General features: G+C 42.5%; 43 protein-coding genes and 1 pseudogene (2 of these 44 running past the window's edge). 14 read left to right on the top strand and 30 right to left on the bottom strand.

The features are described from left to right. The 5 genes from EXT47_RS18855 to norR form a co-directional block, all read right to left on the bottom strand. Window positions 1-129, bottom strand: partial view of a response regulator gene (locus tag EXT47_RS18855; protein ID WP_130127306.1) — the start only. The gene continues 3,183 nt to the left of window position 1, outside the view; the window shows 129 of its 3,312 coding nt (coding positions 1-129); it begins with the start codon at window positions 127-129; the stop codon falls past the left edge of the window. Continuing rightward, the gene (locus EXT47_RS18850) at window positions 126-1,355 is read right to left on the bottom strand and encodes an ABC transporter substrate-binding protein (RefSeq protein WP_039491610.1); all 1,230 of its coding nucleotides are present in this window, start codon (window positions 1,353-1,355) and stop codon (window positions 126-128) included. Before EXT47_RS18850 ends, EXT47_RS18855 begins: the two co-directional genes overlap by 4 nt. 152 nt (window positions 1,356-1,507) lie before the next feature. Then, window positions 1,508-1,990, bottom strand: coding sequence for a bacterioferritin (gene bfr, locus EXT47_RS18845; protein ID WP_039491612.1), 483 nt, complete (start codon window positions 1,988-1,990; stop codon window positions 1,508-1,510). 3 nt (window positions 1,991-1,993) lie between these two features. Continuing rightward, entirely contained in the window at window positions 1,994-2,464 is a 471-nt protein-coding gene (bfr, locus tag EXT47_RS18840; protein WP_039491614.1) for a bacterioferritin, read from the bottom strand. 241 nt (window positions 2,465-2,705) lie between these two features. Further along, the gene (norR, locus tag EXT47_RS18835) at window positions 2,706-4,268 is read right to left on the bottom strand and encodes a nitric oxide reductase transcriptional regulator NorR (protein ID WP_039491617.1); all 1,563 of its coding nucleotides are present in this window, start codon (window positions 4,266-4,268) and stop codon (window positions 2,706-2,708) included. A gap of 386 nt (window positions 4,269-4,654) precedes the next feature. Here norR and EXT47_RS18825 point away from each other — a divergent pair, with 386 nt between their 5' ends. The 4 genes from EXT47_RS18825 to EXT47_RS18810 all read left to right on the top strand — a co-directional run bounded on the left by EXT47_RS18825 (window position 4,655) and on the right by EXT47_RS18810 (window position 8,377). Then, window positions 4,655-5,872: an NnrS family protein gene (locus EXT47_RS18825; RefSeq protein WP_039491621.1), complete on the top strand. Its 1,218-nt coding sequence runs from the start codon at window positions 4,655-4,657 to the stop codon at window positions 5,870-5,872. 25 nt (window positions 5,873-5,897) lie between these two features. Beyond that, window positions 5,898-7,067 carry an NO-inducible flavohemoprotein gene (hmpA, locus tag EXT47_RS18820; RefSeq protein WP_130127305.1) on the top strand — a complete coding sequence of 390 codons (1,170 nt, stop codon included), beginning with the start codon at window positions 5,898-5,900 and terminating at the stop codon, window positions 7,065-7,067. 128 nt (window positions 7,068-7,195) lie between these two features. Beyond that, the gene (locus EXT47_RS18815; RefSeq protein ID WP_039491626.1) at window positions 7,196-7,669 is read left to right on the top strand and encodes a low molecular weight protein-tyrosine-phosphatase; all 474 of its coding nucleotides are present in this window, start codon (window positions 7,196-7,198) and stop codon (window positions 7,667-7,669) included. A 63-nt stretch (window positions 7,670-7,732) separates the two neighbouring features. Continuing rightward, window positions 7,733-8,377, top strand: a complete 645-nt coding sequence (locus EXT47_RS18810) for a 2OG-Fe(II) oxygenase (protein ID WP_130127304.1) — start codon at window positions 7,733-7,735, stop codon at window positions 8,375-8,377. Between the two features lie 39 nt (window positions 8,378-8,416). On the opposite strand, the gene EXT47_RS18805 is transcribed toward EXT47_RS18810, so the two are convergent. The 17 genes from EXT47_RS18805 to EXT47_RS18725 all read right to left on the bottom strand — a co-directional run bounded on the left by EXT47_RS18805 (window position 8,417) and on the right by EXT47_RS18725 (window position 28,252). Next, window positions 8,417-9,706 (bottom strand): PAS domain-containing sensor histidine kinase, encoded by a 1,290-nt coding sequence (locus EXT47_RS18805; protein ID WP_130127303.1) that lies wholly within the window; start codon window positions 9,704-9,706, stop codon window positions 8,417-8,419. Window positions 9,707-9,714: 8 nt separating this feature from the next. Then, window positions 9,715-11,055 (bottom strand): sigma-54 dependent transcriptional regulator, encoded by a 1,341-nt coding sequence (locus EXT47_RS18800; RefSeq protein ID WP_130127302.1) that lies wholly within the window; start codon window positions 11,053-11,055, stop codon window positions 9,715-9,717. 106 nt (window positions 11,056-11,161) lie between these two features. Next, window positions 11,162-12,364 carry an ABC transporter permease gene (locus EXT47_RS18795; RefSeq protein WP_039491633.1) on the bottom strand — a complete coding sequence of 401 codons (1,203 nt, stop codon included), beginning with the start codon at window positions 12,362-12,364 and terminating at the stop codon, window positions 11,162-11,164. An 18-nt stretch (window positions 12,365-12,382) separates the two neighbouring features. Then, entirely contained in the window at window positions 12,383-13,696 is a 1,314-nt protein-coding gene (locus EXT47_RS18790) for an ABC transporter permease (protein WP_039491635.1), read from the bottom strand. A gap of 3 nt (window positions 13,697-13,699) precedes the next feature. After that, a complete protein-coding gene (locus EXT47_RS18785) occupies window positions 13,700-14,422 on the bottom strand; it encodes an ABC transporter ATP-binding protein (RefSeq protein ID WP_039491636.1) in 723 nt (240 codons plus the stop codon). Between the two features lie 14 nt (window positions 14,423-14,436). After that, the gene (locus EXT47_RS18780) at window positions 14,437-15,693 is read right to left on the bottom strand and encodes an efflux RND transporter periplasmic adaptor subunit (RefSeq protein WP_130127301.1); all 1,257 of its coding nucleotides are present in this window, start codon (window positions 15,691-15,693) and stop codon (window positions 14,437-14,439) included. Window positions 15,694-16,093: 400 nt separating this feature from the next. Then, the gene (locus EXT47_RS18775) at window positions 16,094-17,491 is read right to left on the bottom strand and encodes an ATP-binding protein (RefSeq protein ID WP_039491642.1); all 1,398 of its coding nucleotides are present in this window, start codon (window positions 17,489-17,491) and stop codon (window positions 16,094-16,096) included. Between the two features lie 181 nt (window positions 17,492-17,672). After that, window positions 17,673-18,251 (bottom strand): thymidine kinase, encoded by a 579-nt coding sequence (locus EXT47_RS18770; protein ID WP_010374832.1) that lies wholly within the window; start codon window positions 18,249-18,251, stop codon window positions 17,673-17,675. A gap of 56 nt (window positions 18,252-18,307) precedes the next feature. After that, on the bottom strand, window positions 18,308-19,033 hold the full coding sequence (locus tag EXT47_RS18765) for an amino acid ABC transporter substrate-binding protein (RefSeq protein ID WP_223193763.1): 726 nt from the start codon (window positions 19,031-19,033) through the stop codon (window positions 18,308-18,310). A gap of 104 nt (window positions 19,034-19,137) precedes the next feature. Continuing rightward, the gene (locus EXT47_RS18760; protein WP_039491647.1) at window positions 19,138-19,599 is read right to left on the bottom strand and encodes a methylated-DNA--[protein]-cysteine S-methyltransferase; all 462 of its coding nucleotides are present in this window, start codon (window positions 19,597-19,599) and stop codon (window positions 19,138-19,140) included. Next, complete coding sequence (locus tag EXT47_RS18755) at window positions 19,596-20,954, bottom strand: AlkA N-terminal domain-containing protein (RefSeq protein ID WP_039491650.1); 1,359 nt, start codon at window positions 20,952-20,954, stop codon at window positions 19,596-19,598. The genes EXT47_RS18760 and EXT47_RS18755 overlap by 4 nt, the downstream gene beginning before the upstream one ends. Window positions 20,955-21,096: 142 nt before the next feature. Then, complete coding sequence (locus tag EXT47_RS18750; RefSeq protein WP_039491653.1) at window positions 21,097-21,708, bottom strand: superoxide dismutase; 612 nt, start codon at window positions 21,706-21,708, stop codon at window positions 21,097-21,099. 14 nt (window positions 21,709-21,722) lie between these two features. Further along, on the bottom strand, window positions 21,723-22,241 hold the full coding sequence (locus EXT47_RS18745) for a hypothetical protein (RefSeq protein WP_039491655.1): 519 nt from the start codon (window positions 22,239-22,241) through the stop codon (window positions 21,723-21,725). Between the two features lie 107 nt (window positions 22,242-22,348). Next, window positions 22,349-23,233 carry a cation diffusion facilitator family transporter gene (locus EXT47_RS18740; protein ID WP_039491658.1) on the bottom strand — a complete coding sequence of 295 codons (885 nt, stop codon included), beginning with the start codon at window positions 23,231-23,233 and terminating at the stop codon, window positions 22,349-22,351. A gap of 57 nt (window positions 23,234-23,290) precedes the next feature. Further along, window positions 23,291-26,419, bottom strand: a complete 3,129-nt coding sequence (locus tag EXT47_RS18735) for an efflux RND transporter permease subunit (protein WP_039491660.1) — start codon at window positions 26,417-26,419, stop codon at window positions 23,291-23,293. 13 nt (window positions 26,420-26,432) lie between these two features. Then, window positions 26,433-27,542: an efflux RND transporter periplasmic adaptor subunit gene (locus tag EXT47_RS18730; RefSeq protein ID WP_130127300.1), complete on the bottom strand. Its 1,110-nt coding sequence runs from the start codon at window positions 27,540-27,542 to the stop codon at window positions 26,433-26,435. 383 nt (window positions 27,543-27,925) lie between these two features. Continuing rightward, window positions 27,926-28,252 carry a DUF2946 family protein gene (locus EXT47_RS18725; RefSeq protein ID WP_130127299.1) on the bottom strand — a complete coding sequence of 109 codons (327 nt, stop codon included), beginning with the start codon at window positions 28,250-28,252 and terminating at the stop codon, window positions 27,926-27,928. Between the two features lie 272 nt (window positions 28,253-28,524). Here EXT47_RS18725 and bfr (EXT47_RS18720) point away from each other — a divergent pair, with 272 nt between their 5' ends. Both bfr (EXT47_RS18720) and bfr (EXT47_RS18715) read left to right on the top strand, forming a co-directional pair. Continuing rightward, window positions 28,525-28,992 (top strand): bacterioferritin, encoded by a 468-nt coding sequence (gene bfr / locus EXT47_RS18720; RefSeq protein WP_130127298.1) that lies wholly within the window; start codon window positions 28,525-28,527, stop codon window positions 28,990-28,992. A gap of 15 nt (window positions 28,993-29,007) precedes the next feature. After that, window positions 29,008-29,472, top strand: a complete 465-nt coding sequence (gene bfr, locus EXT47_RS18715) for a bacterioferritin (protein ID WP_039491668.1) — start codon at window positions 29,008-29,010, stop codon at window positions 29,470-29,472. 32 nt (window positions 29,473-29,504) lie between these two features. Here the strand turns inward: bfr (EXT47_RS18715) and EXT47_RS18710 are convergent, their stop codons facing one another. Then, window positions 29,505-29,699, bottom strand: coding sequence for a (2Fe-2S)-binding protein (locus EXT47_RS18710; protein WP_010375238.1), 195 nt, complete (start codon window positions 29,697-29,699; stop codon window positions 29,505-29,507). 481 nt (window positions 29,700-30,180) lie between these two features. Between EXT47_RS18710 and EXT47_RS18705 the strand changes: the two genes are divergently transcribed. Next, window positions 30,181-34,668: an EAL domain-containing protein gene (locus EXT47_RS18705; protein WP_130127297.1), complete on the top strand. Its 4,488-nt coding sequence runs from the start codon at window positions 30,181-30,183 to the stop codon at window positions 34,666-34,668. Window positions 34,669-34,713: 45 nt separating this feature from the next. Here EXT47_RS18705 and EXT47_RS18700 read toward each other — a convergent pair whose 3' ends face one another. From EXT47_RS18700 to EXT47_RS18690, 3 genes are all read right to left on the bottom strand, one after another. Further along, window positions 34,714-37,497, bottom strand: coding sequence for a hybrid sensor histidine kinase/response regulator (locus EXT47_RS18700; RefSeq protein ID WP_039491673.1), 2,784 nt, complete (start codon window positions 37,495-37,497; stop codon window positions 34,714-34,716). A gap of 118 nt (window positions 37,498-37,615) precedes the next feature. Beyond that, window positions 37,616-38,506, bottom strand: coding sequence for a cation diffusion facilitator family transporter (locus EXT47_RS18695; protein ID WP_039491675.1), 891 nt, complete (start codon window positions 38,504-38,506; stop codon window positions 37,616-37,618). Window positions 38,507-39,010: 504 nt separating this feature from the next. Next, window positions 39,011-39,496 (bottom strand): GAF domain-containing protein, encoded by a 486-nt coding sequence (locus EXT47_RS18690; protein ID WP_039491849.1) that lies wholly within the window; start codon window positions 39,494-39,496, stop codon window positions 39,011-39,013. A gap of 70 nt (window positions 39,497-39,566) precedes the next feature. On the opposite strand from EXT47_RS18690, the gene EXT47_RS18685 reads away from it, so the two are divergent. From EXT47_RS18685 to EXT47_RS18670, 4 genes are all read left to right on the top strand, one after another. Continuing rightward, the gene (locus EXT47_RS18685) at window positions 39,567-44,261 is read left to right on the top strand and encodes an ATP-binding protein (protein WP_039491851.1); all 4,695 of its coding nucleotides are present in this window, start codon (window positions 39,567-39,569) and stop codon (window positions 44,259-44,261) included. Between the two features lie 29 nt (window positions 44,262-44,290). Continuing rightward, window positions 44,291-45,496 carry an EAL domain-containing protein gene (locus EXT47_RS18680; RefSeq protein ID WP_039491677.1) on the top strand — a complete coding sequence of 402 codons (1,206 nt, stop codon included), beginning with the start codon at window positions 44,291-44,293 and terminating at the stop codon, window positions 45,494-45,496. A gap of 46 nt (window positions 45,497-45,542) precedes the next feature. Beyond that, on the top strand, window positions 45,543-46,745 hold the full coding sequence (locus EXT47_RS18675; protein ID WP_039491679.1) for a response regulator: 1,203 nt from the start codon (window positions 45,543-45,545) through the stop codon (window positions 46,743-46,745). A 121-nt stretch (window positions 46,746-46,866) separates the two neighbouring features. Further along, a complete protein-coding gene (locus tag EXT47_RS18670; protein WP_039491681.1) occupies window positions 46,867-47,742 on the top strand; it encodes a GyrI-like domain-containing protein in 876 nt (291 codons plus the stop codon). A 104-nt stretch (window positions 47,743-47,846) separates the two neighbouring features. Here the strand turns inward: EXT47_RS18670 and EXT47_RS18665 are convergent, their stop codons facing one another. Both EXT47_RS18665 and EXT47_RS18660 read right to left on the bottom strand, forming a co-directional pair. After that, window positions 47,847-50,258, bottom strand: coding sequence for a TonB-dependent siderophore receptor (locus EXT47_RS18665; protein ID WP_039491683.1), 2,412 nt, complete (start codon window positions 50,256-50,258; stop codon window positions 47,847-47,849). Window positions 50,259-50,527: 269 nt separating this feature from the next. Beyond that, complete coding sequence (locus EXT47_RS18660; protein ID WP_223193764.1) at window positions 50,528-51,433, bottom strand: sulfite exporter TauE/SafE family protein; 906 nt, start codon at window positions 51,431-51,433, stop codon at window positions 50,528-50,530. 252 nt (window positions 51,434-51,685) lie between these two features. Here EXT47_RS18660 and EXT47_RS18655 point away from each other — a divergent pair, with 252 nt between their 5' ends. From EXT47_RS18655 to EXT47_RS18640, 3 genes and pseudogenes are all read left to right on the top strand, one after another. Beyond that, window positions 51,686-53,953: an aminotransferase class V-fold PLP-dependent enzyme gene (locus EXT47_RS18655; RefSeq protein ID WP_039491688.1), complete on the top strand. Its 2,268-nt coding sequence runs from the start codon at window positions 51,686-51,688 to the stop codon at window positions 53,951-53,953. Window positions 53,954-54,221: 268 nt separating this feature from the next. Next, window positions 54,222-54,296, top strand: a pseudogene (locus EXT47_RS18650) (DUF2256 domain-containing protein); the annotation flags it as partial. Between the two features lie 192 nt (window positions 54,297-54,488). Beyond that, window positions 54,489-56,651 carry a TonB-dependent siderophore receptor gene (locus EXT47_RS18640; RefSeq protein WP_039491690.1) on the top strand — a complete coding sequence of 721 codons (2,163 nt, stop codon included), beginning with the start codon at window positions 54,489-54,491 and terminating at the stop codon, window positions 56,649-56,651. A gap of 61 nt (window positions 56,652-56,712) precedes the next feature. On the opposite strand, the gene EXT47_RS18635 is transcribed toward EXT47_RS18640, so the two are convergent. Together EXT47_RS18635 and ltaE are read right to left on the bottom strand one after the other, a co-directional pair. Continuing rightward, window positions 56,713-57,216, bottom strand: coding sequence for a hypothetical protein (locus EXT47_RS18635; RefSeq protein WP_130127296.1), 504 nt, complete (start codon window positions 57,214-57,216; stop codon window positions 56,713-56,715). Window positions 57,217-57,303: 87 nt separating this feature from the next. Continuing rightward, a protein-coding gene (ltaE, locus tag EXT47_RS18630; RefSeq protein ID WP_084204154.1) for a low-specificity L-threonine aldolase crosses the window boundary here: on the bottom strand, window positions 57,304-57,671 show its 3' end. It continues 643 nt past the right edge of the window; 368 of the gene's 1,011 nt are visible here — the last part of the coding sequence; its start codon lies beyond the right edge, outside the window; the stop codon is at window positions 57,304-57,306.

Raw genomic sequence — 57,671 nt, 5'->3', positions numbered from 1 at the left:
TAAGTCTTCGACAATGACGTTTGCTCTCAGCCCAACAAAAAGTGCACTGAGCAAAAGCGAAACGATAGCCGTTAGCCCTAAAAAGGTGTAAAAAGCGCGATTACTCGTAAAGGTGAATTTAGTTTTCAATGCGACCCCGGGTAACTATAAACTAGTTTAATACTGCCATTAGACTGGTATTGCCCCATACACAAGTCTTGCACGGTTAGCGCTTCATGGGCTGAATCATTTTTATCACTCCAGACACTAAAAGGCCGTTGATACGTTTTTACTAGGCCGCTGACCGGCGATTGCAAATCCTCAAATGCGCTTTTTAATAAGGCTCTGTTGGTCGCGACTGAATCTGTCAGTTTTATCTGCTCCGCTGCCGCAATAAGAAGCTTAGCAATGTCATAGCCATGGATAAATCCGGGAGCTGCTTGAACAAATCCATGCTTGGCAAACTCGGTCGGGAAAAGCTGTTTTGCACGATTAAATACCCGTGCCGAAAACGCACTTAATGGTTTATTCTCAAAAGAAAAACAGCTTTGTAGGACCGCCAATGAGACATCTGCAGATAGCTTACCCCCAACCACTTTAAAAAAGTTACCCGCAGTTATCCCCCAATGACTAACAATGGGCAGGCGCTGCGCCTCGTCAATACTTGCCATGGCTTTTACAAACTCTGCGCCCTCAATCGCATTACCAACAAAAATGATACATTGCGGCTCACTTTCAATAATATTATGGACCATGATCCGTGCTTCATTCTCTTGTGTTGCCCAGTTAAACCAAGATACGGGCAGCGCGCTGTTAGGCTTGGCCGTTTTATACTCCTCTAGTAATGTGTCGTAATTAGAGCGCCCCCATGCGGTATCCTCAAGGAGTAAATGAGGTGCAACACAACCTTGTTGCTTTGCATAATTGATGAGTACTTTACCCGCTTTGGTGTCGTCCACAGAAAGCCTAAAAACCCAATTATCCTTACTCGGGTATCTTGTAATTGGCCCACCAGCGGCCCAAGGAACCAACAGCAGCGCTTCACTCTCATTGATAAATTTACGAAATTTAATATAAGGAGGAGAATGAACACCACCAAGCACGAGTAAGGCATTCGGGTCTTTTAAAAATTGCTTAAAGTGAAGCAAGCTACGATTACTATTACCACGATGGTCTTTGGCCACCAATTCAATCTTATAACCTTGGATTTGATTATCTACTTCATCTAATGCGGTTAAAAATCCCATTTTTATCGCTTCAGCTGACTCATTTAAATTAGAATAGTCAGCGTCATGATAAATACGAAACACTTGCTTGGAGTTTGCTGCGAGACAAACTGAGCTCAGGAAGCAGAAAAACAGTAATAATATTTTCATCGTATTACTAATCACTCAACACATAACTAAACTTTAGTTCAAATCATTGTGATTGCTTAATTTTATAGCGAATACCTTGCTCGTTATAAATCAGCAAGACAATGCATGGCGCACAAAGAAACCGCACCCAAAGGTAGGCGCGGTGGTTGGCATCATTCAGGGCTATTAGCAAGTTGGCTCTGAATGTAGTTTGGTAAACCAATTAGTTTGATTAAATTGATATGCTGTTCAAGCCAATAAATGTGATCCATTTCGGTGTCATCTAACAGGGTTTCGAGCATTTCACGGGTAACATAATCTTGCGCTTGCTCACACACTGCTATCACCTTTTTCAAGTGATCTTTTACCAGAATTTCCGCAGCCAAATCATTTTCTAGCATTTCTTTCACGTCAGTACCGACGTGGATCGGCGCACGAGAAGCGGTATCTGGCGTGCCTTCCAAAAACAAAATGCGCTCCGTGATCCGCTTAGCGTGATCAAGCTCTTCTTCATATTCGTGAGATAACTTATGGTGTAGCTTCTCCAGTCCCCAATCTTCATACATTTTGGCATGAGCCAAATATTGATCCATAGAAGAAAGCTCAAGCGTAAGTTGTTTGTTGAGTAAGTCGATAACGGTAGAATTGCCTTGCATAACTTACCCCTCAATCTGCGATTGCAGATAGTTTTCAATGCCGGTATTTTTGATTAAGAAGTGCTGCGTTTCGAGCCAATCCACATAGTCCTCTTCATATTCAAGAATGTCTTCAAGTAGCTCTCGACTAACATAATCCTGTTCATGTTCACACAGCGCAATTGCATCGCGCAGTGTCGGAAGCTGATCGAGTTGAAACGCTAAGTCGCACGCCATCATTTCTTCGGTGTGCTCACCTATTCGTAGCTTTTCTAAATGCTGGAGGTTTGGTAACCCTTCAAGGAATAATATGCGCTCGATAAGATCATCTGCTTGCTTCATGTCCTTGATAGATTTTTTATACGCTTTCTCGTTTAGCTCTTCCAGCCCCCAATTTTTGTACATTCTTGCGTGTAGAAAAAACTGGTTTATTGATGTTAACTCTAGCGTAAGCACTTGATTTAGCGCTGTTATGACTTGCTTATTACCCTGCATAGGGCCCCCTAATAATGTCGAGTGACGCCCTATAACCCTAGTTCAATATTTATTCTTCGCAAGATTAAATAAAAATAACAGTTTTCTTAATATACCCTTTTAAAATAAACAACTTATAAGAGTATTAATAACAATTTTCATTACATTTAGGGTTTCATTTTTTGAACCGCTTGTATTCAATCAAAACTCAGAATAAAAAACTTGCTAAGTTATTGAAACTCATAAAAGCAGCTCCGGTTACTCAACTCATCTGCTTTTTAACATCTAACCCTAAACGCTTTGCTAGTCGAACTAAATTTGCTCTATCCATTTCCAGCTCTCTCGCAGCTGCCGACCAATTAAACCCATGACGTTCCATCGCGTTAACGATCAAGTCTTTTTGTAGTAGCTCAACGGCAAATTTCATGGCGACAGGAGGTGTTTTCTCTTGCGTGGTAAGGCGTTCAATCTGCTGAGTTTGTTGGTGGTGTTTTGGCGCGATGTCTATGTCATGGATCTCAATGATATTAGCCTGCCACTGTTGATGCTTAGCTTTTAACGCTGCACGACTGACACAATGTTCAAGCTCTCTGACATTACCCGGCCAATCGTAATGCATTAACCGACTGAGTGCTTGCCTATCCATCACCACTTGTTTTGCGTTAAGCGTACCTCTTAGCTGCTCTAAAAAGAACCCAACCAGCAGCGGGATGTCATCTAGCCTTTCGATCAGTGGAGGGACAAATAAAGGATACACACTCAAGCGATGATAAAGATCAGCCCTAAATTTTCCGCGCCTCACCTCTTCTTTTAAATCGCGATTAGTCGCAGCAACCACTCTAACATCGACAATATGAATGTGGTCAGCACCTACCGCTTGCACCTCACCGCTTTGCAGCACACGTAATAGTTTGCTCTGTAAAGTCAAACTCAGCTCACCAACTTCATCTAAAAACAGCGTGCCGCCGTCCGCGGCTGCAAATTTGCCTAACCGGTCTTTATCGGCCCCAGTAAACGCCCCTTTTTTGTGACCAAAAAGTTCACTTTCTGCTATCGAGTCAGGAAGCGCCGCACAGTTAATTTGTACGAACGGTTTGTCATTTCGTTGGGAATTAAAGTGTACGTGTTTCGCTACCAACTCTTTACCCGTTCCCGTATCACCTTGAATAAGCACATTAAACTCAGAGCCAGCAACCAGTTCAATTTCTGATTTAAGCGAGTGCATCACCGCACTCTCTCCAACTAAAATTTGCTTTTTAACGGACTTTTGAGATTGGGTAAGTGTAGATGCACGTGCTTGCTCATAGAGGCGCTCAGCCTCAAACATACGTAATGCACTACTTGAGACAATTGCTTGTAGGGTTTTCATATAAACCTCAGACAAGTGCTCAAAGCTATCCGGTTTAAGACAATCAAACGTCATCAATAAGGTGCTACTTTGTAGCGCGACCTTAAATCCCATGCAGGCATGCACTGGTAAGCGACTTTCTTCGGCGAGCAATAGACCATCGTAAGGGTCGGGTAAGTCGCTATTGGCAGGAAAACTAACTAGTTCGTCAGACTCGAAAATGGACTTCAATCTAGGTTGCTCTGTAAGCAAAAATTGCCGCCCAACAGCGTCCGCACTCAACCCATTGCAAGCTAGGATAGTTAATGCATGCTGATCGCCATAAAGAATGGCGATGGCATCAGCGGTAACAGATTGACTCAATGCTGAAAGCAAGGACTTAGCGTATTGTTTAACCTCGCGGCCCTCTCGCGCCAACGAAAGTCGTGATAACGACATACTAAGCTCAAGCAATTTGGAGAGTGCTAACGAATTCATGTCAAAAAGACTCAATTTATTCAAATAAACACTAATTAAGATAGGTCAATTTGACTCAAATATCAATAATAGAATACTAATACAATGATTTATATAGCATTTTAAAGTTGGCGTGACACCTGCTATGTGCAGTCTATATATCAACATTCGCAGAGTTAACGATGAGCCGTGCATACCAACTTTTAAGATTTAGCAACATCGCCATTTTCACATCTCTCGCAGCGTTTATGCTGTCACTGCAAGTGAGTTTTTTTAGCGTTGAAAGCTTCAGCCTTTTCTCACAAATTGCAGCGCATATTAGTACTATCGTATTGGCCGCCTTGATTAAGCTTGCCTACGTCATCCGCCTTGTTTGTCTATACCACCTAGGTTTGGAGGTTAAATAAATGAGTTTAATCCAATTAGAAGAGCCCAGCCCAAAAGCAGTGTGTTGGTATACACCATCTACTTGGCCCGTGTTGATGCTCGGCTTTAGAGCACTATTTTTACTCGCGGGCCTATTCGCTGTCGTGAGTATTTCTGTGTGGGCTTTATTGCTCAATGGCAATGTTGTTTGGCGTAATGATTACCCAGCGACCTATTGGCACGCCCACGAGATGCTATTTGGCTTTGGCGGTGCTGTCGTCGCCGGTTTTTTGCTAACCGCGGCAAAAAATTGGACGCAAAGACAGACATTACATGGTGGCGCACTGCTGTCACTCTGTATTATCTGGTGTGCTGCTAGGCTGAGCTTTTTTGTGGCAACTTCATCAATCATCATCACCTTGCTACTACAACTGGGTTTTTGGCTCATTGTTCTAATCAACTTAACGAGCGTAATTGTTGATGCAAAATCCAAAAACAATCGTGTTTTTATTTTTGCTGTAAGTATGTTGTGTGGCTGCAACATCATATTTTTAATTTTACTTCACAACCAGCACTTCTTATTGTTGAGCGCTATAAGCCAAGCAACGCTAGTTGCTTACATGCTGTTGATTGGTGTAGTGGGTGGCCGCGTTATTCCATTTTTTATTGCCCGAGGATTGCAGCAAGCACAAAAACCACATACTCCAAGGTTAGACAGGACGATTTTCTACCTCGCCATCATCTGCGTTTTCACCTATATCCTGCAGTTTGCGATACCAAATACTCACTATTTAAGTGTCGCACTCCTGCTCCTTGGGCTACTGCACTCGATAAGAGCAACCTATTGGTTTAACGGTAAATTATTTAACGTACCACTGCTTTGGTCATTATATCTTTCATACTGTGCAATCGCAGTGGGTTTAATACTTAGCGCATACAACAACACCTTTGCACCAGAGCATTTGCGCAGCCATCTTCACTTAGTGGCAATTAATGGCATGGGATTAATGATCTTAGCCATGATGACTCGCGTTACCTTGGGCCACACTGGTCGACTATTACAGGTAGGCACGACAACTATACTGGCGTTTATCTGTATCGCGGTATCAGGTCTTATCCGCGCATTCCTTATTCACTTTATAAACCCGCACAATGCATGGCTGTTAAGTGCCGTGGCTTGGGTTTTTGGTTTTATGCTTTTTTTCATTACCTTCGCGCCCATGCTGATACAAAAACGCGTCGATGGGCGAATGGGTTAACTCTACTCTCAAATTGGAGATATTAATGCTTACAAACAACACGATTGAGTTGGTAAAACAAAGTGCACCGCTATTGGCTCAGGTCGGTCCCGAGATCACCGCCAAGTTTTATCATAGCATGTTCAATCAACACCCTGAGTTAAAAGGGGTATTCAACCAATCCCATCAGGCTTCGGGAAAACAGCCGTTGGCACTATTTGCAGCATTAGCGGCCTATGCCAATTACATTGATCAACCAGAAGTGCTCAGTGACGCCATTTTACGTATCAACCATAAGCACGTTAGCCTTGGGATTTTACCTGAGCAATACGCTATTGTTGGCCGGCATTTAATTGCAACACTCAAAGCCGAGTTCAGCGAGCAATTTACAGACGAAATAGAGCAAGCTTGGCTTAGTGCCTACCAGTTTTTAGCCGATTTATTTATCACCGCAGAGCATGGCCTGTATCAAACCGCGCTTGAGCAGCAAGGTGGGTGGCAAGGAACTCGTGAATTTACAATTGAAAAGGTGATAAGCAATACTGAAAATATTAAAAGCTTTTATCTCAAGCCTGTCGACGGTAAAGCCCTACCTCATTACCAAGCTGGACAATTTGTTTCTGTCTTTGTACCAAAAGAAGTGGCAGGGTTTCAGCAGATCCGCCAATACTCTTTGTCTGTTGCCCCCAACGGTTCGTACCTTAGGATCTCTACTAAACACGACGGTGCGGTATCGCAATATCTTCATACACTTAAGGCGGGCGACACTCTCAAGCTCACTCCACCAGCTGGAGACTTTGTCAGACAACACACAGCCAGTCCAAAGGTATACATTAGCGCTGGGGTTGGAATAACCCCTATGCTTTGCATGCTTGGTGTTCATAGCCAACATTCACCTGAAGTCGAAGCACACTTTTTACACGCGAATAAAACTCACAGTGACTTAGGTTTCAATCAAGAAATCAATGAGCTTGGTAGCAATATCCGAGATTTTAATGTGGTTACTTGGTTGGAGTCAGAAGCCGAGGGTACGCATTCTGGGCTGATGGATATCAACGCAATCAAAGATACTTTGCCGCTCACAGACGGAGAGTTCTATCTATGCGGCCCGGTTGCCTTTATGCGCTTTATCAAAACCCAACTGATGAATGCCAGTGTACAAGCCGAGCAAATATTCTATGAGGTATTCGGTCCTCACGAAAACCTCCCAAACTAACGAGTTAAATTTGGCGCCCTAATACTGTTGGTATTAGCCGGCGCCTTATATTTTGCTCTGAATTAAAAAGTCGGTAGACTTGGAGAATGAATACTATTGGTATAAAAGCGTACTTGAAGGACAACAATATGAGCGCAATTTCTAGTATCTTAGTCGTCTGCATGGGTAATATCTGCCGCTCTCCAACTATGGAGGCGGTATTAAAGCATAAACTCGCAGCAACAGAGTTAACAATCCGTATCGATTCCGCTGGCACCATTGGCTATCATCAAGGTAACCCTCCGGATCCACGAAGTGTCGCAGCAGGCAGCGCAAGAGGGTATGACTTTTCAGGCATTTCAGCGCAGCAAGTAAAACCCAGCGATTTTGAAGATTACGACTTAGTTTTGTGTGCAGACAACGCTAATTACCGCGATCTACTCTCCATTTGTCCTAACGACTTAGCGCATAAAGTTCAGCTGTTTTTAGCGTTTGGTGACATGACCGAGCATGAAGTGCCTGATCCTTATTATGGTGGTGAACGTGGCTTTGAACATGTGCTTGATTTAATCGAAGCCGCCAGCGAAAACATCATTAACAAAATTCGCTTATCGACAAGGTGAAATTAACTCGCTGGATCGGTACCAAACAAAGCGGTAAAAAGACCTTTTTCAGAGGCGCCGCTATTGTTAGATTTAGACTTAGAATTTCCGTTCGAGAAATTAGCTCAGGACTTACAAACCACAGGCATTAGTATTTTGCCAAATTTCGTCAGTCCCGACATTTTATCCAAGTTGGAATTGAGAATAGCGGAGCTAAGCAATGATGATTTTAAGCAAGCTGGCATTGGTCGTTTAGCCTCTCACGAACAAAATAAGAAAATTCGCAGAGATAAAATTCACTGGCTAGATAGCAGCAATGAGTTGGAATCTGTTTGGCTCAACTACATGGGCGAGCTAAAAGCCTATTTAAACAGACGGCTGTTTATGGGACTTTTTAGCTATGAAAGCCACTTTGCCATTTATCCTTCAGGGGCGTTTTACAAAAAGCATATTGACGCCTTTAAGGGAAGAACCAACCGTATTTTGACCACGGTATTGTACTTAAATCAGTCATGGGCGTCAGACAATGGCGGCGAGCTAGTTGTTTATAATCCCAATAATCACGAGGAGATACTCACAACGGTACTGCCAAGTTATGGCACACTAGTTACCTTTTTAAGTGATGAATTTCCTCATGAAGTATTAGTTGCCAACGAAAAGCGCTATTCAATTGCAGGGTGGTTTAGGGTTAACGCCAGCATTAACCATTCGATTGATCCACCAAAATAATTGATGAGCTCAGTCTTAAGTTTATTATCCTGAGTAAATTCAGGATAATTTGTTCGGTAACCGAATTTCGACGCACAAACCTTTACCTTCGCGATTATAGAGGCTGATCTTACCGTTGTGTGCTTCCACAATTTCTCTGCACAGCGCTAAACCAAGCCCTGTTCCTGACGCTTTGGTAGAGTAAAATGGAATTAAGGCATTCGCCATCACGGTGTCACTCATGCCTTCACCTCTATCGAGCACCCAAATATAAGCTTCGTCGCTGCGCTGCTCAGATTGAACACAGATTTCCTGTATCTCAGAGCCAGACTCAGTCGCATTCTTTATCAAATTAATAAGTAACTGTTCTAACTGTGTCGTGTCTGCTTGTAACTGCGTTTGATTAAGCTGATATTGGAATGACCAATGGCTTTGCAGCCGCTCACACAAAACCTGCAAATCCACAGATTCAATGATTGGCAAAGGAAGTTTGGCGAACTTACCATAGCCCTGAACAAACTCGCTAAGGTGCACAATGCGCTCTTCTATCGTCGCAAAGACTCGACTTAGCCTAGGTTCATCCACGCGTTCAGCCAAGATCTGTCCGCTGTGCAGCATAGATGAAATAGGCCCTAATGAGTTGTTTAACTCATGGCTAATGATGCGGATCACTTTCTTCCAAACTTGCACTTCTTGGCGGCTCAACTCTCGAGTGAATTGCTTAAAAATATATAATTTGTGAAAGTGGTTGTTGAGTAATAACTCACCGTTGGCGAGATGCCACATTTGCGACTCACCACTGCTGCTTTGTATTGAGAACAAGCCATCAAGTTGGTTGTTTGCAGCTTGATGAAGTTCATCCGGAACTTCGGATAACAACCTACTAAAACGCTCACCTTCAAGGCGATGCTCACAGTTAAAAAACGTTTTTGCACTATTGTTAGCAAATACCACCACACCCTGTGAGTCGACAAGGACAAGTACCTGAGGTGACGACTCAAGCACTTTATCTAGCATCAGCTCACGCTGATAAATCCATTGTTTTTCATCTCTTAACTGTTTTGCCGTTTCATTGAATAGCTGACACAGTCGACCGAGCTCATTGTTAGCGTTATAGGTAATGGACGTAGAAAATTCGCCATCCTTAAAGTTCATCAAGCCGACTTCTAGCGCCTCCCACCCCGCTTTGTTTTCACGCATTAATAGTTTATACAGCAGTAGTGCAACACTGACGGAGCCCAGTACTATTACAATGAAACCGCTGTGATCATCGAGTAAAAACCATAAAGGAATAAGGCCAATCATAATACTGATGGCAATGATCAATATATGTTGCTGCGATGTCGTCATTATTGTCCTTAATATTCAATGCCAAACTTTTGCAAGCGACGATAAAGCGCTTGTCTACTCATGTTAAAGTGTCGCGCCACTTTCGCAATCACGCCAAGATGAGTCTTGAGCGCCTGCTCCAATTCTTCTTTACTGGGTTCTCGTATGGTATGTGATACGCTAACTTGTGCTGTATTTGCCTGCACATCAAGACCAAAATCCTTCGCACTGAGCTCGCCATCATGGTTCAATACAGCCGCCCGTTTACAGGCATTTTCAAGCTCCCGTACGTTACCAGGCCAAGGGTGTTCACATAATGCTTGCTGGGCATCCGAAGTAAGCCTCCTTGCAGGTAAAAAATGCGCGACCAAAGGTAAAATATCATCCACTCGCTTTGACAACGCGGGTAAGTTTAGCTCGATGACATTTAAGCGATAATATAGATCCTCACGAAATTTCCCCCCTCGAATATCCGCTAGCAGATCCGCGTTCGTTGCTGAGATGACACGAGCCGAGACTTTTTTTGTCTCGACTGAACCCAACCTCTCAAACTCGCCACTTTGCAAAACACGTAGCAATTTTGTTTGCCCAGGAAGAGGTAAATTACCAATCTCATCCAAAAATAACGTGCCTTTATCAGCAGCTTCAAAGCGACCAATACGCTGCTTATTCGCGCCGGTATAAGCACCGCTCTCAGCACCAAATAACTCAGCTTCGATTAAGTCACTTGGGAGCGCGCCTGCATTCACTTTTACGAAGGGTTGGTTTTTTAGTGGTGAGTTCGCTTGAATGATCTCTGCGATTTTTTCTTTACCGCTACCATTTGGACCGGTTATTAACACTGACACATCAGATTTAGCGACTTGCAGCGCCATATCTATGACTCGCTGCATCGCCACCGATTTATATACAAACCCGCATAAATCCGCACCTTGATTAAACTGTTGGCGTTCTTGTTCAGCCCGTTCAAAGTTTGCAACTTGCTTATGTGCCTCACCAAGCGCAATGAGGTTTGCAATCGTGGTGAGTAACTTTTGATCGTCCCACGGCTTAGCTAGATAGTCTGCCGCTCCTGCTTTTACCAGTTCAACCGCCGTGGTGAGCTCAGTCCAAGCCGTTAATAAGATAATAGGGAGTTTTGCATTTAATGCTTTCAATTGGTGAAATAGCGCAGCCCCCTCCTCTCCTGATGTGGTGTCTGCACTAAAGTTCATATCTTGGATAACTAGTGCAATCTGCTGAAACGACACCACTTTAATTGCTTCTAACGGTGAGCACGTGGTAACCACTTGATAATCATGCAGCTCAAGTAACAATGACAGTGCATCAAGCACTGCTGGGTTATCATCCACAATTAAGATTTTATCCATATGATTTTATTCTTGTTATTACGTGTTACCTATACTAGCACAACTAATACAAGGCAAGTTACGTAATGCTAATCAGGCTGCTCGCACAACCCGATTAGCATAAGGGTTATACACTTCTTGTTGCAATACTCGGTGAAATGTTCGCCGCCTTTTTAGCAGGAAAAATAACTGACGCGATACAGAGCACGATAAGCCCCAGCGCCGTTATCAAAATATAGCTTACTTCTAGCGGCGGCACTGAATACAAAGACATTAGCTTTTGTCCTAGGAAAACCGTAGCCACAGTGCCAAGTACTAAGCCAATTGCACAAACAATGAGGTTTTCTACCACAAAGTAACGAACAATTGCAGACTTACGCGCCCCCAAAGCTCTGCGAGTACCAATCTGTTTAGTACGTTTACTGATATTAAACTGAGTAAGACCAAATATTCCCAGCGCCGTCACGACGACCAATGCAGTGATTAGCACTAGCAACATTCTTAGCATCAATAGGTCTTTAGAATTGTACTTTCCTTTCACCTCATCAAGCCCTTTAATGCCTGTGATCACACGACTAGGATTTTCTTGAAGCAGCGCCGCCTCTATTTTTTTCATTACTTCGCCACGCAAACTCGGATCTGTGCGAACTAAGAAATCTTGAAATCCATTCGCATTCACCATAGGAAAAATAATTAAGCGATCAGCATTTCTAAACCGCGGCCAAGCATTAGTCATACGCTCAACAATCCCCACGACTTTTAACGGGCCGCCACCATAATAAATCGTTTCGCCCAATCCTTTGCCCTCACCAAATATCTCGTCCGTAAACGCCTTACTAGCAATAACAACGTCTGGCTGCTTAGCATATTCACTTGAGATCAAGACATCACCAGATGTGAAATCACGACCTTCTATCAATTTTACGCCCAAGGTACGGATAACTTGTTCATTGGCGTATAAATGCCCCGAGTTTGTATGTTTACCATCGTCTTCTGGGGTTAAGCTGAATCCCGAATTGCTACCACCTCCTGAAAGCGGAACTGAACTCACTCCCACGGCTTCTATAACACCTGGGATACTTTTTAGTATTCTCTCATCAACGATAAGCTGTTGGTTTGCATCTACCTTGTCGTCAAACGACATGACACTGAAGGTAATTATCGACTCTTCAGGATAGCCAGTTGGCTTATTGAGATAGGTGACGCGCTCACTAATAATAGACAGCGAATTACTGACAATTGCCAGCGTTAGGGCAAGTTGCAGGATAGCAAGTACGGCACCAACTTTAGAGCGCAATAACGCATTGATTATGGGTTTTAATTCCAACATGGGACTCTCCTTATTGCCTTATTGCACTTTTAGATAAGTAGCAGGTGATGTTTTACACACTATCCAAGCTGGGTAAAGCCCTGCAAGAATACAAGTCACAATAGCGATGCTCGGCGCTGCTAACAGCATAGAGACATCCATCGTTGCAAGACTTTCGTATACATGACTAGTTTTGCGGATCCCCCATAAGCCAAGCTGAGCAAAAACTATCCCTATCACTCCCCCCATAAAACCAAGCAACGCCACTTCAACCAAGTGTTGGTAAAAGACTTGCGTTTTACTTGCGCCAAGTGCTCTTCTTACGCCAACATCAGGGGCACGTTTAAGAAATTTCGCAAGTAACAATCCAATAATATTGGCTAAGCAAACAGCAAGGAACATAAAACTTAAACCAATCATGACTTTGTTATCTTCACTAACCACATTATTGTACTCAAGCCATTCAGTGACATTTCGAAGTGAAAATTCTCGTGTTTTACGGTTAAATCTTCCCAAATCTTGTTGGGTTTGGATGTAATTATCCAGTTGTGTTGCTAACGCTTGTTGTTCTTTATCATTCTCTAATTCAACCCAAAACTGAGTCCAAAGCATTTCTGAATTCATTTTGTCCGTGAAGTTGTTAATCTCTTCCCTCTTCCAACCATTTGTATTTCCCCAAGTATCAATCTCATAAGCTGCCGCATGACTGAAGGGAATGAAGATACGTTCGGCATCAGCAAACGCGCCATTGTTTAAGTCATACATTTTGACGTTTGGCTGCCACTCCTTAGTTACCCCTACTACTTGATATCTTCGCTGCGCTAAATAAATACTTTCTCCCACCACATCACTGCGGCCAAATAACTTTTGTGCGATAGTTTCGTCAATAACAGTAACTGGTGCAGCATTGTCTGCTTGGCTTTGGCTCCACACTCCACCATACAAAAAATTCAACTCAAACATGGCGAAAAACTCTCGGGTTATTAGCCGTGTCGTTTGCAACATGGGGCTCACTTCGGGGTTGTTTACATGAACCGCAAAACCAGATTTAAACATCACGACTTTTTTGTCGATGTTTAGCGTTTGATACAGATTTTTCGCATCTAAAAATGTCAGCTGAAAGGGAATATCATCAGCTGAATGATAGGTTTGTCCCTCATCCATCACTTGTAGCTGTACAGCATAGAGTTTGCTACTTTTGCTTGGAATTGGATCGGCGGACATCATGTGATACACAGACAAACTCACCATAGTGACGCCAATGCCAATGGCAATAGCCAGCGCCATTAGGCTAGTCGCAAGCGGCGTGGCTTTTAGGCTACGCCAGGCTAAATCAAGGTAATGGGCAAACATAACTTACGCTCCCACCTGAGATTTCAACGCTTGTGAAGCCGCACCTTTACCTTGATACAAAGTAAAATCCGCAACCTGTCCATCTACAATCTGGATGTTTCTTGGTGTACGTCTTGCAAGCTCCGGATCATGGGTAACCATTACTATAGTTGCGCCGTCACGGTTAATTTGTTCTAGTAATTCCATCACCTGACGCGCCATTAAACTATCTAAATTCCCCGTTGGTTCATCGGCTAGTAAAAAGCGTGGCTCACCAGCAAGCGCTCTTGCAATAGCCACACGCTGCTGCTGTCCGCCGGACAACTGTTGTGGCAAGTGTTTTGCGCGGCCAGCAAGGCCAACTTGCTCGAGGCAGTTTTCAATTCTGCGCTTGCGCTCAGCCGCCTTGACACCACGATAGCGTAATGGCACTTCAACATTTTCGTACAAGTTTAAATCTGGGATAAGGTTAAAGCCTTGAAAAATAAAACCGATTTTTTGGTTTCGCAGATCAGCTCTTTGGTTGTCGTTGAGCTTGCCAACATCAATTCCATCTAGCATATATTGACCACTAGAGTACCCTTCTAGCATCCCAGCAATATTTAAGAAGGTCGTTTTACCTGAGCCTGAAGGACCTGTTACCGCGATAAACTCTCCTTCATTTACTTGCAGGTTAAAATCTCTGAGTGCGTGTGTTTGCACCATATCAGTTTGGTATACTTTGCCGATATTATTCATAACTAACATTATTATTTTCCTTCTTATCTTAATAAGATGCTGGGCGCACGTTCGAATGCGTCGTAACTACTGATGATGATTTGATCGCCTTGCTGTAAGCCATTAAGCACTTCAACTTCACTGATGCTTGAGGTACCGGTAGTGATCTCAATTCGCTCAGCGATATCACCACTTAGTTTGTAAGCAATGTGTCCACCTTCACTCATAAAAGCGCCACGTTTGACCATTAAGGTGTTTTCTTTGTGCTCTAGTAAAATCCGAGCAGACAAACGTTGATTTTGTCTAATGCCATCAATGTTTTCGTCCGAAAAGCGCACTCGAGTGGTGACTTCACGGTTATTTACTTCTGGAGAAATCGCAGATAACACGCCAGAAATATTTTGGTTGCCAATCCTAAGCTCGACAGCCATCCCGAGCCCAAGCTCTGCCGCATAACTTTCAGGAACCTGCAGCTCGGCTTCATAAGCACTTAAGTCAACGAGTTTCATCAACCCCTGATTGGCATTAACAAGCGCATTTTGATCAACTAATAAATTACCGACTATGCCTGAAACCGGCGCAATCACATCTAAACTTGCAACTTGACGTTTTAATTCTTCAACAATTAAGCGTTGCCTCTCAAGCTGATTCTCAACAGATTTAAGTTCAAAGGCCAAGGTATCTTTGCCTAGCGCAACTTCTTGCTCTGCATGATTGAAGTTTAATTTTGCCCGCGCGAGGTCGTCTTGCGCTTCTTCTAAATCAATTTGGCTGATGAGGTTTTTTTGGATAGATAACTGAGCTCGTCGGTCTTCTCTATCTGCCGCTAATAGTTCGACACGAGCAAGATCTAAGGAGCGATTTAATGCCAAGTTTTGACGTCTGACATCCAACTTCTTCCCTTCAAGCTCACCACTCAGTCTTTGCAGCTCCGCTTCTTCTTGTTGGAGCCGGTTGGTTAAAGTTGGACTTTTGACCGTGGCTAGCACTTCACCTTGAGTCACGCTATCACCCGCTTTAACCTGTAAAGAGACATAACCCTGCTCCGGACTGTAAATTTGTGGTGCATTTGCAGCAACGACAAAACCTGTGGCGGCAATATCGCGGGTAAACTCGCCGAAAGTCACGGCTGCAATTTGCACTCTATCTTTAGCCACGGAGCTACTAGCATTTGGCCCACCAAACACGACTTGTGCACTAAGCGCTGCAATAATGACAACACCCGCTATTATAAGACCGAGCTTCTTTTTAGATTTACCAGTTTGGAGCACTTCGTCTTGTCCGCTTGTGTCTTTAATCATAATGATTCTCCTCGAATTAACGAGTCAAATACCGCCACAACCGTTGCTACAGCCAACATCATCAAGGGTGAAATTAAAAAAGCAGTACTTAACCACATAACGTATCTTCTTTATTAGTTTGTATGCAGTAAAAGAGGCGAACTTTGTGCCAAAATTTAAGGCGTTGATTTTATTGATTTATTTTATTTTAGAAGTGGATAAAATATGTCCGCGGACGGAAAAAGTGTCCGCAGCGGACACTTCTCCACCTATAGCGCTATAACTTTAGGTGTCAGTCGCCACATTTCTGCATCTTAATATATCGACTGAAGAGATAACTTGAGGATTGGATAGATAGCGAACTAACTGATTTCTTTAAGTTCAGATTTAATAATTGGAGAGTGCATTAACCAGAGTTGAATCAAATAAGTGGCAAATTTATAGTCGCTCTGGTGCCTTTGCCTATAGTAGATTTTATGAGCAGTTCACCACCGTGAGATTTGATGATATTCGATGCGATAGTTAGCCCAAGTCCCACATGCTTTTCTGAAGCTTTAGTGGTATAAAACGGATCAAATACTCGATGTACCAGCTTATCCGCAATCCCCTCACCACAATCGAAGATATCGATAGAGAGTGTTTGATCCTCAACTTTCGTGTTTATTTTAATGGACTTTCGCATTCTACCCGTACTTTCTAAAGCGTTCTTTATGAGGCAGTAAATACTGTGTTCTAGGAGTGCTGGGGCACAGTGCAACTCAAACCGCTCTCCTTTTTCAAATTCAATCAAGCTCAAGTTTGTACCATCCAACTCCAAATTAATCATCACAGAATCCATAATTTGAGAATAGAATTCTACTTGCTGAAACTGAGTTTGATTACTCTCAAAAAACACACTCAGTTCTTTAACAATCAGTTGAATTCTGTCGAGTCCCGAGTGCATTTCAGCCATCACATCATCACTTTCACTCAAAGCCCAGTTTAGTTGATACTCTTTTTCCAATTCACTCAGCGATTTTGCACATTCAGGCGAGAGTTGCGAGTTATTTGCCAAAAATTGCCAAGCTCGATACAACTTAACCAACGAACTTTGTACAAACTCTAAGTTACTTTTTAAGTACGCAAGCGGATTATTTATTTCATGGGCGACACCCGCAGCAAACTGTCCTACTGAAGCGAGCTTTTCTGATTGGATCAACGCTTGCTGCTGCTCAGCAATACGGTTATATGCCTCTCTTAAGGCATCATTTGACGACTCAAGTTCATGGGTGCGCTGCTTGACCTTTTCTTCCAATCCTTCGTTAAGTTTGGTTAGTTCATCGGTCAACAACTCAAGTCGATTTAAATCTCGATAAGAGCGCAGCGAGCTGGTTAACATAGTGAATAGACGAGATTTTGTGAGGTCAGTTTTATTTTTATAGTCATTGATATCATAACGCAGCATGACTTCATGTTCAGGTACACTGCCAGGCTGACCGGTGCGCAGTACTATTCTCACGTTATGATAGCCAAGCTCTTCACGTATGTATTGCGCACATTCTAAGCCCGCTTCTTCACTTTCCATAATGACGTCTAGTAAAATCAATGCAACATCATCTCGATTGCTTAAAATATCAATCGCTTCTTTTTTGCTATAGGCATGAAGTAACTCAAGCGGTTTTAATTCAAACCGATAAGCCGTTAACACAAGTTTAGTCACATCATGCACTTCAGGTTCATCATCGACAATCAACACGACCCAAGGAGATGCACACTCATCTAGGCTTTGTTCATCAGGCTCTGAAACGTTTAAGAAAGATAATGGCTGCTGCTGACTCATTAAAATGACACCCTTACTCCTATTTCTTAAGGATGGTACAAATCCGCAGGTTTACCAAATTATTCGAACCAGAAAATGGTATATATTTAGCACTATGATAGGAAGAAATACTGAGTGACTATAGAACGGGATCTGTACTGTAAAGAAGCCACTCTTCACAGTACATCAGGTTTGAATATACTTATGCGCTTAGGGCATCCTTATAGTGTTTTCTACAAAGAGAAACATACCTATCGTTACCACCAATCACAACTTGATCGCCATCCGCAATAGCTTTGCCGTGCTCATCGGTGCGAAGCACTCGGTTTGCTTTGCGACCGCAGTGACAGATGGTTTTTAGCTCAATCAATTTATCTGCCCATGCCAGCAAATATTGCGAGCCTTCAAACAGCTCACCACGAAAGTCCGTTCTAAGACCATAGCATAATACCGGGATCCGCAGTTCATCGACAATATCCGTCAGCTCTGCGACTTGAGCTTTTGTTAGAAACTGGCACTCATCTACCAATACACAGTCAATTTTATTCTCGGTATGAGCAGACATCAGTAGTGCTTTCACATCTGTTTGGCTTTCAAAAACTTGCGCCTCAGCCTCTAAACCGATACGCGACGCTACTTTGCCCACACCAGCACGGTTATCAATTGCAGCTGTGATAATAAACGGGCGCATGCCTCGCTCTCGGTAGTTAAATGCCGACTGCAATAAAGTCGTAGATTTACCGGCATTCATTGCCGAATAGTAAAAATAAAGCTGAGCCATAATAGATATTTCGAAATAAAAATTCGCGCTAGTTTACTGACTAACGATTAAAAGATCTATTGCTTATCCATTTGGGTGGTTTGTGAACGTAAATACTCACTATATAAGGTGTCGAGGTTAATAAGCTGACTTGCACGCCACACTTTCCAGCTTAACTCAGGGTGCTGCTGATAAAACTGCTCAGAAAATGCCATAAAACCAAACGACGTTTCTAACGGTGGAAAAACCGCTTCTAAGTGGTTAAAGGGAGGTGATAATGTGATTGGCATATTACCGATTTGGCAAAGACCTATGGTCGCATCAAGTAATTCATTTTCAACCAGGGCAATAGCATGCTCCAACGAGTCGGTTTCAAATATGGAAAAATGCTTTGGCATACTTTCTCGAATCGCATAGCCACGAGGGACTGCGAGTTCTATTTCTTTGCTCAGATTTAATGTTGCTTTATTGGTTTTGCTTTTGAGTAAACAAGTGCTGATCCGATTAATTGCATATTGCTGTGCAACAGTGCCATCGGGGTTCTTTGGATATGCCATTAGCCCTTCTCTAGACGCTCGATGGCTTGCCACCACGGCATCAACTTTACCATTTTCCAGCTCATGCAAACAACGGCTCCATGGCTTTCGAGTGTAGGTGAAGCTCACCTCTTTTACGTGCTCGTCAAGCTGTTGTACTATCTGGATCGTGACGCCTGGATTTGCCGATGGCACAGTTTGTCCTGCACCATGGATAAAGGGTGGAGCATGTTTATCTTCATAACAAAAGCGAACCTCTGTTGCCATACAGGCCCACGAAGTAAAAACGCAAAAAACAATAAATAGCAGTCTCAACATTCACTCCAAACATATAGTCAATCGAAATAACAACGATTAACCACTAGTATACTCTATTTTTTGAAGCTCACTCCCTCATGTTGTAACAACCACTCTTTCGCTTCAAGTCCGCCAGCATATCCTGTTAGTTTGCCATTTGCACCAATAATGCGATGACAAGGCACGATGATACTAATTGGATTTTTGCCGTTAGCAGCGCCAACAGCACGGACAGCATTTTTGTTTCCTAAGCGCTCAGCTATCCAACCATAACTATGCGTTTCACCAAATGGTACTTGTGCCAACACCTGCCAGACTTGCTTTTGAAAGTGCGTACCATCCACATCAAGCGCCACATCAAAGCGTTGGCGTTTGCCAGCAAAGTATTCTGTTAACTGTTTTTTTGCCATTTCTGTATGCCGATTTTCCCCTTGCTCGTAACGCGCTTTTGGAAAAAAGCCGACATATCGTAAACCATTGTTGGATGCTTGTATTATCCACTCTCCAGTGGGGGAGGCTAAGGTAGTTTCAATCATAATTGTTGCCATAGTTGAAAAGTTAGATAAGAACGAAAAGGAGCACACTTTTCAATATCTATTGTTTTTAAGGATTTTTCCATTGCCTTTTTGACACCCAAATCACCACCCAAGTATATGTCTGGGTGACTCAATCCGCGCATTTTTGCATAGTCGACAGTCCAAGGACCTATACCTTTAATATTTAACCAGTTATCAAGTTCAACATGTTCCGAACCAACGTATTGCTCAGCAAAAGCTTTAATAGCCGCCTTTCGTCGCTCAGGCATTTTGAAAAAGGCAAGATCACTATCAAATACGGCCTTAGGCTTAGGGAAATAACGCATGCCATCTTCAGCCACCTCACCGAGCGTTTCGACCAATAAAGCGAGTAAGTTTCTCGCCGCTTGAACACTGATTTGTTGACCTAAAATAGCTCTCATGCCCGCTTCAAACTCACTCCAGATCCCGGGTAATCTGAGTCCCTCTTGTAGCGGCAAATCAGGCGCGGCTTCATGAAGGTGAGACTCAATAAAACAGGTGTCCGCATCTAAATCTAACACCCGCCTGATCTGTGCAATCATCTGAACTAACAAGGATAAATCGCTGAGCGCGATAGCCACTTTAAAGCGATGTTTTTCAGGCTCGATTGTCGCGGTGAAACGCCCTGTTTCACCTTGTATCATGACGGTTCGCCCATAACTGTTTTCTGTTAACCACTCGATACCTGGCACAATTCTCATTGCTAAAAACTGCTGCATTTTATCCCAGTTGTACGGTGGTCGATAAGACAAGTAAATCGCAATGGCAGAGCCACTACCGGCGTCTTTTCTAAGTTGACTTGGTGATAACTGATACAGCTTTTGGAATGCATCATTAAAGCGTCGTAATGAATTAAACCCGGCGGCAAACGCGACTTGCGTGACAGGAAGGTCACTTTGCTGTAATAGCTGCTTAGCTAAGTCACATTGCTTATAAAGTGCATATTGTTTGGGGCTCGTACCAAAATATTGATTGAATACTTTATTTAAGTAACGGACCGAAATACCTAACCTATCGGCTAAGTCTTCTGTCGAGTGACGTATTAAAGCGCCCTCATCGATTAACTTTTTGGCTCTGACTGCGGTTGTTTCCGTGCCAAGCCATGCATAACTGCCCGGTGCACTATCGGGGCGACAGCGAATACAAGGCCTAAAGCCTGCTTGCGCAGCATTGTGGGCAAATTGAAAATACTCTACATTCTCTTCTTTTGCAGCAGGTGCAGGGCATATTGGCCGACAATAAATACCGGTGCTCTTGACCGCAACAAAAAACAACCCATCAAATCTAGCATCGCGACTATTTCTAGCTTGAGAACAAACTTCTGGTGTATACATGACTTTCGCTCGTACTTCGTTTTCACTCAGTCTAATAGCTATCACTATAGCAAACTAGCCATTTTTGGTACTCAACCATGTTTGGAGTATTCATGAAAAAAGCCCGCTAGGGGCTTAACTAACTGAGGAAATAAGAAAAGTACTAACCTATTGCTTGATTATATCTGCGCTCGACTTCAGACCAATTAATGACGTTGTAAAAAGCCGCGATGTATTCTGGTCGACGATTCTGATATTTGAGGTAATAAGCATGTTCCCACACATCTAAACCCAATATTGGGGTGTGCTGCTCCATGTAGGGACTATCTTGGTTAAGACTACTCGTCACCGCTAACTTGCCATTTTCATCTACAACTAACCATGCCCAGCCACTGCCAAACCGACTGACAGCTGCGTTTGTAAATTCAGTTTTAAAGCTTTCAAAACCGCCGAGCTCACTTTCTATCGCTTGTTTTAACGGCCCGTCACATAAAGGCGCATAATTTGGAGTCATAATTTGCCAGAACAAACTATGGTTATTGTGCCCGCCGACATGTTCTTGCACTGCTTTTTGTAAGTTTTCAGGTAACGTTTTAATATTTCTCAGCAACGTTTCGGTGTCTTTACCTGCGAACTCCGTCCCCTCTAACGCGGCGTTTGCTTTATTTATATATGTCTGATGATGCAAAGTATGATGGATCTCCATCGTTTTCGCGTCGATATGTGGTTCCAGTGCATCATATGCGTACGGTAACTCAGGTAAGGTATAAGCCATTCGACCTCCAAATGTTAATGTAAAACGCGAGCATGCAGGTGCGTTACCAGCATCGCTTCGTTAATTTGATGAATAAGCTCAGGTAAGTGCGGATAGCGTTTTGCAAAATAGATCAACTCTTGTCGAGTTTTATGCAAATGATGCAAGACAATAGGTGCAAGTTCGTTGGCATATTCTAGGTAAGTTGCATGTATCTTCAGATGGATTGAGATAAGTTGCTGGCACGCTCTATTTGGCTGTTCTAGCGCAATAAAAGTGTCAGCTAGATTATGCGCGGATACCACGACAGCTGGCAAACTATGCGCTATGGCACTCATCACGACATTGTCTTTTTGGCATAATAAAAATTCATCTAAAATACCTGTTGCGAGTGTCAATGCAACCTGATATTCGTCGCGAGCACGCAGAAATATTTGCGCTTGGTATGCTTGATTACCAGAGAGTATTTTAGCTTGCCAAGGTGACAGCACTGAAGATAACGCGCAAGCTCCGCTGGCTAAGCGATTTGCACTAAGGTCCATGCGATTTTTCATATTCTACCCTATTACCGAACTAGCTTACTTGTGCAAGCAAACCAGTATGAGCTATTGGGGCACTATACGATCACACAAACATTAATGCAAACCATTTTCATTTGTATTTATTTAATTTCTACACACTGATGTGTTACCAAAGAGTCCTCGGTTAATTCAAGTGTGGTATGCGACAATCCAAACCGCGACTGTAACCCCTCTTTTAACCGCACTAGCGTGCTTTGGTCGCTCAAGGACGTAATGATAACTTGCGCCTCTAAAATATATTCATGCTCATTGAGCTGCCAAACATGAATATGGCTTACTGTCTTAACATTCTCTTGAGTCTCAAGGTATTCCTTCACTTCTTGAATATTCATATTATCTGGCGTTGCCTGCATGAGAATTCTAATACTACTTTTACTCAGTTCTACGCCATGGTAAATCACGTACGCGGAGATCAACACAGTGGCGATAAGATCCACCACATACCATTGATATAAGATGATTAATGTTCCAGCCACTATCACCGCAACGGAAGCCGCAGCATCAGAAACATTGTGAATAAATGCCGCACGAATATTTAGGCTGGTTTTTGCACCTGCAGAATAGGTAATAAGCGCTGTGATAACATCGATAACTAACGCCAAGGCCGCGAGCCACACCACTATCCAGCCATCAATTGGCTCTGGATTTAAAAATCGAGAAATCGCCTCAAATAGCAGATAAACCCCAACAACAATGAGTGTCGCGCTATTTATTAACGCCCCGATTATTTCAGCGCGTTGATAGCCATAAGTGAGTTCAAGTGAGGCCGGCTTTCTTGCAACTTTTTGAGCGACTAACGCGATAATAAGCGCACCGGCGTCACTTAAATTATGTAACGCATCAGCAACCAAAGAGAGACTGCCAGAAAGAATGCCACCAACGACCTGCGCGACACTCAGTAGAATATTAACAAATACGGCCCAACCGAGCTTGTTTCCATGATGGTGATGATGTGCATGAGACATACTCAATCCTATTTATTGATCCGAAGAAGGGGCCACTTTCAATGGCCCCCACAGGCATTACGAATTTTTAATTTGCTTTGAGAATAGTGGATAAAGTGCTGGCAATACAAACAAAGTCAGCAAGGTTGACGTTAATAATCCACCAACAATTACACTGGCAAGCGGCCTTTGAATTTCAGCGCCCACTCCTGTCGATAACAGCATAGGAATAAGTCCAAGTGCTGAGGTTATCGCAGTCATAAGCACGGGTCTAAGCCTTGAAATTGCTCCCTCAAAGACACCTGAATGAAGCGATTCTCCCGCAGCCAATCGCTGGTTTATGCTCTCAACCATGACCACACCATTGAGTACCGCGACACCGAATAAGGTGATAAACCCAACCGAGCTTGGGACCGATAGATATTGCCCTGAGATATATAAAGAAAATACCCCACCAATAACCGCAAGCGGCACGTTCACTAAAATAAGCGCAGCCTGAGCCATTGAACCAAATGCAAAGTAAAGCAAGAGTGCTATTAGCGCCAAAGATAGCGGCACCACGATTGCCAAGCGTTTTTGTGCTCGTTGCTGGTTTTCAAATTGACCTCCTATTTCGACACCATAACCTGTTGGTAAGTCAACTTTACTATCAATAGCCGCGCGAATATCACTTACTACACTGCCCATATCCCGACCTTGCACATTAGCTTGGATCACCACTCGACGTTGAACGTCATCTCGCCTTACTTGCGGTGGACCAGATTGATATTCAACATTCGCAACATCAGCCAACCGGATCCACGCCCCTGAACTTGATTGTAAACGTATTTCTTCAATGGTCTGTTTGCTTTGACGGTACTTAGGTGCCAAGCGGACATAAATATCATAGCGTTCGTTACCGTTGATGACCTGCCCCGCTTTACTGCCACCAATGCCATCTTGCACTAATGCCATAACGTCGCCAACAGCTAAACCATAGCGCGATAACGCTTGACGTTTTGGGGTGATGATCAGCTGTGACTCACCAGCTATTTGCTCAAGTTGTACGCCCTCTGTTCCTTCAACTTGCGCCACGGCAGCCTCAATTTCCTTGCCTTTTTTTGCAAGCACAGCTAAGTCTGGGCCAAACAACTTAATCGCCAACTGCGCTTTAACACCTGAGAGTAATTCATCGACACGCGTCGCAATAGGCTGTGAAAAATTAAACAGTAAGCCGGGATAAGCCGATAGTTTTTGTTCCATCAAAGCTTGTAATTCGTAGCGATTATTTGCGCTTTGCCACTGTGCTACTGGCGCAAGGCCAATATAGATTTCAATGTTATTTACCGGTTCAGGATCGCCCCCTATCTCCGCTCGACCAATTCTGCTTAGCGCGTAGTTTACCTCAGGAAAAGTGAGCAGCATTTTTTCCAGCTCAGGCGCAACATTAAGCGCAGTTTCAAGACTGGCGGAAGGTGCCAGCGTTACCCTTAGGTTGATAGTGCCTTCTTCAAGCTCCGGGACAAACTCGGTACCAATTTTAGTGAATGTAAAGCCAGCCGCCGCCATCAATAATATGACCATTGCCATCAACAACTTTTGCCTATGCAACACCCGATTTAACGTCCAGCGGTAGCCTTTTTCTAACGCGACGAGAATAATACTCTCTCGCGCTTTAACGCCATGTTTAAATAAGTAGGTCGCAAGTGCTGGGACAATGATAAGGGCTACAAATATCGCCGCAATAACTGCCAAAATAATACTGATTGCCATAGGTTGAAATAGTTTAGCTTCAACCCCTTCAAAACTAAATAACGGGGTGAACACCACTAAGATAATACTGGCAGCAAAAAAGATTGGCCTTGCCACTTCCTTTCCTGCGAGCTCAACAATGAGTCCTACAGAGAAGTCATCACTTTCCTTTTGCCTTGTTAGGTGTTTAAAGATGTTTTCTACCATCACCACTGAGCCGTCAACTAACATCCCTATCGCGACTGCGATACCGCCTAGCGACATTAAGTTGGCCGATACGCCAAGCCACGCCATAACCACAAGTGCAATGGCAATTGAAATAGGAATTGAAATGAGCACCAGAAAAGTCGCTCTCAGGTTCATTAAAAACAGCGCGAGCACCACAACGATAAAAATAAATGCCAGTGCCAAGGCTTCAACGACTGATTGTACTGCTTTGCTGATTAAATCAGACTGGTCGTAAAAAGGCTCAAACCTTACCCCTTCGGGTAATGCTTTATTAATAAGTTCTACGCGGTTGTTAATGCTATCAATGGTTGCTTTGGTGTTTGCTCCCATTCGCTTGAGCACTATGCCTGTTACGACTTCACCGAGCTGTTCCACTTCACCAGAGGCGCTTTTTCTAGACATCGTCACAGCGCCTTGACGGATTTCTCCACCAATCGATACAGTGGCAACCTGAGCCACAGTCACGACCGTGCCATCAATGGTTTTGACGGGCACGTTGGCAATCTCCTGGATCCCCTTCTCCCCACTTTGAAACCAACCAGTTCCGCGGATCACCAACTGCTCTTGACCGCGCTCGAGATACCAGCCGCCGACATTTTGGTTATTACGCTCGATGGCACTCACTACATCTTGCTGAGTGAGTGCATAAGCCAATAGCTTATTTGGGTCGATATTGACTTGATACTGACGCACATCGCCGCCAAAGGCCAATACATCAGTTACTCCGTCAATTGGCATAATTAACAGCTTGACCACCCAGTCATTGAGACTACGCAAGGCCATTGCATCATATTCAGAGTTCGGCTCGCTCATCAGCATATATTGAAATACTTGCCCAAGCCCTGACGTATTTGGCCCCATTTCCGGCGTACCCACACCACTTGGGATCAACTCCTTTGCAGCTTGGAGGCGCTCAAATACCAACTGTCTGGCAAAATAGATATCGGTGCCTTCCTTAAATACCACCGTAACGCCAGATAGACCTGTTTTAGAAATTGAACGCACTTGCTGCACATCAGGCAAGGCATACATTACAGCCTCAATTGGATAGGTGATTAACTGCTCAACCTCTTCCGCTGCCAGTCCCGGCGCTTCAGTATTCACCGCAACCTGCACATTCGTTACATCGGGAAACGCATCTAAGTTGAGTTTTGGAATAGTCACGCTAGCAGTTGCTGTGATAACGAGTAAAAAAAGAATAATTAGAAGCCGATTGTTTACAGACCAATCGATAATTCGATTAAACATGATGAGGCTCCCCTTAATGGTTATGCGGATCGAAGCCTGATTTGGCTTGTTCTGAGGCAATAAAGAACGCTCCGGTTACGGCCACGCGCTCACCCACAGCCAAACCGATAACTTCAACCTGAGCGCCAAAGTCTTCACCTAAAGTCACTTCTTTGGGATGGAACTCGCCGGGCGCTTCTTCTATGTACACCACCCAATCACCGTCAGGACCGCGACTTAACGCGTCTGCAGGTAGCGCAATGGTTGACTCCTTTGAAGGTATGATAAAGTTGACGTTTACAAACATCCCTGCGTGTAGCTTGTCGTCACTATTTTCAACCAATAGGCGGATCTGTCTGGTTCGAGTAATGGGGTCGATAGTATGCGCTTCTTGGATAACACGAGCCGCATATTGCTGATCTTCAATGCCAATCAATGCTTTAGAGTTAACCGCTAACGAAAGTTGAGAGTTGGGTTGTAAACGTGCTTCTACCCATAGCTCGCTTTCATCAGTGATTGCCATTAAAGTTGTGCCAGAAGCAACATGCTGGCCCTGAGTAAAGGCATCTTGAGTTACCACCCCCTCGCGCTCAGCAACGAGCGTATATTGGCCAAGTTCACTGGCGGGCTTAGTGGCTATTTCTTTAATCTCTTTTTCTGTTACTCCAAGTGCCAACAACTTTGAATAAGCCGAACTAAAATCGGCACTTGCTTGAACGCGTTCACGCTCACTGATGGTTTCTTTACTTAAGCGTTTAACTCTATCCCATTCTGTTGAAGCGACCAAATACTGCGCTTGGGCCTGCGCCATTGTCTCCGAGAATAAGGTGATAAGTGGGTCGTTAACATTAACCATAGAACCAAGCGTAGTGTGTCGCTTTAACACGATTGAATCGGCTCTTGGCGATACTAAATAGCTGGTATAGCCATTGGCTTTTACTTCCCCAGGCGCAAAATAAAAGCGCTCATGGCTTTCCAGCTTGACTTCTTTGGTCTGAATTCCAGCAAAACGCATCTGCTGTTGCGTTAGTACGATGGCATTTTCTTCCTCTTCATGTTCTTCATGACCGTCGCCGGCATATGCTAGCGAGCTAAAAAGCGCGTTCACCGCGAAATAGATGGAGAAAATTTTAAAGTTTGTCATTCGATACTCTTTTACTCAAGAACGTAAGTTGACGTTCAAAACCGTTAGCTTGTTTAACGAATTGCACCAAGCATTGCTTTTACAGTGCCAATTCGTAAACAAGAATGCGCTTCTCAAGCAGACGTGATTTATCTGTAATCAACGCCATCAGCTAAGAAGGAGTAATACCAATTAGTGTTAACGTAGCTCATTGACTTAATACAATTGGTATAAACGGAGTAGGCAGTACCACTGAAAGCAGGACACATAAGCATGGAAAACAGGCCTAGTTGTTTACTCACGAGCACGAATTTGCGCTAAGTCGGATTTATCAATTTACTCATCAACCTAAACTCGGGTTAGTGAAGTTAAATTGAGGTCACGCCTTCAATGATAACCGCTACTTAAGCGATCGGTGGACGATGTGCTTGCTCTACAAAAGCGCGCACTTTGGTATCTGATTGAGGATAAATTTCGCTATTTGGTCGCATTTCAAAGGGGAGTAAAGATTTTAAAATCACTAAATTCAAATGCGTCCCACTGCAATGACCACAGTGGTGGCAATCTTTTGTATGATGTCCGCTGGAGTCTGCTTGCACATCTTCAGCATGGTCGTGAGTATGTTGGAGGTGAGACACTTCGATTTGATGGAAGCTAGATTCAGACGCAAATACACTTACGGATTGCACCGCAAGTAGAAGCATCACAAAAATCAGGATTAGCTTATTCAAATCTACACTTCTCTTTAACACAAAAGATCGATGTCAATTTACCACCTGCTCTTGTCCTGTCAATAGTAGCACTAAGCTTTAAGTCTTATTTTTTGCTGTCATTACTGACCTTACTCAAAATGAAATAACAATAATTTGCATTGTTAGGCCAAAACATCAACTTAAATGCGAATTATAATCAATATATAACACTATGTTTTATAAAGATTTTTCATTGACACATCACATAAATCCGTTAGACTAGCCGCATATTCACAGTTTGAGGTAACAGCATGCAAGGTAAACAAAAAGTCATCGACGCATTCAATAAGCTATTAGCCAATGAGCTTGCAGCTATCGATCAATATTTCATCCATTCACGTATGTACGAAGATTGGGGTTTGAGCAAACTATACCAACGCCTTGAGCACGAACGTGAAGAAGAAACGACGCATGCAGATTGGTTGATCAAACGCATTCTTTTCTTGGAAGGGGTACCTAACATGACAAAGCGTCGTGATCTACTCATCGGCCAAGATGTTAAATCTATGATGGAAAACGACTTAAAACTGGAGCTTGAAGTCGTCGAATGCGTTAAAGAAGCAATCAAAATCTGTGAAGAAGAGCAAGATTACCAATCTCGTGAAACGCTTGAAAAGCTGTTGTTTGATACAGAAGAAGATCATGTTTACTGGCTAGAGCAGCAAATTCGCCTGATTGATCTTATCGGTGCTCCTAATTATACCCAATCTCAGCTTTAATTAAGGACTCTACAAATGAAAGGTAATAAAGAAGTAATCGTAGCCCTTAATAAAGTCTTGGCCAATGAATTGGTGGGTATCAATCAATACTTTTTGCACGCACGTATGTTTAAAGACTTTGGTTTTAGCCAGTTAGATAAAGCGGATTATAAAGTTTCAATCCAAAAAATGAAAAACGCTGACCGCCTTATCGAGCGAATTTTGTTCTTAGAAGGCCTGCCTAATTTACAAGATTTAGGTCGTTTAAAGATTGGTGAAAACAGCGCTGAGATGATTGATTGCAATATGGCATTTGAGCAAGCATCTTTGGTTGATCTGCAAGCAGCAATTAAATTGTGTGAAGAAAAGCAAGATTACATTAGCCGTGAAGCGCTAGACAAAATTCAAAACGAGCAAGAAGAGCAAATTGACTGGCTTGAAACTCAGCAGCACCTAATTAAGGTGATGGGAATAGAAAACTACTTACAGTCTCAACTATAAGTATTTAATTGAGGTTGCGTGATAATGTGTCGTTACGCAACCTGATCAGTGACATCAACAATAGCAATCAGCTTTTCATTTAAAATTTTCTTCGCACAGTTACAGCATTTTCCACACTGCTTACCAACAGATAATGTCTGACTAAGATCACGCATCGAACGAGCACCATTGTCTATCGTCTCTGCAATCTTTTTATCTGTAACACCATGACAAATGCATACGTACATAAATGAAAACCAATCTCAAACTCATTAACTGCAAACGAGTTTAATCTAAACGATAACAATTATCAACACATACCTTAGCTATAAATGCGAATTATTTTTCTTTGTAAGCTGCTGCAAAGACTTAGTGATTCATGCTCAGCAAAACACCTTTCTCTAGCCGATGGTTATTTCTATAAAATTAAGAAAAATCCAATAAAACTGCTACGCTTAAATTAACTTGATAAGCGTTACTTTACACATAAGAGTAAAGGTGCTCTTGCATCCAAGTAGATTGTTTTATTTGCTACAAATGACAAACCTTAAACATGTATAAATTGTTAAATATATTGCATAAAAACCAAGGTTTAAGTTGATTTCAATCTAGTATTTCCGCTAGACTGCGCGTCACCGCTAACAGTTTTATTAGCGCGGATCAGCTTAGTTTGATTTGGTAACATGTTGTTAAAGGACTAAATGAGATTGGATAGAGAAAGGTCTTTTAATGAAGCAAGCGCTATTGTGTTTTTTTATATTATTTTCTTTGTGTTGCATAGTCGCGCCTAGCCACGCCCATAACTTCGGCCAATATACTTCTCGCTTCTCTGTCGAAGAAGGCTTAAGCCAGTCTGCAATCACTGCCATAACACAAGACAAACATGGCTTCATTTGGATAGGTACTCTGCAAGGGTTAAACCGATATGACGGCAATCAACTCATTAATATTGCCGCTGCTAAGGGTCTTGATGAACAAGAAATAGTTGGGTTATTCAATATATCGAATGATGAGCTTTTGATCTCTACAGGTGCCAGCGGCGCGTTTTTACTAAATGTTGATGACTACACAATTCAACAAATCTACGACGGTAAACGCCAAGACAGTAACGCAGTTCCAAAACCCATCGCCACTGCTATTGGTCATCGAGAGAATATCATCTTTTCCATTGAAAGTGATCTCTACACATTGGACAGCAATACGTTAAAATCAGAATTACTCACTCACTTCAAACCAAGTAGCTACATTCGCGCCATAAACATTATCGGTAACTTTGTGATTATTGGTACAACAGAAGGCCTGTTCACTTATTCTCTTGCAACCGGTAACGTAGAGCAAATAAGTTACACTGATTCAAAATCAGAACTCAGTCATGATGTTAAATTACTCAAACGCGACCCATCGTTGGGACTCCTTGTTGGTACTGTAGAAGGTTTATATGTCATCCCAGTCAGTAACCAAACACTGGTTGCTTCAAAAAGCTATGAGCTTGTTCCTGAGAAAAATATTTGGGGACACCAAATCACTCCCTATGGCGAGTTTATTGCTACGGAGCATGGATTGTTTCTTATTGATAGAAGAAAAAAAACCAGCTCAAAAGTCCTATCCTTAACCGAGGGACAATATCGCCTCACTAATCCCAGTATCACTAAGCTTTACGCAGATAGAAACAACAACCTATGGATGGGTACATATAATGATGGCGCATATTTATGGCCTTCCAGCTCCCTGCGTTTTACCACATTCATCAGTACTCAAGACAGATTTGCCAACAACAATATCTGGTCAATTCATCCTACCAGAAAAAATACGGTGCTCCTTGGTACAGATAACGGCATTAACGAGTTTGATTTAAGCACCCGCCAATTGAAATCTAGCTATTTGCAAAATAGAGATGCAAAAGCACTATACGGAGCAGATGCCGTATTCTCTATTTTTAATTCTTCACATTTCGACGAAAATACCTTTCTAATCCAAACAACTCAAGAGACCGCGCTATTTAACATCGACACCAAACAGCTAAGCCCAATTACGCTTGAAAATGGTGACAAACTTGAGCCATATAGTTGGGGTATCGCTAAGTACTCAGAAAGCAAGTTTCCATTTATCAATAGCAATGGGTTTTACGAATATGATGCAGCCACCAATACGGTACGCGCTTTAGAGGGATTATCAAAACAGCTGGCAGCGGCACAAAGCTTTTTGATCCTGCCGCCTTTGGATGCGACCGATGATGAATATTGGATAAGTACGGACATCAGTTTGGTCAAATATAATGAGTCAACAGATACCCTAACAACGATTTACAACAAATCGGATAAACACTTGGTCTCAGCCGTTAATAGTTGGGTAGTAGATAGAGCTGGAACGCTATGGTTGGCAACCTCAACCGAAGGTCTTGTCGGGATCAATAAAGATACTTACGCCGAAGAATACAAGCTAACGACTGAACAAGGTTTGATGAGTAATGCTATCTACAACCTCCTGTTGGACAGAGATGGAATGATTTGGGCCAGCAGTCAACGCGGCATGTTTAAATTTGACCCAATAAATAAAGTCTTGGAAACCTTCGGAACGAATCAAGGCCTGCCGACGCTTGAGTTTAACGGCGGCGCTGCAGCAGCACTTGAATCTGGCAAGCTGATGTTCGGCACAGTCAACGGTTCTATCACTTTTGATCCGGAACAGTTCTCAGATAGTGCTGTTAAGCGCCGCCCACTACTGATCACCCAAATGGATATCTTAAGCAGAGATCAAACCTACTTAGCCCCTGACGCAATTTTGCAAGCACTTGATTTTAAGTTTGACGACATGGGCATAGAGCTACAGTTTTCTGACTTTGACTTCAATGCCGATCATCACATTCAATACCAAGCTTCTTTGCATGGCCCAAGTGCACTGACGTTTTCAAGCTTAAAACGAAATAAAGTATTTCTAAATCAATTACTCCCTGGTGATTATCAGTTACTCATTGCACCGCGTTCACTTGACAGTGAAGACCTGAGCAACGCTCTCAACTTGCGCTTTAATGTTGCCCACTCTCCTTGGCGCTCGCCTTTTGCATTAAGCTTATACAGTCTAAGTGCATTCGCGCTGATATTGCTCATCATTATCAAGCACAAACAAAAACAACGTCAGCTTGAAACGGCACTTAGAGCCGTAACGCATGCGGGAAGACAGACAAAACTGGCGTTGAAATCAACTAAAAGCGGTGTTTGGTCGGCGGATCTCGCTGCACGCCAGATCACACAACAGCGGGCCGAAGCGCTGGGCTTTGAGAGCGATACCATGACGCTGCAAGAGCACTATAACGCCATTCACCCAGATGATAGAGAACTCGTCGAACGTGCTTGGAAGAAATTTATTTCTAACCCAACTAAAGAGCAGCTCTCTCTATCTTATCGACTGCGCTGCGCAGACAATAATTGGCATTGGTTTCACGACTTTGGTCAAGTCGCAGAATTTGACTCACAAGGTAAAGCCACTGAACTGCACGGCATTTATACCAATGTAACCACGCAAAAAGCGAACCAGATGCGCGCAAATATGCTGGGCGAGGCCTTCAGCCAAGTGAACGATTGGATTTTGATTTTAGACCCTAATTTACAACCCATTTCAGTCAATAGTAGCTTCTGTAGAGCGTTTCAACTGCAGGAAAACGAAGCGTTAAACGACTTAACGACCGAGCGTTTTGTTAATGCTATCGGGCAAAAGAAGTTCCACGGTTTAATTGCAAATTTAAAATCTCTTGGACCGAATCAATATCTAAGACAGGAAGTTCAAGTTACAGACGGCTGGGATAAAGTGCACCCGGTTCAACTTAGTATTAGCGCGGTTTCCAAGGACAATGTGAACCTCCAATACTTCGTGGTCGTTGTTACCGATCTGACTGAGCAGAAAAAAGCCGAGAATGAACTTAGATATCTCGCCAATTTCGACGCTTTGACGGAGCTGCCGAATCGCAGCTTAATGCTACAGCACATTGAATTTGCACTGTTTAACGCAAACAATACACAGCAAAGCTGCGCCCTACTCTTTATTGATTTAGATAAATTTAAACCAATCAATGATGCCTACGGACACCATATCGGCGATAAATTACTGGTCGCGATAACCAAACGGATCAAAGAGCAAATTAACAATAACTGTATCTTAGCAAGACAGAGCGGTGATGAGTTTCTCGTGCTAATTAAGTCCTTCCCTAGTATCGAATATGTGAGTGAAGTAGTTACCCGCTTAGTGAAGCACATACCCGAACGTATTGAAATTGATGGGATCACCATGAGTGTATCTGCCAGTATTGGCGTTGCGGTTTATCCATTCGATGCACCGGATTCAGAATCCTTGATCCGTAATGCGGATATCGCCATGATCCATGCAAAGCAGTCGGGAAGAAATGCATTCAAGTTCTTTACTGAGTCAATGAATGAAGAGATCAGTAAAAAGCTTCGGTTAGAAACCGCAATGAAAACGGCGGTTAAAGACGGTGAGTTTTTCAATCATTATCAGCCTATCATCAATACCACTACAGGTCAGCTTGCAGGCGTCGAATTACTTATGCGCTGGCGCAATAATGACATGCTAATTCCTCCATGCGATTTTATTCCAATAGCAGAAGAAAGCGGTTTGATTGAAACCTTGACTGAACAAGCGCTTATCAGAGCCTTGATAGAATTGCGTCCATTGTTTACACAAGAACCCGACTTTTATTTATCTCTTAATTTAAGCGCAGTTCATATTTTACGCTCAGACATTGCCCACCAATTCACTGAGATTTTAAAAGCGCATGGTCTCACTAACCGGTGTTTAAGACTTGAAATCACCGAGTCAATCTTTATGTCTGATATGGTTAAGGCTCGGGCAACTATCAACGAAATGAAACGGGCTGACTTTGTATTACTACTCGATGACTTCGGCACCGGCTTTTCGTCACTTACGTACCTGAATGAGTTCCCTCTTGATATCATAAAAATTGATCAAGGATTTGTACGTAACATGAGCGCAAAACCCGCGAATAAATCTATCATTAGAACCATTTATTTACTGGCACAAAGCTTAAACATGAAGTGTATTGCAGAAGGTGTAGAGACAGAATCTCAGCTTAATTACCTAAGAGACGTAGGCTGTGAATATATGCAAGGCTATCACTTCGCAAAGCCTATGGCGATTGACGATTTACTGGCATTTTACGAACAGCATGAACGCTCAAGAGCTTGACCTCGGGCTCAATACTTTAATGTAGTGACTGCGGGCTAACAAGCGTTAGCCCTTATCTAGCGTTTCACTATCAGGCAGTTCTGAGCGCTGCCATTCACTAAGTTTTTGATAGAGTTCATTAATATCAATGGGTTTTGCAATAAAATCATCCATGCCCGCCTGGATACATTTTTGTTTATCTTCCTCGTAGGCGTTGGCTGTTATCGCAATAATATGTGGATTGCCATAAATATTTGGCTCGTTTCTGATTGCTTTGGTACAAGCAAAACCATCCATATTCGGCATTTGGCAATCCATTAAAACCAAGGCATAGTTCTTCGCCTTCATCGCTACTAAGGCTTCGACTCCGTCGTCCACTTTGTCTAACAAGCAATGGGTTTTCTCGAGCAACTTACCAACAACCACTTGGTTAATTTTATTGTCTTCTACCAATAGAATATCAAGGCCGTTGAAATCAGGTGCCCCAACTTCTTGTTGCTCTCTCTTGACCCCCTGCCCTTTTGAGGCCGGAATATCTACATAGAATTGACTACCAAGCCCAAGCTCACTGTGAATCCTTATCTCACCATGCATCGCTTCAACTAGTTTTTTAGAAATGGCTAAGCCAAGTCCAGTACCACCAAACTTTCTTGTGGTTGAAAGATCTGCTTGAGTAAACTCATGAAATAACGTTTCCTGCTGCGCTTTTGAAATGCCGATCCCAGTGTCAGCAACGGTAAACTTTAATATCCCACTATCATAATGGACGGAGAATGTGATCTGGCCTTTGTTGGTAAACTTTCCAGCATTGCTGAGTAAATTATTTACCACTTGTGATACACGTAGTTCATCTAACTCAAGGTATGTAGGTAGTTCACTACCCTTTTCGTACTTAAACTCAACGCCATATCTGACATTGGAAATTTTAAAAATGCTGACCAAACTGTCGAGCATTTCTTGCAAGTTCACAACTCGACGTTCTATTTTCAAAGCCCCCGCCTCAATTTTAGAATAATCCAAAATATCATTGAGGATAAGCATTAGATTCTTTGCCGATTGCCGTATAATTGTTATTTGGTCTGCCATCTCATTGCTAAGGCTTTGCTCTCTGATCAAGCTATCCGACATACCGATAATTCCATTTAACGGCGTTCTAATTTCATGGCTCATATTGGCAAGGAATCGGCTCTTGGAATGGTTGGCAGCATTAGCGGCTTCAACGGCTTTGGTTAGCTCTTCCGTTTTCTCAGCGACTTGCTGCTCTAATTCACGATTGAAGTCGGTAAGCTTGCGGTTAAGTCTTTCGTTTTCCAAGCTTGCTTGGTTTTGTTTTGTAAAACTCAGTGTTAGCTTAAACGCCAACTGATTGAACTGTTGCTGCAACTCAATTATTTCTAGAAAGCTGCTGTCTGCATTGGCCGAATTTTCGATTAAAGTTGAAGGTTCGTAAGCACGAATATCATGACTGAGCGCCACAATTGGACGCACCAACAATCGCGTGAGCTGACGGACAAAAATAGAGCTCAATATAATAATCGCAAGCGCAAGCCCCAATGCATCTGACCAAGCTTCAGCAGCAACTAAGTTAAGATACTTACGGTCAAGCATAGTAATAACTGACCATCCATATTGTTTAGATAACGCAGCCTGTTTAAATAAGATTTGCTCGGTAGAATCTTCAAAAGTTGAGGATTCCTTATCAAATAAGGCCTGCAACACCACATCACTTGGCATATCTAGGGTTTTAAATTCGGTCTTTAACGAGCTATAAACGACCCTTTTGTGTTTATCCAACACAATCAAATTAGCATCTTCAGCAAGAATTTTTGGAATAAAGCGTTCAAACGAGCCAAATATTAAAGACCCTTCCACAATCCCCTTAAACTCTTCAGCGATAAAGATTGGTGCTGAAATTGCTACAATAGGTGCTTCATCAAAACCACGTCCTTGAAATATGCCTGAAACAAATCCTCCTGGGTATTCAGATGCTTTAATAAAATAATCTCTATCAGATACATTGGCATTTGTTCCCTTCATCGTATCAGCAAAATGCTGAGGATAAAGGTGAGTAACATTAGCATCTTTGTCCGCGACAATCGCGGTTCTAAAATTCGCATGAGTTTTTAGCAATCGCTCGATAACATAGTCGGCATCAATCCCTAAGGATACATCTGTTGCGGATATCACCATCGCGCGACGATATGCATCAAGGTAGTCATCAATTTGAGCGACAATAGAACCAGAGGCTTCTTCAAGCTGTGTTTTTATCTCAGCTTCAATTCTTTTGTAGTAATTGTTTGTCAATACAACGGTTGTCATCAATACAACCAAAACGATAACAAGGTTGACGGTAGAATTAAGAATTTGATTGAGCGGCATCCCTTGCCACTTGCTGCGAGTAAAGAAAAAGCTCAGCAAGTCGACCACAGCGAGACAAATACCTGCATTGATTAGGTACTTAGCAAGTGCAGTAAATATAACGAGTAAAGGCAATTCGAGGGCAAAATAGCCGAAAATAAATAATGCAGGCAAACCCAACAAAATCCAATAAACGATACCCCGAACAAAAAATGGCTTGGCGAAACGGACACAAACAAAGTGAAGCCACAACACTTCGAAGAAAAAAACCACAGAGGGCCAAGCATGCTCCCATCGATACCAAATAAAGCCGGCACCAATAATCACAGCAATAATGGCATAGCGCCATCCGCATAGTAGCAGGATAAATAGTACAAACAGCTGGCCAAAAAGAAACTCAGAGCTATCCAAAAACCAAATTGGCAACAGATTGGCCAGCCCGCCTAATACACCTAAGACTAAAGTTATGATGAGCGCTTGCTTTTGATTCAAATGTTACACCACCGGTTTGTGATACTGCCTATGTATAACAATAAAAAATATTTTAAAACCTGCCAAGGTAGTGTAACAAATAACTAAAAAATATATCACACATTAGGATATGTTTACCCTAATGATGAGGGCAATCATGGCTCTCTATTTGTAGCACACTACTCAGTACATTAAAGGACTTTTTCAACGCTTCTTCCACTTCTACACGACACGCTGAATCATGAGATTCGATAGTACAGTGATGCTTTAATACCACATGTGCACCAACGACAACCGCCCCATCAATTTTGCTAACCGTAATATTATGGGCGCTTTCAACATGCTCGGTAGACACAATCGTTTTCTCAACTTCTTGAACCGTCGGCAAAACTTCTGGAGGTGTAGCAAGCCCTTTAAGACAAGCAATTATCACCTTAATACCTGTAAATAATACAAAGACGGAAATCAGCATGCTCGAGAGAATATCAACCACCTCCCAGCCTGTGAGGTGTATGATCACACCTGCGATAAATGTCGATATGGTGGACAGTAAATCAAAAAATGAGTGCAAGAAAACAGCGTAGACGTTAATACTGTCTTTACGGCCTTTGTACAACACCCAAGCGGAAGCGCCGTGAAATAAAAACCCAATTGCAGCAATCATAGACATTAAATAGCTGTTCACCTCTAGATCGTGACCGCCCGCATGATGAGACAACCGCTCACTCCCTTCGAGTAAAATAATTACCGCAATTGAAAGGTAGAGGATGCCATTAATAAGCCCGCCAGTATATTCAGCTCGCTTGTAACCATCGTTATATGTTTTAGCAAGATAAACAGCCACACTTGACGCTATCAATGCGATAAACAAAGAACTATTGTGAACAAACAAGTGTCCAGCATCAGCCAATACTGCGAGAGAATTAGCGTAATAAGCACCAATAACTTGAATGATCATAAAAGAGCAAGTGATTGCAAGCGCAATCAGTAGTCTTCGGCGAGAAGCTTGGTGCGTAGTGATATCTGTCATGAAATGAGTCGTGTACCTAATTTAATATAAGATGCTACGTACAACCACAGCATAAGATGGAGCCACTTGACTAAATGCACCTCACCTTATCTTTTTATACCGTGTAGGAAAAAGCTGTGATTCAAAAATACAGAAATAAATCTAGAAATATACGTAGTTAACCTGAGCTTAGGGTAATTAATGCCTTTCTATCAGCCAGTTTTAGCGCTAACTGCGTTGAATTCACTTCCAATAGCCAGCTATTGGTGCGCAAATTCGCCTAGTTATCACCAAAACTCTCTGGCTAGATAAAGAAGTAATTTAATGTTACTTTAGAAACAATGAGTTACCTCACTCCTTATCCAAACCTCAGGTTAGTTATCGTTTAAACATTACCCTAAATGGCAATGATATACAGTCTCAATTGTAACGTTTCCACGAGTTAAATGCACTAACATTTGCGGCTGTAACGGCCGACTTGATGGAATTTTAGCGCTTATCGCTTTTACTTGTGGAAAAGTACAATTAGATTTTCTCCAGTTGAGTCACAACGTCGTTTGCGATTTGCCTTAGTATTTCACAGTCAGCTTCACTCAACTCTCGGGGCTCTAGGTCGATAACACACACAGTTCCAACGCGAAAACCGCTAGACAATATGATAGGCGCACCCGCATAAAATCGAATATGAGGGGCATTTAACACCAAAGGGTTGTCCATAAAGCGAGGATCTTCGAGCGTATCGGAAACTACGAATACCGTGTCTTCTAATATTGCATGGCCGCAAAATGAAACGTCACGAGACGTTTGCTCAGCATCTAATCCAAAGCGGGATTTAAACCATTGCCTGTCCTTGTCAACAAGACTTACCAACGCAATTGGAGCATCAAAAACATGGGCAGTAAATTGAGTAATTCGGTCCAATTCAAGTGTTGGTTTTGTATCGAGTATCGCAAGCTCCCTAAGCGCATGTAACCTAGCGGGTTCGTTTTTAGGTAACTCAGGGATTTTCATAATCTACTTAATTAGACAGTGTTTATATTTCTACTATAGTTTGTTTTGTGAGGTAACGCAGGTGGCAAATGTGAGCAAGTATTTTAAAATAATCTCCCTAACCCTTTTTTCCCTAGTCTGCTTGAGTGGTTTTTACCTTGAAATCAACGAGTTTAATAAAAATCGTGTGGTTCACCAGAGTCTGACTTTATACTACAACAACCTTTCCGCCCTAGATAAAGCGATTGATGTGATCTTTAGTCTGCAACGTGAACGCGGCATGTCCACGGGATTTAAGTCCGAGGAAGAACACGACGCGCGGCTACTTGCATATTATCAGGAAACGGACGAAAAAATAATAAGACTCACAGCTGAAAAACTCACGAGCATTAATAACTTCGATCAGTTTCAATTGACCATAAAAGACGATATACAAACACTGAGAAAGCTCAATAGACAAGCAAATATCAATCACGAGCAACTATTTCTTCGCTACACAATTTTGATAAATCACTTAATCGATACAGTCCGAACCATACAAACTGAGCAGTCCTTCATCCATAACTTTGGTAGCAACGAGGACAAAACACAGTATCAGAATATTCACACACTTATCAGAGCGATAGAGTTAGGGGGCAGACTCAGAGCTAAGATCAGCCGATACCTAACGGCAGATGAAGAGGCCACTAGATTAAGTGCAATGAGAAGCGCGCTACAATACTACGCCACTCATGTCACACTGATGGACAGCCTCAAAGATAATCAAAATACCGTACAGCTATACAATGCTGCTACGGCGTCTAGAGAGTATGACTATGTCACCTCAGCCCTAAACCGCTTTAGCCGTGGAGCTGAAGCCAACTTACCACACTATGTGTGGTGGGATAACAGTACTGCCTATTTGAACCTGCTCGCTAGTGGTAGCTTGAATTTACTTAAATATATGAAGGACTCAGCTGCTGCATCTATGCAAAAGTCACAAGAGCGAGCTCAAACCTCACTCATTATCTCTTTAACTATTGCACTGCTTTATATCATTTTAATTTGCCTATTGATTAAAGCGTTTACCGAATTAAAAATATATAAAACGGCACCGCTTAGAACACAAACTGCACAGCTCATTGTAATATTTTCGTCAGTACTTGCCGTGCTATTTGTGGAACATTTTGCAAGCCAAAAGCAGCTATTGTACCTCTCTGAAGTGCAAACTCTTAGGCAGCTAAACAACCACTCATTAGAGCGTATCAACCACCTTAAAACGCTATGGTATAAGCCACATATAGAAAGCCTTAGATATGCCAGTATTGGTACCAATGCCAATCTCACTAAACCATCTCAGTTGCAAACGCTAGACGTTAATAAGCTTAATAACACTCCGTATATAGACAAAAGCCAGATCGCGTCGTTTTATTCTCAATATCAAGAAAGTTTGCACCGTGGAGGGGTAGTTACACAAATCATAAGGGGTAATGATGGTCACCGTATATTGATTATGACGGGTCTTGGGCTATCCGATAAGGGGCTGACGCAAACACTGTATTGGTACGAAGCTCAACTAGATGTGTTACTTAGCAGCCTAGAACTCAGCCTTGATACTCGCCTAGAAAACGCATCAGGTTACTACACTAAGCAGGAAGTCGAAGCGATTAAAATTAGCGGCACACATACTCCATTAAGCCAATTACTGCTTACTAATAATCTTGACCAAACCGACTTTCTAAGTGCAAAAATCTGGGATCAGGAGCTTCAAGTGGGTACCTATGCCTATTCACGTGAAGCATTTAATCAAGATCTCTTCTACACTATAGAAATTAAGTTTATCTGGCAGGTATTGTCATTAGTTGCATTTTGCTTATTTGGTTTAGCAATTAGCTATCGCGCCCAACAAAAAGCAAAATTAGACAAGCAAGCTGCAAAAGACGCTATCCAAAAGCGCCAAACTTTATTGAATTCATCTGAAAAGCTTGCCGCCATCGGCAGTTTTGAGGTGGCTGTTGGGCAACAACTAGCACATACCTCTGAAGGCTTTAGGACGCTGTTTAACTTAACTCCCGAACTTGAGTACCATAATTTAAAACCAATTATAAAATTGCTCGATAGTGACAATAGGAAGAAGTTGCAATCAAACTTACGTTCCTTAACTCACGATCAATCTAGTGAACTTCAATTGACAATAAGAGACGAGTCTTCAACTAGATATCTAAATGTAATTCTCAATTTAAAATACTACTCAAGTGAAAATTCGCAGTTTGTTGTCGGGGTTGTAAAAGATGTAACGAATCAAGTTAATGAAAGCAATCGCCAAAAGAGAATACAAAAGGAACTCGTCGCCGCGAGAAAAGAGGCCCTAGAAAAAATGCATGAAGCTGATGTGGAAAGAATGTCAGCGCAGCATTTACTTAAAGTCCAAAAGTCGACAGAAAAGCTGCTTCAAGAAGCCATTGATTCATTTCCAGCATTTATCCTGCTAATTGATGAAGACCAGCATATAGCTATGCTGAATCAGTTTAACGAACACATCAAAAGAACTGATCACAACGAATACCAATTCATGGGAAGCTCTCTCAACAAAGGCTCTGACGTTATAGCATTTATTACCCAGCTTCCAATGACAGACAATAGCGAATTACTGTCCATGTTAGAAGAGGCAAAAGACAAAGAACAATATCAAGCACTAACAACGTGCCAGTATGTCAGTGAAGATATCCTTCACTGGTTCAACGTGTTAGTGAAAAACATCACCACAGATTCAGGGAAATACACTCTCATCTACCAGAATGATATCACTAAAAGTATCAACTTTTCTGCAGAGCTTGAGCAAGCTCGCATAAAAGCAGAGCAAGCAAGTGAAGCAAAGTCTCGTTTCCTAGCAACAATGAGTCACGAGATAAGAACGCCGATGAACGGCGTGGTAGGCATGCTGGATATTCTTGCCCAATCTAACCTTGATCATGAGCAATCTCACCTCACCAAAGTCGCAAAAAGTTCAGCATTGGTGCTACTTCGAATAATTAACGACATATTAGACTTTTCAAAAATCGAAGCTGGAAAAATGCAACTTGAATCAACACCATTTAGCTGGCAAGAAATTATTAAAGAACTCGCAGAGCTCCTTGCATATCAAGCGGACTCTAAAAAGCTCAAGCTTGCCTTTTATCTTTCGCCACAGTTACCGAATTGGCAATTAGGAGATCCGGTTAGACTGCGCCAAATTTTATTAAATCTAATCGGTAACGCGTTAAAATTCACCAAAACTACCGCCACAGCCTCCGGCTTTGTAGAAGTGACTATTGGGCGTTCTCCCGATGATGGTTATATGGAAATTAGCGTGAAAGACAATGGTAAAGGTATGTCCGAAGAACAAGTAGAAAACCTTTTTAAGCCATTTGTTCAAGCAGATAGCAGTATTCAACGCCAATATGGCGGTACCGGACTGGGCCTTTCCATTACCCACAAACTTGTTGCCATGATGGAGGGGGAGATTGACTGTAGAAGCCTAGAGGGTTTTGGCAGCAACTTTATTGTTACTCTGCCATACTGTGAAGTGCCAAAACAAACCAGCGCCATTAGCTTAACCTTAGACAGACTAAAAATTGCCGTAGTGGGTGACGAGGACAAATTTGAAAAAGATCTGCAAAATCAACTACGCATCTATGAAGCCCAATGTGAAATATTCCCTCGAGAACTGTTTAATGCGCAACTAATTGATAGTCAACAATTTGATTATCTCGTTATCACTGCAGAAGCCTTCCAACAACTCACTACAGAAGGAAAAGAAGTTTTCATCGCTGAAAGCGAGTGCAAGTATATTTTGCTAGACAATAATCAGGATAAGCTTCCGCATGCAAATAATATCAACGTCTCAAACCTCGCGCTATATCCTTATTACGCTTATAAAGTCGTTTCACACATCGCTACCTTAGAAGGGCTAATCGACAGTGAATCAACAAATGACGACAGCGATAATAAATTTAAGACATTGCCTACAATTAGTGATGCCCAAGCACTTAACAAACTAATCTTAGTCGTTGAGGACAATGTTTATAATCAGGATTTATTCAAAAGACAGCTGGCACTGCTAGGCTATCAATGCATTATCGCCGACAATGGTAAAGTTGCCTTGCAACTACTCGAACAGTATCACTTTTCACTTATTATTTCGGATTGCCATATGCCAGTGATGGATGGCTATGAATTCACGAAACAGCGTCGCGAGCATGAACGTGAACGCAATCTAGAGCACATTCCTATCATTGCAGCAACGGCTAATGCGTTAGACGGTGAGAAAGATATTTGCTTTAACGCCGGGATGGACGATTACATTGCAAAACCCATTGTCTTGCAAAAATTAAACAAAAAGCTAAAAAAATGGTTTTCAAGCAACATTCCAACAAACAGCCAAGAAGCGGAGAATACTCCCTCACTGATGGAGGAACTAGATGCGCCAACCAGACATATCGACTTGGTGATACTCAGTGAATATGTAGGTACAGATAAAGAGTTACAGAGTATTTTCTTAAGAAGCTTTGTTGACGACACAAAAAAACTGTTACAAGGGGTAGACCTAGAACATCCTGAAAGTGTCAAGAATATTGCACATCAAGGAAAAACCTCGGCAAAAGCAGTCGGCGCAACACAACTCTCTGAAAAAATGGCAGAACTTGAGCATGCAGCAAGTGAAGGTAAGCAGATAAAAATTGAAAATTTATTGAATCAATGTTTGATGCTTTTTGATAATGCACAAGCTGAAATCGCTTCTATACTTAATGTGGAAGATCTAACGTAACACGTGCTAAAAATTCAGGTCTAGTATGTATGATAAATGAAAAGCACCTTATTATTGCGATTGATGATAGCGAGCTTATTCTTACGCAATTGCAATTGTTGATTTCTAACCAGACACCATGCACTTTTAAAGGGTTTAACAGCGGCCTATCTGCATTAGGAAGTCAAGAGCTCCATCAAGCTTCCCTTATTTTGCTTGATATCAACATGCCGCAAATGGATGGTGTAGAGATATTGCGAAAATTTGCCGAACTAAGCATCCAAGCACCTATCGCATTACTAAGTGGCGAAAAAGGCCTATTCATCAAAAATACCGCAGCACTGGCTGAGCTTCATGGCCTCACCATTATATCTAGTTTAGAAAAGCCACTCTCTGCAACTAAACTAAAAGAACTTTACAGTCAGCTCCTGTCTCAAAATACATCCACCAAGTCCCAACACGCACTACAAAACTATAGTAAAGATGAGATCTATGAGGGGTTATTACGAGAAGAGTTTTGTGCTTATTTCCAACCAAAAGTCGCCAGTCCATCTGGTGCAATTATTGGTGCAGAAGTACTTGCGAGATGGCATCATAATACCGATGGCACTGTGCCACCTTCACAGTTTATCGCGACAATGGAAGAGCATAATCTTATTCATTTGCTTTCATATAGTTTGTTAAAACAGACTTTGTCCTTGCTTAGCTATAATCGAGATATTCTTAAAGCGCTTCAATTCAGTATTAATTTGAGCGTAAAAGAGCTTGAAGACATAAAACTCCCAGAAAAACTCGAGTCCATTTGCGAAGAGTATTGCACACCCACCTCTCAAATCACTTTAGAGCTAACTGAAAGTCACTTGTTGGAAAACATCAAGCGCGCGCTTGATGTGTTGCTGCGTTTAAAACTTAAAGGCTTTAAGCTGTCTATTGACGACTTTGGTACTGGATATTCTTCTATTAAGCAACTTAACGAGCTGCCGTTTGATGAACTCAAAATCGATAGATGCTTCGTTGATGGCTGTTCAACGCAACCCAACAAACGCGTCATTATCGCGAGCACCTGTGAGATGGCTCACCAACTTGGACTAGAAGTCGTCGCTGAGGGTGTCGAAGAGGTTGAGGACCTCGTCGTTGTACAGAGCTACGAAGTAGAATCGGTTCAAGGCTACTATTACTACCCACCTTGTACGCCATCGGAGTTTTTGCAAACTGTCTCAGAATCCGCATTGCAAAAGTCTCATTCTAGTAAATAATTAAAATTAATGGGCTGTGTTGTACTCTCATAGTCAGAGGGAATCTATGCATAAAAAAGACGTTGAACACGCACAACGACATCCAAAAGTGATTATTATTTGCGACGATCCAGCTGAAATGACTGGCGTTGTCGATATTGTCGCTTCTCAAGTCAATGAATACCGTACTCTCACTAGTCATAAAGAAGTAGCTGAAGTGCTAACTGAGTCTCCACCAGATGTCATCGTTATTGCTCGAAAAACGGTCGCGAAAAGTGTCGAAATCTATAGCTTGCTCGCCAAGCACGGCTTACTTAACTATGCTCATGAGAATATTTTACTGTGTGAAAATAAAGAATCAGGCGTGGCCTTTCGGTGTTGTATGAAAGGTATTTTTACCGATTACTTTGTCTACAAACCTATGTATGAGAACTACCGATTTCGTATGATCCTACATAATGCCTTAGTTCGCACAGAAGGCACATCTGAAGTTGCCAAAATCAGAGAGGAACATTTTGGTCGCATAGATGACAAACTAAAGCAATTGATTGATGATGCAGCCTTGTACCATCAAAAAGCGGATGAGACGCTACAAACGGTAAGACGTAATCTCGACAATGAAAAAGGGATTAATAAAGTTCAAGATGACTTACTAAATGAACTAAAACAAAAACATTTATCACCACTGTTGGATGAATTAGAACATCAGCTTGCCGAGAGTGTTCATGAATTAACGAAGCGATTAAAAGACAAACAATTCTCTATCGCTGAGCTTACTGCATTGCTGAGCGAAAAAGACAACTCTAAGTGCGCGCAATTAGCGCAAAATGTATTGCCAGTAGGTGATACGGGTGAAGTCGATGTCAGCGAACCACAAGCACTTGAAACCAAGCAAGAAGAAGTAAAAATAATGGTGGTGGAAGATAACGAAATTTATCGAGAAATGATAGCCAAGATCCTACGTGATGAGGGGTATAAAGTAGACTGTGAAACCAGTGGGTTAGGCGCTATAAAAACATTGAGAAAGCATAAATTCACCATGGTCTTTATGGATTTATTTATGCCAGAGCTTGATGGCTACAATACAACCAAAAATATTCGCAATATTCCACATTGTAAAAAACTTCCTATCATTGCGCTAACTAGCAATAAAAACAAAGATATAATCAGAAAGTGGGCGTCTTTGGGGCTCACTGGGTACATCACCAAACCGTCTACCAAATCATCTATTTTAAAAGCTGTGGAAAAAGCACTTACGGAAAACCAATAAGTTGCGTAAAGTACAAATCAGCAAACATTATCAAATCGAGTTCTGCCATGATAAGTCATATCAGCTCTGACGTAAGTTTCGGAGTTGTAATTGGCCGTATAAACCAACAACGAAGTGAACAATGACTAGAAAAGCAACGACCCTGAGCCATTACACTACTCGCTTAAATACTGTTATTGATTACATCTATAACAATATTAATCGCGAACTTGATGTGATCACGCTTGCTGATCAATGCCATATGTCGACTTATCACTTTCACCGTGTTTATCGCTCAATCGCAGGGGAAACCATCAATGCAACCGTGAGAAGAATGCGACTACATGTTGCAGCAGGTATGTTAATTCGCACCCAAGACTCCATTGCAAAGGTGGCTGAGCAAACCGGCTACGCAAGTATTGAAGCGTTTAGCCGAGCTTTTTCTCAACGATATAAACAACCACCTAGCCTATTTCGCCAACATGAACAGGCCAAGGCAAAAGGCTGTGCGGCCGAGTTTTATATCATTAAGGTAGATGAGGATTCGAATATGTTTAATGTAGAAATAGGCAGTAATGAGCAAATGATGTTAATCGGACTTGAGCACCATGGCGATTACATGCAAATCGGTCAAGCATTTGAGAAGTTAAACGTACTGGCGCAGCAACAAGGCTTATTAGGTGAAGATACGCGTTTCTTTGGTGTGTATTTTGACGACCCAAAAACCGTCGAGGAAAGCAAACTGAAATCAATAGCAACAATTTTGGTGCCAAAGACAACAGCATCTCTCCCAGAGGGGCTTTGTGAATTCGCCATTCCATCGGGCAAAACCGCTAGCCTACTTTACCAAGGTGACTATGCTTCTCTTGAAACGCCTTACGAGTATCTGTTTGGACAATGGTTACCTAACAGTGAGTTTGAACCTGCCGATGTGCCTGTTATCGAAGAGTACTTAAATGATGTCAGAGATACACCACCACACGAGCTTCTTACTCGTATCACTTGTTACATTAAATAACTGCTTTTTATCCTGTTCAGGGGTTAACTGATCTAAACGTGACTAAGCATCGACTGCTTAGAAAGAAAAAGGAGGGACTTCCCTCCTTCTTCTTTGTGAACCAATTAGAACCTATAGTTAAAGCTCAGCTTAGCATTACGTTCATTACCAGGCATGCCACCTAGGAACAATGCTTTACTGTAATAACGCTCATCAGTTAGGTTTTCAAGGTTGAGCTGAATATCGAACTGTTCAGCATCGAACTTAATTGCAGCATCCCAGCGGGTATAACCATCAATGGTTGCCGTAGGCAGACCGAAAGAAACAGAGTTAATTGTTCGTTCACTCTCATAGTTAATGCCAAGACTGTACTCCAATGCACCACCAAACCAATCAATAGGTTGAGTATACTTCACCCACGTGCTGGCAAACTTTTTCGGCACCCCTTTCATTTGACCTGAGCGCGCATTCGAACGGATCTCAACCGCATCTTGATAGGTTGCGTTCATGTTCACACTGATTTGGTCGTTCAATGCTAAATTTAAGTCAAGTTCTACACCTTTTGACTCATCTTCATCATCAAAGAAATAACGTGGAACACTCACATTGTAGTCTTCACCAGGCTGCTCGTTATACTCTGGGTTGTTATACATTAGGTTTGTGCGTTTAGTTTCAAACCACACTAATGACCCCAATAAATCTTCGTCAAACGCAGTAAAACGCACACCAATATCTAACGTTTCAGATTCCGAGTCAGGTCTGTTTTTACGGTTCGCATCAGCTTCATTTTCTAGGCTACCCAGTACACTGTATGCAGTACGACCCTTTGCCATATTTACAAAAGCAGAAAGCTGAGAAGTCACTTGATAATTCAAGCCAATATTATACGTCATACCAGCATCATCAGTGTCCAGCTCTTCACTCTCTTCAGGTGAGCGGTCAGTCCCTAAATGCTGATATTTTTGTTCAACGCTAGTATATGCAAGGCCAGCACGAGCAGTTAGTGCATCAGTGATATACACCACTTCTTGTGCACTAATGCCATACGCCGTAAGTGTTTTATCGTAGTTACTACGTAGCGATGGGTTATAATCCTCGAATTCGCCTGTCGGCCAGTTTGGCTCGCGAATATCTAAGATAAATGGAATTGAGCCTTTGCCATCGGCATCATATGCAGACCAACTTTTTAAGCGCATATCACGATTTTCATAGTTAACGCTAACTAAGTGCTCACCGCTCAAAGAACCCATATCCCAAGTTAACTGTAAATCAGCAAAGTACTGCCAAGTTTTTTCGCTGGCAACTTGACGGCGATACTCTTGACGGCGAGCTGCATAAGGATATAGCACATCATCAATCACAAGCGGGGCTCTTGGGTTTGCATTGATCACACCATTGCGCTCCCAATAAACATAATTATAAGCACCTGTTTGGCGAACAAAATCCGAATCGTAACTACGCCATAAGATCTGCTGGGTTAGCTTTGAGCTGCGATTTAAGTACCAATCATGACGAAGCTTTATCCGTAACTCTTCACCTTCATTTGGACGAGATAAAGGAGAAATAAGATTCCCATCGCCAAGATTGAAAGGCTTTAAGCCATCGCCAATACGGATTGACTCAGCAAGTTGCGCGCGCTGTTCATCATTCAGTTGTACACCTAACCACTTACCTTTCTCAGCATCATATTGTGGGTCATTTGGCAAGCGATCAGCTGTAACCAGTCCTGGTTGCCCAGTAATGCTATCCCAGTTAATAATCCGTACCGGATCGCCAATTGAATCTACTTGTTGCGAATCATCAATATAAGCCGTTGAAAGTAAAAATGAGTGCTCGCTGCTTGGGTCGAAACGTAAGCTTGCATAGATTTCGTCTCTATTAGATTCTAGATCTCGATAGCCGTCGCTACGCTCATGATTTGCAACAACACGGTAGGCAAGCTGGTCAGTAATTGCATCTGTAAAATCAACGCCCAAGCCATAAGTATTCCATGCGCCCACTTTACCGTTAATTGAGAGCGCCTGTTCAAATTGTGGCTTTTTCTCGACTAAGTTGACTACACCACCTGCTGCACCAATACCATAAAGGCCAGTAGCAGGACCTTTTAACACTTCAATACTTTCGATGTTGGTTAAGGAACGTGTTGGGTTAAAGCTGTTCCCTAAGTCAGCACCACCATACATACCATCATAGGTATAGTTTACGCCTAAACCACGAACCATTAGCGAATCACCAATACCGTAGTTATTACCAGCCTGAGATAAACCACTTACGTTGCGTAGTGCTTCTTGTAAAGTCGCTGCGCTTTGCGAATCTAGTAGCTCTTTGTCAACAACAACAACCGCTGCGGGGGTCTGCATAAGATCCATATTAGACTTAGTTGCAGTTCCAGATTGCAAAATAATTTTATTATGTTTGCCATAGACACTGATTTTTTCTATGTCTTCAGAAGCGAAAGCCGTTGTGCTTGCACCAAGTAAAGCCAACTTAACCGCAACGCATGAGGCGGAAAGAACAGAAGAGCGAGAGTATTGCATTTTTTAACTCCAAACTACGCAATTGGATCTTTCTGAAATAGCCACGAATACCTATTTCAGAAAATAATTTATCAGAGAAGGGGCGAAGTTTAGCAAAACAATAGTAATGATAACAACTATCATTTACATTTTAAATTTGTAATGTTTTTTGCAATACACGCAAAGATGATAATAAAGTGTAACGGATGGATATTTTTATTTAGCGAGAGTAATCTAACTTCGTTATTTCCTCGCTTCGCGGCTTACCCCATTTTGTAAACCGCATTAGATTAAAACAATCCTAGCAGCGTCGGATACAACTCATAACAGGTAAAGCTCACTTCAAGCCCAATCAAGACTAAAAGAAAACTGACCAGATGCCCTACTTTTACTTTTGAACAAACATAAGCCCCTAACGGAGCACCAACGACCACAATCGGTATTGCCGCTAGCAAATAGCCGTTTATTTCACTGGTGATCGTATTGAGGTGCCACGCATTGATGCTACTTCCGATCAATGAGGTAAACGTCATCACCACGACAGAGGTTGCAGTCGCCTTTTTCACATCTGCATTATAAGCAATCACCAACAAGGCAAAGAGCGCAATATCTGCACCCGACCCTACTAATCCACTCGCGATACCTCCGATTAACGCTACGGCCATAAAGCGTAGCATTTTAGGCTGGATAAACTCACTGCTTGGTTGGTGATGTGCCTTACGCCACCATCTCAAAATCAGTGTTAGTGCAAAGCAGAGCAACAAAAAACTAAAAATAGACTTAACGAGAAGCCTTGGTGCCAGAGGCGCGATATACAATAGGCTGAGCGTTACACCAAGCGCAGCCATTGGCAACGCCATTAAAATAACGTTTTTATATACCGGAATACGGCGACAGAAAATAGTAATGGTCGCGGCCGTCATACCAAAGCTTTGTATCGCGAGAGAAAATACCTTGGCAGTAGCGGGGTCTATGTCTAATAATTTAGTCATCACAGGAAACGCAACGGCGCCACCACCTAATGCCGTTCCACCAGCCACAAACGATCCCAACGCCATGGTAAGCGCAATATGGGATTCACTGATAATTTGGCCAAGTGCCTGATAAAAGCCTTGTAACCAGATCAACGTAGCGTACACACCCAGTGTAAAAAATAACGGCCACATTGTCGGTTTTGTTATTCGTTGCAACATCATTCATCCATTACTCTAAGAGCCTTTCCTTACCATTACAGTTACCTTGCTCGCATTGCCTTTGAGCGAACGCAATTAAACATGATGAGCACATTTTTTTCAAATTAATTTTACATTAAACGTCACTCTATCTAGTCTGCAAGAAACACATCCTCAATAGTTGAAACGTACGCCTATCTCCCTTATTATAACTATAAATAATTACTTATTACTTTTTGTTATATCGGTAATTTGCTTATACCTAAAGGCTCAGTCATGACAGTAGAAACGGTGTTACCTCAAATATATCTAGATGCTAATGCAACAACCCCTGTATTAGAGCAAGCAGCAGACGCAGCATTGGTTACCATGAAAACCATGTTTGGCAACCCCAGCAGCAGCCATATTACAGGCCTTCAAGCGAAGCAACTGATGGAGCACACTCGCCAAAAAGCACGTGCTGTTTTAGGTTCTGGTCATGGTCGAGTGATCTTCACCAGCGGCGCAACCGAGGGCATCCAGACCGGCATACTATCAGCCCTTTGTGAAGCAAAAAAGAAGATACAGCCAAACAAAAAATATACGCTACTTTACGGGGCTACTGAACACAAAGCAGTGCCTGAATCACTCAAACATTGGAATCAAATTTTAGAAATTAATGCCGATGTCAAAGCCATCCCGGTTGATGGTGTAGGTAATCTGGATTTAGCGTTTATCGCCAGTGAAGTGCCTAATGCGCTAATGATTTGCACTATGGCTGTTAATAATGAAACCGGTGTATATCAAGACCTGAACAAATTAGAAGAAGTAATAAGAAAGCATAATTCAGATATTTTTTGGATGGTTGACTGTGTGCAAGCCCTGGGAAAACGCAGCTTAAACCTAGCAAGAACAACAATTGACTATGCACCTTTTAGCGGCCATAAGCTATATGCACCAAAAGGCATCGGTTTTGTTTATATTCGAGAAACCGCGCCGTTTACGCCATTTATTGCAGGTGGCGGTCAAGAGAGCGGTTTGCGCTCAGGAACAGAAAATTTGCCTGGCCTTGCCGCACTGAATGTGATTTTTGACGAACTGCTAAAAGAAAATGACAGCCAATTTGCAAGCGTAGATAAACTACACGATTTTCGAAATCAGCTGGCACAAACACTTAAAGATGCGTTCCCGACAATTGTATTTAATAATCAATTCAGTAATAGCGTTCCAACTACACTAAACTTTGCAATTCCGGGATTTAGCTCAAAAGAAATCATGGATTTGTTCGACGCAGCAAACATCCGTGTCAGCTCGGGTTCAGCGTGTAGTTCAAAGGTAACGCGCAGTTTTGTGCTAGATGCCATGGGACTCCCTGCATGGCAAAGCGAATCGGCTATTCGACTGTCTTTTGGCCCCGCCACAACCCAAACTGAAATAGACGCGGCGTGTGAGCGCATTCTCCATTGTGCTCAGGCACTCGGTCACAGCTGTCTCATGCAAGCGGCGAATGGCGTTAACAATAAAGAAGCACTTGACGGCCTAGTACAATTTAAAGTAGGTGGTGCATGCTGTTGGCTGTTTGCAGATAAGCAGTCAAAAACGGCGATTATTATCGATCCACTTCCTGAGCTGGTAGAACGTCTTAATACGATACTGGAATGCCAGCAGCTGACACTGCTCGCCGCACTTGATACTCATGGGCACGCCGATCACGAATCGAGTCGAACCGCACTGAATTTACCAAAGCAAGCATGTGACCATTTAGGCTGGCCTACTCAAGCTACACACATTGAATTTAAAGGCCAGTCACTTGAAGCGCTAGTTATTGGTCACTACCGCCTTGCCAAACTAGCCACCCCTGGACATACGGAAGATAGTCTCACCTTTATGCTATTGGAGCAACAGCAAGGTGAGTACACCATTAGATACGTTTTTTGTGGTGACCTAATCCTGATGGGAGCACTTGGTAGGACCAACTTCTCCACCAGCTCATCACAAGCGATGCTACACAGTATTCAGCTACTTGCTCAACTTATCGAAACCGATACTTTGTTATGTCCAAGCCACGACTACAACAATGAGTTTGCAACCACCCTAGCGGCAGAGTGTAATCGTAATTTGCTATTAAACAGTGTGCTTCAACATGACGTTGCAGTTGATGTATTTGTCGAGAAAAAGGCACAAATAGACAAAAATATTGTTGATGAGGCTGGCAGCGAGATCATGTGTGGCGCAACGGTTTGCAATAAAAACCAATTTGAATTGCACGAGTACACCACAAAAGAGCTCAATGCTCACATCGCTAACAACGAAGGTGTGCTGTTAATTGATATACGTGAACCGCATGAATATGCCCTAAACCACGACAGAGCATTTGATCAAAATGTGCCCCTCACCCGCCTTACTGACTTTATTTGCAAACACAGTCAAGACAAGTCGAAAGAGTTGGTGTTGGTGTGCCGCAGCGGCAGCCGTTCACAAGTTGCCGCACAAGCACTAGCACGACTCGGCTTTAATAATATCGGACATTTAAAAGGAGGGTATGCACTCATTCCATCAGCATAACCTGCCCTATTTCCTTTCTAAAGCCCCTACAGCGCTTGCTATGGGGCTTTTTTGATCTCACTTTTCATCACTACCGTATGAATACTAAAAATGACTAATACCAATTCGCTTAATTAAGTGATCTATTTTGAGGCGAGAAAATCTTGTCGATAACCTAGCGAAAATTTTGCTATTTAGTTGTTCTAAATGAGAAATTTTTAACGCAGTTAGCGTCAGATTTGCTCCTTCAAATTGAGCAAGTATTAAGACTAATTGATATAAACCTCAAATGGCTCATAAGAAAGTAAACCTACCTTATAAAGTATGCCCTATTTGCAAACGCCCGTTTTATTGGCGGAAAAAATAGCAAAGAGATTGGGAAAACGTTAAATACTGCTCAAAGCGCTGTGCAGCTGAGCACCGCCCAGATATAAGGCACAACAATACGTAGTCTAGAATAAAGCTTTGTAATATTTGCAAATTACAGAACAATAATATTGATAATCACTCTCATCTACAATATCATTTGCGCAAACTTAGATCATAGGGATTAATCATGCGCTCATTTAAATACAAATATCCAAGCCTTATAGCCAGTGTTGCATTGGCGTTGTCTTGCTCCGCAATTGCACAAGAGCAAACAAAACAAGATAAAGACGACATTGAAATCATCGAAGTTAGCCCAAGAGGTCTGATTTCATACGTTAGTGCTACTGCGTCAAAAACAGCAATTCCTATCGTCAAAACGCCTGTTTCAGTTTCAGTCTTAACAGCGCAACGTATTTCTGATTTAGGCGCAGAAACACTGCAAGATGCGATTGGGTATGTTGCAGGTGTTTATAATGGGCCATATGGTGTTGATACTCGAGGCGATTGGTCTAAAATTCGTGGCGTCGACCCCTTACTCTACGTTGACGGCCTGCAAAAGCTTTTTGGCAATTACAACAATACCCGTACGAACCCTTATGCGCTTGAAAGCGTAGAGATCTTAAAAGGCCCTTCATCAGTACTTTACGGACAGGGGTCTACAGGTGGTATCGTCAACGCAGTATCAAAATTGCCAAAAGCAGACACTGAAGGTGAGATCTGGGCACAAGTGGGCAACTACGACCGTAAGCAACTAGCACTTGATTACAACACCACATTTGGTGAGCAGCAAGAGTATCAGGCACGTGCTGTTGCCATGTATCGAGACAGCGGCACGCAGACCGATTATGTTGATGACAACACCCTGATGCTTGCACCAAGCTTTAGCTGGCTTGCTTCAGATGAAACTAAAATTACCTTGCTTGCCAACCTTCAGAGAAATGAATCAGGCTCTTCAACGCAATTCTTCCCGCATGAAGGCACTATTCTACCTGCAAAATATGGCCAAATTCCCAGTGAGCGTTTCGTCAGCGAGCCAGGCTGGGATAAATATGATACTGAGCAACAAGCGATCACCGCTATCGTTGAGCACAGCTTTGATTTAGACACACATATTAAGTTCTCCGGTCGCTACAGCGATAGTTCATCCGAGTACCGTACCATTTATTCTTGGCCACCAAAATTTGAAGCCGACAAACGCACTGTTAAGCGTATCGCCAGCCTCACCGATTCAAATGCACGTAGTATGACGATGGATCTTCAATTCCATAAATATTTGGAACTGGATGCGGTTAAACTCACTATGGTATCGGGTGTTGATTACCAAGATGCGGATACGGATTCTGATCGCGGCCGCGGCGTTGCTGCACCACTAGACTTATATAACCCAGTGTATGGACAAAGCACTGAGTTACCAACAACGGTTGTCGATAACCCAGAAAATACGCTAAACAACAAGCAGCTTGGTGCTTATGCGCAAGTTACTGCGGAAGTAAACAGCTGGGTACTCAATGCGGCACTTCGCTATGATGACGTTTCAAATCAGGTGCAAACGGTAGGTGCAATCAAAAATAGTCAGAATGCCACAACAGGTAGGATCGGTGTGCTTTACCAATTTGAGAATGGCATAGCACCCTATGCTAGCTATTCTGAATCATTTAAGGCTGTATTTGGACAAAAACCACAAGGTGGCGCATATAAACCGCTTGAGGGCGAGCAAGTTGAACTTGGCTTGAAATATCAGCCAACGGGTACTGAACACCTTATCACTGCTTCTATATTTGAAATTAAAGACAAAAATCAAATACGAAAAGTTTCCCCTGAGTTTGAAGTACAAGACGGTGAAATTGCAGTAAAAGGATTAGAGCTTGAAGCCCAGCTTGAATGGCAGCACCTTGATATCTATGCCGCTTACTCTTACTTGGAAACAGAGCAAGACGTTTCTCCGCTATCATCCACAGAACTCTATGTAGCACAGGACTTGGTCACGTTAATCACAGATGATACTCAGCTCTCGGCAACACCAAAGCACTTAGCTTCAATTTGGGCAACGTACCGCGCAGATGAATGGCTTCCTGGGCTTAAGTTTGGTGCCGGTATCAGACATGTGGGAGAAACTTATGATGGCAGTCGTACAGTTGAACTAAACGGACAAACACTGCACCAGCAATTAGTGACCGACAACTTTACGCTTGTTGATATGATGATTGGCTATGACATTGAACAATATCAATTCAGTTTACAAGTCGATAATGTCAGCGATAAAACGGTGATTACCAGCTGCTTGTTCCGTGGAGACTGTTTTTACGGACAGCGTAGAACCATCAGCGCCAACGTAAAATACAAGTTTTAACGATTAAATTATAAGAACTAAATCGCCCTAGAACCGAGACCAATGGTAATAGGGCGATGACTTAAAACTGATAGCTAAAAATTAAACTGCCATCAGCACGCTCAACGTTATGTCTATCACTTTCACCATAACCTGCAACCAATTTAACCTGCCAACCTGGTTGATTGATACTGGTAAAATAGTAGCTATAACTTACACCGATACCATTTGTCGTTTCACTATCAAAGAGATCGATAAGCGGCTCGAAAATATCACATACAGTGCCCTCTTCTTTACATACTGGACCTGCATCTCTCGCCCCTAATGCGCCAAGCACCACACCTAAAGCATGTTTGTTGTTTTCAGATATCGCTTTTTCATAACCGACAGAAAACCCATCATCTAAACCGAGGAGATAATTCCCATACCATCGACTATTACTATCGGCTTGTGGAAGTGACAGTTCAATTTGACCAAAAAATGGATAGCCAGTACCAGCAGAAAAATCGACCGAATTGGCAACACTTGCGGTGCTGATTAGCAAAGCAGAAATACCAAAAGTGGTCTTTATCAACGAAGAGAACATTAAATTTTCCTTATATAACTTTCGCACAAAACTAGCAGCAATCGTTCCCAAATAGAACACACCAAATGTAAATAAGTGTAATACCTATCACATCAACAAATTAGTGAGTTCTGCTATTAGCTCATCCACATCGGCGCGATTCACTCCCATATGCGTCACAAATCGCATGCCTTGATATCCTGGAGTGATATTAATGCCCTTTGCCTTTAACTGCTTTGCTATCGTAAAAAGATCGATGCCGGCTTCCACTTCCGCGAAGATAATATTTGTCTGTACTAAGTGCTTGCATGGCTTAAACCCAGGCAGTTGCTCAAGTTTATCAGCTAAATATTGCGCGTTTTGATGATCTTCCTCTAGACGCTCTACATTATGTTGCAAAGCATAAAGACCAGCAGCCGCGAGCATGCCCGCCTGACGCATGCCGCCACCAAGCATTTTTCTAAGCCTTCTCGCCT

The organism is Pseudoalteromonas sp. CO342X (genome assembly GCF_004208915.1).
In the GTDB taxonomy this organism is placed as follows: domain Bacteria; phylum Pseudomonadota; class Gammaproteobacteria; order Enterobacterales; family Alteromonadaceae; genus Pseudoalteromonas; species Pseudoalteromonas maricaloris.
The sequence above is the reverse complement of the archived record's forward strand: the minus strand, read 5'-3'. Positions and strand labels throughout refer to the sequence as shown.

Coding starts and splice junctions, on each gene's coding strand:
- EXT47_RS18680 (WP_039491677.1), top strand. CDS start 44,291: ATGATAAATGAAAAGCACCTTATTATTGCGATTGATGATAGCGAGCTT.
- EXT47_RS18745 (WP_039491655.1), bottom strand. CDS start 22,241: ATGAAAAATCGCATGGACCTTAGTGCAAATCGCTTAGCCAGCGGAGCT.
- EXT47_RS18785 (WP_039491636.1), bottom strand. CDS start 14,422: ATGTTAGTTATGAATAATATCGGCAAAGTATACCAAACTGATATGGTG.
- EXT47_RS18635 (WP_130127296.1), bottom strand. CDS start 57,216: ATGTTCTCTTCGTTGATAAAGACCACTTTTGGTATTTCTGCTTTGCTA.
- EXT47_RS18740 (WP_039491658.1), bottom strand. CDS start 23,233: ATGTCTCATGCACATCATCACCATCATGGAAACAAGCTCGGTTGGGCC.
- EXT47_RS18655 (WP_039491688.1), top strand. CDS start 51,686: ATGACAGTAGAAACGGTGTTACCTCAAATATATCTAGATGCTAATGCA.
- EXT47_RS18805 (WP_130127303.1), bottom strand. CDS start 9,706: ATGACGACATCGCAGCAACATATATTGATCATTGCCATCAGTATTATG.
- bfr (WP_039491668.1), top strand. CDS start 29,008: ATGAAAGGTAATAAAGAAGTAATCGTAGCCCTTAATAAAGTCTTGGCC.
- EXT47_RS18775 (WP_039491642.1), bottom strand. CDS start 17,491: ATGAGTCAGCAGCAGCCATTATCTTTCTTAAACGTTTCAGAGCCTGAT.
- EXT47_RS18710 (WP_010375238.1), bottom strand. CDS start 29,699: ATGTACGTATGCATTTGTCATGGTGTTACAGATAAAAAGATTGCAGAG.
- EXT47_RS18705 (WP_130127297.1), top strand. CDS start 30,181: ATGAAGCAAGCGCTATTGTGTTTTTTTATATTATTTTCTTTGTGTTGC.
- EXT47_RS18750 (WP_039491653.1), bottom strand. CDS start 21,708: ATGGCTTATACCTTACCTGAGTTACCGTACGCATATGATGCACTGGAA.
- EXT47_RS18755 (WP_039491650.1), bottom strand. CDS start 20,954: ATGTATACACCAGAAGTTTGTTCTCAAGCTAGAAATAGTCGCGATGCT.
- EXT47_RS18690 (WP_039491849.1), bottom strand. CDS start 39,496: ATGAAAATCCCTGAGTTACCTAAAAACGAACCCGCTAGGTTACATGCG.
- bfr (WP_039491614.1), bottom strand. CDS start 2,464: ATGCAGGGTAATAAGCAAGTCATAACAGCGCTAAATCAAGTGCTTACG.
- EXT47_RS18695 (WP_039491675.1), bottom strand. CDS start 38,506: ATGACAGATATCACTACGCACCAAGCTTCTCGCCGAAGACTACTGATT.
- norR (WP_039491617.1), bottom strand. CDS start 4,268: ATGAATTCGTTAGCACTCTCCAAATTGCTTGAGCTTAGTATGTCGTTA.
- EXT47_RS18795 (WP_039491633.1), bottom strand. CDS start 12,364: ATGTTGGAATTAAAACCCATAATCAATGCGTTATTGCGCTCTAAAGTT.
- EXT47_RS18665 (WP_039491683.1), bottom strand. CDS start 50,258: ATGCAATACTCTCGCTCTTCTGTTCTTTCCGCCTCATGCGTTGCGGTT.
- EXT47_RS18825 (WP_039491621.1), top strand. CDS start 4,655: ATGAGTTTAATCCAATTAGAAGAGCCCAGCCCAAAAGCAGTGTGTTGG.
- hmpA (WP_130127305.1), top strand. CDS start 5,898: ATGCTTACAAACAACACGATTGAGTTGGTAAAACAAAGTGCACCGCTA.
- bfr (WP_039491612.1), bottom strand. CDS start 1,990: ATGCAAGGCAATTCTACCGTTATCGACTTACTCAACAAACAACTTACG.
- EXT47_RS18660 (WP_223193764.1), bottom strand. CDS start 51,433: ATGATGTTGCAACGAATAACAAAACCGACAATGTGGCCGTTATTTTTT.
- EXT47_RS18765 (WP_223193763.1), bottom strand. CDS start 19,033: ATGGCAACAGAGGTTCGCTTTTGTTATGAAGATAAACATGCTCCACCC.
- EXT47_RS18790 (WP_039491635.1), bottom strand. CDS start 13,696: ATGTTTGCCCATTACCTTGATTTAGCCTGGCGTAGCCTAAAAGCCACG.
- EXT47_RS18815 (WP_039491626.1), top strand. CDS start 7,196: ATGAGCGCAATTTCTAGTATCTTAGTCGTCTGCATGGGTAATATCTGC.
- EXT47_RS18735 (WP_039491660.1), bottom strand. CDS start 26,419: ATGTTTAATCGAATTATCGATTGGTCTGTAAACAATCGGCTTCTAATT.
- EXT47_RS18670 (WP_039491681.1), top strand. CDS start 46,867: ATGACTAGAAAAGCAACGACCCTGAGCCATTACACTACTCGCTTAAAT.
- EXT47_RS18760 (WP_039491647.1), bottom strand. CDS start 19,599: ATGATTGAAACTACCTTAGCCTCCCCCACTGGAGAGTGGATAATACAA.
- EXT47_RS18770 (WP_010374832.1), bottom strand. CDS start 18,251: ATGGCTCAGCTTTATTTTTACTATTCGGCAATGAATGCCGGTAAATCT.
- EXT47_RS18730 (WP_130127300.1), bottom strand. CDS start 27,542: ATGACAAACTTTAAAATTTTCTCCATCTATTTCGCGGTGAACGCGCTT.
- bfr (WP_130127298.1), top strand. CDS start 28,525: ATGCAAGGTAAACAAAAAGTCATCGACGCATTCAATAAGCTATTAGCC.
- EXT47_RS18675 (WP_039491679.1), top strand. CDS start 45,543: ATGCATAAAAAAGACGTTGAACACGCACAACGACATCCAAAAGTGATT.
- EXT47_RS18780 (WP_130127301.1), bottom strand. CDS start 15,693: ATGATTAAAGACACAAGCGGACAAGACGAAGTGCTCCAAACTGGTAAA.
- EXT47_RS18850 (WP_039491610.1), bottom strand. CDS start 1,355: ATGAAAATATTATTACTGTTTTTCTGCTTCCTGAGCTCAGTTTGTCTC.
- EXT47_RS18800 (WP_130127302.1), bottom strand. CDS start 11,055: ATGGATAAAATCTTAATTGTGGATGATAACCCAGCAGTGCTTGATGCA.
- EXT47_RS18640 (WP_039491690.1), top strand. CDS start 54,489: ATGCGCTCATTTAAATACAAATATCCAAGCCTTATAGCCAGTGTTGCA.